The sequence below is a fragment of the Mesobacillus stamsii genome (assembly GCF_030814065.1).
Classification (GTDB): domain Bacteria; phylum Bacillota; class Bacilli; order Bacillales; family Cytobacillaceae; genus Mesobacillus; species Mesobacillus stamsii.
Map to the genome: position 1 here is coordinate 1 of NZ_JAUSUN010000013.1, position 57,671 is coordinate 57,671.

At 43.0% G+C, this 57,671-nt stretch carries 56 protein-coding genes, 1 tRNA gene, 1 pseudogene and 2 other annotated features (1 of these 60 running past the window's edge); of the genes and pseudogenes, 54 read left to right on the forward strand and 4 right to left on the reverse strand.

The features are described from left to right. The first annotated feature begins 831 nt into the window (after window positions 1–831). The 19 genes from J2S25_RS11450 (at window position 832) to yihA (ending at window position 23,093) form a co-directional block, all read left to right on the forward strand. On the forward strand, window positions 832–1,902 hold the full coding sequence (locus tag J2S25_RS11450) for a GerMN domain-containing protein (protein WP_307191961.1): 1,071 nt from the start codon (window positions 832–834) through the stop codon (window positions 1,900–1,902). Between the two features lie 111 nt (window positions 1,903–2,013). Then, window positions 2,014–2,769, forward strand: coding sequence for a ribonuclease PH (gene rph / locus J2S25_RS11455; protein WP_044393034.1), 756 nt, complete (start codon window positions 2,014–2,016; stop codon window positions 2,767–2,769). Window positions 2,770–2,781: 12 nt separating this feature from the next. After that, window positions 2,782–3,381, forward strand: coding sequence for an XTP/dITP diphosphatase (locus tag J2S25_RS11460; protein WP_044393032.1), 600 nt, complete (start codon window positions 2,782–2,784; stop codon window positions 3,379–3,381). Then, on the forward strand, window positions 3,378–3,902 hold the full coding sequence (locus J2S25_RS11465; RefSeq protein ID WP_044393030.1) for a metallophosphoesterase: 525 nt from the start codon (window positions 3,378–3,380) through the stop codon (window positions 3,900–3,902). Before J2S25_RS11460 ends, J2S25_RS11465 begins: the two co-directional genes overlap by 4 nt. A 116-nt stretch (window positions 3,903–4,018) precedes the next feature. Beyond that, a tRNA-Arg gene (locus J2S25_RS11470) sits at window positions 4,019–4,095 on the forward strand. Between the two features lie 324 nt (window positions 4,096–4,419). Next, on the forward strand, window positions 4,420–5,322 hold the full coding sequence (gene ilvE, locus J2S25_RS11475; RefSeq protein WP_044393028.1) for a branched-chain-amino-acid transaminase: 903 nt from the start codon (window positions 4,420–4,422) through the stop codon (window positions 5,320–5,322). A gap of 37 nt (window positions 5,323–5,359) precedes the next feature. Next, window positions 5,360–5,597 (forward strand) — a binding site (T-box leader). An 85-nt stretch (window positions 5,598–5,682) separates the two neighbouring features. Beyond that, the gene (gene ilvB, locus J2S25_RS11480) at window positions 5,683–7,398 is read left to right on the forward strand and encodes an acetolactate synthase large subunit (protein ID WP_044393026.1); all 1,716 of its coding nucleotides are present in this window, start codon (window positions 5,683–5,685) and stop codon (window positions 7,396–7,398) included. Then, entirely contained in the window at window positions 7,395–7,910 is a 516-nt protein-coding gene (gene ilvN / locus J2S25_RS11485) for an acetolactate synthase small subunit (RefSeq protein ID WP_044393024.1), read from the forward strand. The genes ilvB and ilvN overlap by 4 nt, the downstream gene beginning before the upstream one ends. Window positions 7,911–7,947: 37 nt before the next feature. After that, window positions 7,948–8,970, forward strand: coding sequence for a ketol-acid reductoisomerase (ilvC, locus tag J2S25_RS11490; RefSeq protein WP_044393022.1), 1,023 nt, complete (start codon window positions 7,948–7,950; stop codon window positions 8,968–8,970). Then, the gene (locus J2S25_RS11495; protein WP_307191962.1) at window positions 8,957–10,495 is read left to right on the forward strand and encodes a 2-isopropylmalate synthase; all 1,539 of its coding nucleotides are present in this window, start codon (window positions 8,957–8,959) and stop codon (window positions 10,493–10,495) included. Before ilvC ends, J2S25_RS11495 begins: the two co-directional genes overlap by 14 nt. Window positions 10,496–10,528: 33 nt before the next feature. Continuing rightward, window positions 10,529–11,641 (forward strand): 3-isopropylmalate dehydrogenase, encoded by a 1,113-nt coding sequence (leuB, locus tag J2S25_RS11500; protein WP_044393018.1) that lies wholly within the window; start codon window positions 10,529–10,531, stop codon window positions 11,639–11,641. A 55-nt stretch (window positions 11,642–11,696) separates the two neighbouring features. After that, a complete protein-coding gene (gene leuC, locus J2S25_RS11505; RefSeq protein ID WP_044393017.1) occupies window positions 11,697–13,106 on the forward strand; it encodes a 3-isopropylmalate dehydratase large subunit in 1,410 nt (469 codons plus the stop codon). Window positions 13,107–13,159: 53 nt separating this feature from the next. Further along, the gene (gene leuD / locus J2S25_RS11510; protein WP_044393016.1) at window positions 13,160–13,756 is read left to right on the forward strand and encodes a 3-isopropylmalate dehydratase small subunit; all 597 of its coding nucleotides are present in this window, start codon (window positions 13,160–13,162) and stop codon (window positions 13,754–13,756) included. Between the two features lie 158 nt (window positions 13,757–13,914). After that, entirely contained in the window at window positions 13,915–14,937 is a 1,023-nt protein-coding gene (locus tag J2S25_RS11515) for a tetratricopeptide repeat protein (protein ID WP_052806997.1), read from the forward strand. 156 nt (window positions 14,938–15,093) lie between these two features. Further along, the gene (gene tig, locus J2S25_RS11520) at window positions 15,094–16,383 is read left to right on the forward strand and encodes a trigger factor (RefSeq protein ID WP_307191963.1); all 1,290 of its coding nucleotides are present in this window, start codon (window positions 15,094–15,096) and stop codon (window positions 16,381–16,383) included. 498 nt (window positions 16,384–16,881) lie between these two features. Beyond that, window positions 16,882–18,144: an ATP-dependent protease ATP-binding subunit ClpX gene (gene clpX, locus J2S25_RS11525; RefSeq protein ID WP_044393010.1), complete on the forward strand. Its 1,263-nt coding sequence runs from the start codon at window positions 16,882–16,884 to the stop codon at window positions 18,142–18,144. A 151-nt stretch (window positions 18,145–18,295) separates the two neighbouring features. Continuing rightward, window positions 18,296–19,963, forward strand: a complete 1,668-nt coding sequence (gene lonB / locus J2S25_RS11530; RefSeq protein ID WP_044393008.1) for an ATP-dependent protease LonB — start codon at window positions 18,296–18,298, stop codon at window positions 19,961–19,963. A 221-nt stretch (window positions 19,964–20,184) separates the two neighbouring features. Then, entirely contained in the window at window positions 20,185–22,512 is a 2,328-nt protein-coding gene (lon, locus tag J2S25_RS11535; RefSeq protein WP_307191964.1) for an endopeptidase La, read from the forward strand. After that, a complete protein-coding gene (gene yihA / locus J2S25_RS11540) occupies window positions 22,509–23,093 on the forward strand; it encodes a ribosome biogenesis GTP-binding protein YihA/YsxC (RefSeq protein WP_044393004.1) in 585 nt (194 codons plus the stop codon). The genes lon and yihA overlap by 4 nt, the downstream gene beginning before the upstream one ends. Window positions 23,094–23,155: 62 nt before the next feature. On the opposite strand, the gene J2S25_RS11545 is transcribed toward yihA, so the two are convergent. Then, window positions 23,156–23,563, reverse strand: coding sequence for a LiaI-LiaF-like domain-containing protein (locus J2S25_RS11545; RefSeq protein WP_198528184.1), 408 nt, complete (start codon window positions 23,561–23,563; stop codon window positions 23,156–23,158). A gap of 257 nt (window positions 23,564–23,820) precedes the next feature. Between J2S25_RS11545 and hemA the strand changes: the two genes are divergently transcribed. From hemA to ysxE, 8 genes are all read left to right on the forward strand, one after another. Then, a complete protein-coding gene (hemA, locus tag J2S25_RS11550; protein ID WP_044393002.1) occupies window positions 23,821–25,167 on the forward strand; it encodes a glutamyl-tRNA reductase in 1,347 nt (448 codons plus the stop codon). A gap of 13 nt (window positions 25,168–25,180) precedes the next feature. After that, window positions 25,181–26,014, forward strand: a complete 834-nt coding sequence (locus tag J2S25_RS11555) for a cytochrome C assembly family protein (RefSeq protein ID WP_044393000.1) — start codon at window positions 25,181–25,183, stop codon at window positions 26,012–26,014. Window positions 26,015–26,027: 13 nt separating this feature from the next. Beyond that, window positions 26,028–26,963 carry a hydroxymethylbilane synthase gene (gene hemC / locus J2S25_RS11560; protein ID WP_044392998.1) on the forward strand — a complete coding sequence of 312 codons (936 nt, stop codon included), beginning with the start codon at window positions 26,028–26,030 and terminating at the stop codon, window positions 26,961–26,963. Beyond that, the gene (locus J2S25_RS11565; RefSeq protein ID WP_044392996.1) at window positions 26,960–27,736 is read left to right on the forward strand and encodes a uroporphyrinogen-III synthase; all 777 of its coding nucleotides are present in this window, start codon (window positions 26,960–26,962) and stop codon (window positions 27,734–27,736) included. Before hemC ends, J2S25_RS11565 begins: the two co-directional genes overlap by 4 nt. A 3-nt stretch (window positions 27,737–27,739) precedes the next feature. Then, window positions 27,740–28,720: a porphobilinogen synthase gene (gene hemB, locus J2S25_RS11570; RefSeq protein ID WP_044392994.1), complete on the forward strand. Its 981-nt coding sequence runs from the start codon at window positions 27,740–27,742 to the stop codon at window positions 28,718–28,720. A gap of 67 nt (window positions 28,721–28,787) precedes the next feature. Beyond that, window positions 28,788–30,080, forward strand: coding sequence for a glutamate-1-semialdehyde 2,1-aminomutase (hemL, locus tag J2S25_RS11575; RefSeq protein WP_307191965.1), 1,293 nt, complete (start codon window positions 28,788–28,790; stop codon window positions 30,078–30,080). Between the two features lie 800 nt (window positions 30,081–30,880). Continuing rightward, window positions 30,881–32,035 carry a stage VI sporulation protein D gene (gene spoVID / locus J2S25_RS11580; protein ID WP_044392991.1) on the forward strand — a complete coding sequence of 385 codons (1,155 nt, stop codon included), beginning with the start codon at window positions 30,881–30,883 and terminating at the stop codon, window positions 32,033–32,035. A 153-nt stretch (window positions 32,036–32,188) separates the two neighbouring features. Next, window positions 32,189–33,226, forward strand: coding sequence for a spore coat protein YsxE (ysxE, locus tag J2S25_RS11585; RefSeq protein ID WP_044392990.1), 1,038 nt, complete (start codon window positions 32,189–32,191; stop codon window positions 33,224–33,226). A gap of 21 nt (window positions 33,227–33,247) precedes the next feature. On the opposite strand, the gene J2S25_RS20160 is transcribed toward ysxE, so the two are convergent. Further along, window positions 33,248–33,448: a YszA family small membrane protein gene (locus J2S25_RS20160; protein ID WP_500684435.1), complete on the reverse strand. Its 201-nt coding sequence runs from the start codon at window positions 33,446–33,448 to the stop codon at window positions 33,248–33,250. A 163-nt stretch (window positions 33,449–33,611) separates the two neighbouring features. Next, window positions 33,612–33,853: a binding site (T-box leader), on the forward strand. A 57-nt stretch (window positions 33,854–33,910) separates the two neighbouring features. On the opposite strand from J2S25_RS20160, the gene J2S25_RS11595 reads away from it, so the two are divergent. The 17 genes and pseudogenes from J2S25_RS11595 to J2S25_RS11675 all read left to right on the forward strand — a co-directional run. Further along, window positions 33,911–36,553: a valine--tRNA ligase gene (locus tag J2S25_RS11595; RefSeq protein ID WP_307191966.1), complete on the forward strand. Its 2,643-nt coding sequence runs from the start codon at window positions 33,911–33,913 to the stop codon at window positions 36,551–36,553. A 68-nt stretch (window positions 36,554–36,621) separates the two neighbouring features. After that, the gene (locus tag J2S25_RS11600; RefSeq protein ID WP_307191967.1) at window positions 36,622–37,935 is read left to right on the forward strand and encodes a bifunctional folylpolyglutamate synthase/dihydrofolate synthase; all 1,314 of its coding nucleotides are present in this window, start codon (window positions 36,622–36,624) and stop codon (window positions 37,933–37,935) included. 136 nt (window positions 37,936–38,071) lie between these two features. Next, window positions 38,072–38,503, forward strand: coding sequence for a type IV pilus modification PilV family protein (locus J2S25_RS11605; RefSeq protein WP_128721522.1), 432 nt, complete (start codon window positions 38,072–38,074; stop codon window positions 38,501–38,503). 7 nt (window positions 38,504–38,510) lie between these two features. Beyond that, window positions 38,511–38,927 carry a PilW family protein gene (locus J2S25_RS11610; RefSeq protein ID WP_052806995.1) on the forward strand — a complete coding sequence of 139 codons (417 nt, stop codon included), beginning with the start codon at window positions 38,511–38,513 and terminating at the stop codon, window positions 38,925–38,927. Next, complete coding sequence (locus tag J2S25_RS11615; RefSeq protein WP_044392982.1) at window positions 38,920–39,888, forward strand: pilus assembly PilX N-terminal domain-containing protein; 969 nt, start codon at window positions 38,920–38,922, stop codon at window positions 39,886–39,888. The genes J2S25_RS11610 and J2S25_RS11615 overlap by 8 nt, the downstream gene beginning before the upstream one ends. A 57-nt stretch (window positions 39,889–39,945) precedes the next feature. After that, window positions 39,946–40,944 carry a VanW family protein gene (locus J2S25_RS11620; protein ID WP_307191968.1) on the forward strand — a complete coding sequence of 333 codons (999 nt, stop codon included), beginning with the start codon at window positions 39,946–39,948 and terminating at the stop codon, window positions 40,942–40,944. A gap of 15 nt (window positions 40,945–40,959) precedes the next feature. Continuing rightward, window positions 40,960–42,621, forward strand: coding sequence for a GspE/PulE family protein (locus J2S25_RS11625; protein ID WP_307191969.1), 1,662 nt, complete (start codon window positions 40,960–40,962; stop codon window positions 42,619–42,621). A gap of 13 nt (window positions 42,622–42,634) precedes the next feature. Further along, a complete protein-coding gene (locus J2S25_RS11630) occupies window positions 42,635–43,687 on the forward strand; it encodes a type IV pilus twitching motility protein PilT (RefSeq protein WP_044392979.1) in 1,053 nt (350 codons plus the stop codon). Continuing rightward, window positions 43,680–44,885 (forward strand): type II secretion system F family protein, encoded by a 1,206-nt coding sequence (locus J2S25_RS11635; RefSeq protein WP_044392978.1) that lies wholly within the window; start codon window positions 43,680–43,682, stop codon window positions 44,883–44,885. Before J2S25_RS11630 ends, J2S25_RS11635 begins: the two co-directional genes overlap by 8 nt. 123 nt (window positions 44,886–45,008) lie before the next feature. Beyond that, entirely contained in the window at window positions 45,009–45,404 is a 396-nt protein-coding gene (locus J2S25_RS11640) for a type IV pilin protein (RefSeq protein ID WP_044392976.1), read from the forward strand. Window positions 45,405–45,409: 5 nt separating this feature from the next. Further along, the gene (locus J2S25_RS11645) at window positions 45,410–46,162 is read left to right on the forward strand and encodes a prepilin peptidase (RefSeq protein WP_044392974.1); all 753 of its coding nucleotides are present in this window, start codon (window positions 45,410–45,412) and stop codon (window positions 46,160–46,162) included. A 17-nt stretch (window positions 46,163–46,179) separates the two neighbouring features. Beyond that, entirely contained in the window at window positions 46,180–47,163 is a 984-nt protein-coding gene (pilM, locus tag J2S25_RS11650) for a type IV pilus biogenesis protein PilM (protein WP_052806994.1), read from the forward strand. Window position 47,164: 1 nt separating this feature from the next. Beyond that, window positions 47,165–47,755 (forward strand): PilN family protein, encoded by a 591-nt coding sequence (locus J2S25_RS11655; protein WP_044392972.1) that lies wholly within the window; start codon window positions 47,165–47,167, stop codon window positions 47,753–47,755. Then, window positions 47,752–48,534: a hypothetical protein gene (locus J2S25_RS11660; RefSeq protein WP_044392971.1), complete on the forward strand. Its 783-nt coding sequence runs from the start codon at window positions 47,752–47,754 to the stop codon at window positions 48,532–48,534. The genes J2S25_RS11655 and J2S25_RS11660 overlap by 4 nt, the downstream gene beginning before the upstream one ends. A gap of 118 nt (window positions 48,535–48,652) precedes the next feature. Then, window positions 48,653–49,771, forward strand: coding sequence for an SPOR domain-containing protein (locus tag J2S25_RS11665; protein WP_307191970.1), 1,119 nt, complete (start codon window positions 48,653–48,655; stop codon window positions 49,769–49,771). Window positions 49,772–49,961: 190 nt separating this feature from the next. Then, entirely contained in the window at window positions 49,962–50,576 is a 615-nt protein-coding gene (locus J2S25_RS11670; protein ID WP_044392967.1) for a Maf family protein, read from the forward strand. A 22-nt stretch (window positions 50,577–50,598) separates the two neighbouring features. Continuing rightward, window positions 50,599–50,997 (forward strand): annotated as a pseudogene (locus J2S25_RS11675) (UPF0758 domain-containing protein); the annotation flags it as partial. Window positions 50,998–51,024: 27 nt separating this feature from the next. Here J2S25_RS11675 and J2S25_RS11680 read toward each other — a convergent pair. Next, window positions 51,025–52,422: a recombinase family protein gene (locus J2S25_RS11680; protein ID WP_307191971.1), complete on the reverse strand. Its 1,398-nt coding sequence runs from the start codon at window positions 52,420–52,422 to the stop codon at window positions 51,025–51,027. A gap of 73 nt (window positions 52,423–52,495) precedes the next feature. Further along, window positions 52,496–53,161, reverse strand: coding sequence for a LexA family protein (locus J2S25_RS11685; RefSeq protein WP_307191972.1), 666 nt, complete (start codon window positions 53,159–53,161; stop codon window positions 52,496–52,498). A 141-nt stretch (window positions 53,162–53,302) separates the two neighbouring features. Here J2S25_RS11685 and J2S25_RS11690 point away from each other — a divergent pair, with 141 nt between their 5' ends. From J2S25_RS11690 to J2S25_RS11735, 10 genes are all read left to right on the forward strand, one after another. Beyond that, the gene (locus tag J2S25_RS11690) at window positions 53,303–53,542 is read left to right on the forward strand and encodes a helix-turn-helix domain-containing protein (protein WP_307191973.1); all 240 of its coding nucleotides are present in this window, start codon (window positions 53,303–53,305) and stop codon (window positions 53,540–53,542) included. 14 nt (window positions 53,543–53,556) lie between these two features. Further along, window positions 53,557–53,679, forward strand: a complete 123-nt coding sequence (locus J2S25_RS11695) for a hypothetical protein (protein WP_307191974.1) — start codon at window positions 53,557–53,559, stop codon at window positions 53,677–53,679. Beyond that, window positions 53,676–53,969: a hypothetical protein gene (locus tag J2S25_RS11700; RefSeq protein WP_307191975.1), complete on the forward strand. Its 294-nt coding sequence runs from the start codon at window positions 53,676–53,678 to the stop codon at window positions 53,967–53,969. The genes J2S25_RS11695 and J2S25_RS11700 overlap by 4 nt, the downstream gene beginning before the upstream one ends. Window positions 53,970–54,051: 82 nt before the next feature. Beyond that, complete coding sequence (locus J2S25_RS11705) at window positions 54,052–54,816, forward strand: phage regulatory protein/antirepressor Ant (protein WP_307191976.1); 765 nt, start codon at window positions 54,052–54,054, stop codon at window positions 54,814–54,816. An 82-nt stretch (window positions 54,817–54,898) separates the two neighbouring features. Further along, complete coding sequence (locus J2S25_RS11710; RefSeq protein WP_307191977.1) at window positions 54,899–55,156, forward strand: hypothetical protein; 258 nt, start codon at window positions 54,899–54,901, stop codon at window positions 55,154–55,156. A gap of 221 nt (window positions 55,157–55,377) precedes the next feature. Next, on the forward strand, window positions 55,378–55,635 hold the full coding sequence (locus J2S25_RS11715; protein ID WP_307191978.1) for a hypothetical protein: 258 nt from the start codon (window positions 55,378–55,380) through the stop codon (window positions 55,633–55,635). 1 nt (window position 55,636) lies between these two features. Beyond that, window positions 55,637–56,113, forward strand: coding sequence for a siphovirus Gp157 family protein (locus J2S25_RS11720; RefSeq protein WP_307191979.1), 477 nt, complete (start codon window positions 55,637–55,639; stop codon window positions 56,111–56,113). Beyond that, complete coding sequence (locus J2S25_RS11725; protein WP_307191980.1) at window positions 56,110–56,253, forward strand: hypothetical protein; 144 nt, start codon at window positions 56,110–56,112, stop codon at window positions 56,251–56,253. Before J2S25_RS11720 ends, J2S25_RS11725 begins: the two co-directional genes overlap by 4 nt. Beyond that, window positions 56,246–56,929: an ERF family protein gene (locus tag J2S25_RS11730; RefSeq protein WP_307191981.1), complete on the forward strand. Its 684-nt coding sequence runs from the start codon at window positions 56,246–56,248 to the stop codon at window positions 56,927–56,929. Before J2S25_RS11725 ends, J2S25_RS11730 begins: the two co-directional genes overlap by 8 nt. 12 nt (window positions 56,930–56,941) lie before the next feature. Further along, on the forward strand, window positions 56,942–57,671 hold the 5' portion of the coding sequence (locus J2S25_RS11735; protein WP_307191982.1) for a phage replication protein O. Its footprint extends 161 nt past the window's final position; the window shows 730 of its 891 coding nt (coding positions 1–730); its start codon is at window positions 56,942–56,944; its stop codon lies off the right edge, out of view.

The following is a 57,671-nucleotide window of genomic DNA, read 5'->3' on the forward strand; positions in this document are numbered from 1 at the left end:
AACTCTTGGAACAAGAGGGTTAGCTCGGTCAGTTTTCGTTGGCTAGCAAAAGCAACGATAAGTCGAGAAGCCCCCACTTCAAGCGACCTGTAAGGTTGGTAAGTGGTGGGAGTAGTTCACATAACGGAAAATTTACTACTCCATTGGAAACATTTTTTACAGATGAGGATTATCATGAGTTATCTGATGAAATGCTCGCATAAGGGTATCTTTCCGCCCGAGAGATGCCCTTATAGAGGTAAAAATGCTCGCATAAGGGTATCTTTCTGCTTGAGAGATACCCTTATAGGGGTGAAAAAGCTCGCATAAGGGTATCTTTCTGCTTGAGAGATACCCTTATAGGGGTGAAAAAGCTCGCATAAGGGTATCTTTCTGCTTGAGAGATGCCCTTATGGAGATGAAAAAGCTCGCATAAGGGTATCTTTCTGCTTGAGAGATACCCTTATAGGGGTGAAAAAGCTCGCATAAGGGTATCTTTCCGCTTGAGAGATGTCCTTATGGAGGTGAGGATGCTCGCATAAGGGTATCTTTCTGCTTGAGAGATGCCCTTATGGAGATGAAAAAGCTCGCATAAGGGTATCTTTCTGCTTGAGAGATACCCTTATGGAGGATGTTTTAGTAAAAAAACACGAAATATCTAAAATTCGGGAAGTTGTAATTTCCGATCAACAGCCCCGATTATCCACCAAACGAAAAAGGACCGGGCGCAGTTTGCCCGGTTTTTCTTATGGACGAACGCAAACTCTGCCATAAAATTCTTCCGAAAAGACGGTCTAAAATAGGGAAAAGCTCGTATACATGATAGTACAAACTGTCTTTGGAGGGATTTATATGTCAAAAAATAAAAAGGCTATGGTCGTCACAGCTGCTACATTGGCAACTACGGTATTCCTGTCAGGCTGCGGACTTTTCGGGGGCGAGGACACGAAAAAGATCGACCCTCCCCAGGATGTGACTCTTATGGAGAATGGGGATGCGGTTAATGAAAAGGTAACGACGGAAACAAACGAAACTGGAAAAGAAGCGGTGGAGTCATCCATTCAGACCGAGCTTTACCTGATTGATAAAAATGGATATGTTGTCTCGCAGACAATGGAACTTCCGAAAAAAGAGGGAGTCGCCCAGCAGGCTTTGGAATACCTTGTTGCAAATGGACCTGTTGAGCAAATTCTGCCTAATGGCTTCAGAGCCGTCCTTCCAGCCGACACACAAATGACAGTGAATATCAAGAATGGGACTGCAACGGTTGATTTTTCGAAGGAATTCGCAACATATAAAAAAGAGGATGAAAAAAGAATTCTTCAGGCTGTGACATGGACGCTTACCCAATTTGATTCTGTCGATAAGGTGAAACTGCAGCTGAATGGTACGCCGCTCGAAGCAATGCCTGTCAATGGAACTCCAATCGGTGGAGATTTGAGCCGTGCTGATGGCATCAATGTCGACAATTCTGATGTAGTCGATATTACGAATACGAAGGCAGTGACAGTTTATTATATTGGCGGCGAAGAAGGTGCATACTACTATGTGCCTGTAACCAAGCGTGTTAGCAATGATCAGAATGATACGATTACTGCGATTGTTAACGAGCTAGTCGAGGGGCCAGCCTATGCTTCCAATCTGCTATCGGATTTCCAGTCCAGTGTGAAGCTGCTTGATGAGCCTAAAATCGATGATGGCAAGGTAACGTTAAACTTCAATGAATCGATTTTTGGAAGCCTAGAGGAGAAAATGGTATCGGAACATCTGCTTAATTCCCTTGTACTGTCCATGACGGAGCAGGAAGGCGTCAACAGTGTGGCACTGACGGTAAATGGAAAGGCAGATGTGCTGTCAGAAAGTGGGGAGAAATTAGCTGAGCCGGTTACTAGACCTGAAAAAGTAAACACAGGTAGTTTTTAATAGCGGAATTTTGATATACTAATAAAAGACATTCAAAGAGGCAGGCGTATTTCCTGCCTCTTATTCATTTTGATTTCCATCACAGCTTACACAATGCGAAGGAGGACTTTTATGCGATACGATGGGCGAAAACCCTTACAATTAAGACCGATACATATAGAAACGGACTATTTAAAACACCCAGAAGGCTCCGTGCTGATTTCTGTTGGAGATACAAAAGTTATCTGTACCGCAAGCATCGAGGATCGTGTGCCACCATTCATGCGCGGCGAAGGAAAAGGCTGGATCGCAGCGGAGTATTCTATGCTACCTAGAGCGACAGAGCAAAGAAATATTCGTGAGGCTGCAAAAGGGAAAATCTCAGGCAGAACGATGGAAATCCAGCGATTGATTGGCAGAGCGCTGCGAGCAGTCGTTAACTTGGAGGCCATTGGAGAGCGGACGGTTTGGATTGATTGTGATGTCATCCAGGCAGATGGTGGTACTCGGACAGCATCGATCACAGGAGCATACATTGCCATGACACAGGCACTTGAGAAGCTGAGCAGGCAAAAGAAGCTGTCCGCTTTTCCGATAAAGGATTTACTCGCAGCAACAAGTGTCGGAGTTTTGAAAAATAAAGAAGTGGTAGTGGATTTGAATTATGTGGAAGATTCGGCTGCCCAAGTTGATATGAATGTAGTCATGACTGGGAACGGTGAATTCGTAGAATTACAGGGGACAGGAGAGGAAGCTTCGTTTTCCTACAGTCAGCTGCAGGAATTGTTACATGCTGCACAGGAGGGGATTGCAGAGTTATTCGAATTGCAAAAGGCAGCACTTGGTGAGGAATTGACCGCTAAAATTGAGGGAGCAAAAAAGGGCTAGGAGAGATTGGCAATGGAATCAGTGATTATCGCCACCAAAAATCAGGGGAAAGCAAAGGAATTTGAAACTCTTTTTTTGCCTAGAGGGTTTGCTGTAAAAACACTGCTAGACTACCCGGAGCTTGAAGATGTCGAAGAAACAGGCTCGAATTTCGAAGAGAATGCCGTGTTAAAAGCCGAGACGATCTCCAAATTACTGGGAGTAAGGGTGATCGCAGATGATTCAGGTTTGGAAATTGACGCCCTTGAAGGCCGCCCAGGTGTCTATTCAGCACGATATGCGGGAGCAGATAAGGATGATCAAGCAAACATCGATAAAGTTCTCGAACAACTTCTAAACGTACCAGAAAACGAGCGGACCGCTAAATTTTGCTGTGCATTGGCGATGGCCGAGCCTGGTAAGGAGACATTAACGGTTTTTGGATCATGTGAGGGACGAATCCTCCAAGAACAAAAGGGAACCAATGGTTTTGGCTATGACCCGATCTTCTTTGTGGAGAGGGAGGGCAAAACGATGGCTGAACTTTCTGCAGAGGAAAAGAATCGGATCTCCCATCGGGCCGAAGCGATCAGGAAACTGGATGAAATTCTTAAGGAGCGGGAAGAAAAATGAGGAAAGTGTTGATTGTCAGTGACAGCCATGGGTCAACAGAAGTTCTAGAAGAAATCGCCAGCCGGCATAGCAAGGAAGTGGATTTGATGATTCACTGTGGGGATTCGGAGCTTTCCGAAAAGGACCCTGCAATTGTGAATTATAGGGCAGTCAAAGGCAATTGCGATTTTTACGGCAATTTTCCGGACCAAGAAGTTCATGACATAAATGGCCGAAAAATCCTCGTAACACATGGACATTTATACTCAGTGAAATCGACACTCGTGAACTTATACTATAAGGCAGAAGAAGAAGAGGCTGATATAGTTTGTTTTGGACACTCGCATGCCTTAAGTGCTGAAATGGTCGGTGATGTGCTTTTTATCAACCCGGGAAGCATCAAGCTTCCGCGCGGCAGAATAGAAAAAACATATGTGCTCCTGGATCTGGACCGCAATAAAGTTGTATTGAGAATTTTTGACTATGAAAGCGGGGAGCTACCCGAATTAACGAAGGAGTTTTCCCTTCACAAAAAAGGCTAATACTACTATAATAGGTTTCTGAGGGGTCGAACTTTCCCCTCAGGAAAAAGTTTGTTTCTTATTGACATATCGTTATGTTCCTAATATAATAAATCTTGTCTTTAAAAAATAACCAAGTCCCAGTAGCTCAGCTGGATAGAGCAACGCCCTTCTAAGGCGTGGGTCGGGGGTTCGAATCCCTCCTGGGACACCATTAAACTACATACCTTACCTCACTTTCCTTGAAGGTGAGTTTTTTTATGGTTAAAATTCTTAAAATGTAAAAAAAAAATAAAATTTACAAATGTGAATATAGCAACAATGTAAGCGTATACAAGTAAATTAACAAGTCTAAATTATCGCATTATTTAGAAAAAGCCTGTTGACGAGGCTGATAAATGGGCGTAAGATAATCTACAAATATAAAAATACAAGTTTCATCAACACAGTTTTTCCCATAAACATTTTGGAAAGTTGTATTTTTTTATCCAAAATTTTATTCGTTTAAAGCGTCTATTTATTAAAGGAGTGTTGTTTCGTGCCCGAGCAGTGGATTTATTTAAATGGGGAATATGTCACCAAGGAAAATGCTAAGGTTTCGGTATATGATCACGGATTTTTATACGGAGACGGTATTTTTGAAGGGATACGGGTATACAGCGGCAATATTTTCAGAATGGAAGAACATATGGACCGTCTTTACAGGTCTGCAAAATCGATTATGCTGAATATGCCACACACTAAAGAGGAGTTCACTGGTCTTGTAGTGGAGACAGTAGGACGAAATCAATTAAGAGATGGCTATATCCGGATCGTCGTGTCGCGGGGGATAGGTGACTTAGGACTGGATCCATATTCTTGCCCGAATGCGAATGTGATTATCATCGTAGAGCCGCTGGCTATTTTTCCCAAGGAATTGTATGATCGCGGACTTGATATTGTTACCGTGGCAACCAGAAGAAATCGGCCAGATGTATTGAGCCCTAAAATAAAATCACTGAATTATTTGAATAACGTCCTCGTAAAAATTGAGGCTCGGTTGGCTAATGTAAGCGAGGCTTTGATGCTAAACGACCAGGGCTATGTTGCTGAAGGATCTGCTGATAATATTTTTATCGTGAGAGGCAACACTTTTCTTACACCTCCAGCGTATGTAGGAGCGCTTGAAGGCATCACCCGGAGCGCGGTGATTGATATCGCTGAAAAACTAGGATACAAGGTGAAGGAGGAACCGTTTACTCGCGATGATGTTTACACGGCAGACGAAGTATTCCTTACTGGTACGGCTGCAGAAGTCATTCCCGTTGTCAAGGTGGATGGAAGAGTCATTGGAGATGGGATACCAGGAGAGCATACCCAAAAAATCCTGCAGGAGTTTAGGGAAAGAGTTGTTGCCGAAGGCATCCAGGTTTATCCGGAAAAAGCCCATCAAGTCAGTTAAGATACGTTTTAGTTGCAAGCTCGACTAATTGAATAAAGATAAAGCGAAGACAGGGACAAGTAATTTTTTGCGATCAGCATGCACAGAGAGCCGGGTTAGCTGGAAGCCGGTGATGCCGTAATGGAATGAACTCACCCTGGAGCGCCAGTTTGAAAGGAAACTAGTAAAACTGGCCGAGTGCCCCGCACTTGTTGTCAAAATCACGAGCGCACGCGTTAAGCGTGAAGAAGGGTGGTACCGTGGAACAAGGAGCTAAAGCCTATTCCATCCCTTTGCCTAGGCAAACTTAGGCATATGGAGATGAATGGGCTTTTTTATTTTGAAAAAATAGCGATTAAATCGAAATGGGAGGTACGATAAATGGAAGCTGCCTTAAAGGAAACAAAGGCTGTAACAAAGGAAATAAGCGGCGCAGATTTGCTGGTTAGAGCTTTGGAAAAGGAAAACGTCGAAGTCATTTTCGGCTACCCAGGAGGAGCAGTCCTCCCAATCTACGACAAACTCTATGATTCTAAGATTCTACATGTGCTGCCAAGGCATGAGCAGGGAGGGATCCATGCGGCGGAGGGATACGCGCGGATCAGCGGAAAACCTGGAGTAGTCATCGCAACTTCTGGTCCGGGCGCAACCAATATTATTACTGGCATTGCCGATGCAATGATGGATTCGCTGCCGCTAGTCATTTTCACTGGTCAGGTGGCGACAGGCGTTATAGGAACAGACGCTTTTCAGGAAGCTGACATACTGGGAATTACGACGCCGATCACCAAGTACAACTATCAAGTCAGGGAAATAAAAGACATCCCTCGGATCATAAAGGAAGCCTTTTATATTGCAACAAGCGGCAGACCTGGCCCTGTAGTCATTGATTTTCCAAAAGATTTAGCGGCGGGATTCCTGCAAGAGCCTGAGTTGGCAGATCCGGAAATGCGTTTACCAGGTTACCAGCCGACGACGGAGCCGAATTACCTTCAGGTCAGAAAGCTGTCAGAAGCAGTCAGCAAGGCAAAAAAACCTGTTATTCTCGCAGGAGCTGGAATCCTTCATGCAAAGGCATCCGCTTTATTAAAAGAATACGCCGAAAAGCAGAACATTCCAGTTGTTCATACATTGCTCGGATTAGGTGGATTCCCGGCAGGGCATGAATTGTTCTTAGGAATGGCAGGGATGCATGGCTGCTATACGGCCAACATGGCCCTGTATCATTGTGACTTGCTGATTAACATCGGTGCCCGGTTTGATGACCGGTTGACAGGAAATCTGCAGCATTTTGCACCAAAAGCAACAGTAGCCCATATTGATATCGACCCAGCGGAGATTGGAAAAAACGTGGCTACGCAAATTCCAGTCGTAGGAGATGCTAGGGAAGCTTTAAAACAGCTGCAGAAGCTCGATGGAAAGCCTCCGCAGCAGCAAGAATGGCTCGAAACCCTTGGTGCTTGGAAAAATGACTATCCTTTTTATTACGAGGAGAATGATGTTCTTAAACCGCAAAAGGTCATGGAACTGCTCTATGAAAAAACGGCTGGAGAAGCGATTGTCGTTACCGATGTCGGCCAGCATCAAATGTGGGCAGCTCAATACTATCCGTTTAAAACAGCAGATCGATGGGTCACCTCTGGAGGTCTTGGGACAATGGGATTTGGTCTTCCGGCTAGTATCGGCGCACAGCTGGCAGACCCGGAGGCTACTGTAATCGCTGTACTCGGCGATGGCGGTTTTCAAATGTCAACTCAGGAGCTGGCGGTCATTGCCGAATTTCAGCTCCCAATCAAAATTGCGATTTTCAATAACAAGGCATTAGGGATGGTAAGGCAGTGGCAGGAGTTTTTTTACCAGGAAAGATACTCTCACAGCAAAAATCCTGTCCAACCATCGTTCGTGAAGCTGGCAGATGCATACGGCATCAAAGGGTATGAAATTCATTCCGAAGCGGAAGCACATACCATCCTAAATGAAGTGCTCCATGACAATGAACCGGTGCTGCTCGACTTCCGGATCGATGGAGCTGAAAATGTATATCCAATGATTGCCCCAGGAAAAGGAATCCACGAAATGGTGGGAGTGAGGAAATGAAACGAATCATAACAATAACGGTACTGAACCGGCCCGGAGTATTGAACCGAATCACTAATCTTTTTACAAAGCGAAACTATAATATCGAGAGCATTTCAGTAGGACTAACAGAGCTGGAAGGAGTTTCTCGAATGACCTGCGTTGTCCATGTGGAGAATGACGGGATGGTGGAGCAAATCACGAAACAGTTGAACAAGCAAATTGATGTTCTCAAGGTGGCGGATATTAGCGATCAGGCGATTGTCGCCCGTGAGCTGGCGCTTGTAAAAGTGCCGGTCCTGCCGCAGAACCGGGCAGAAATCTACTCGCTCATTGAACCATTTCGGGCCTCGGTGATTGATGTAAGCAAGGATAGCATTATCATCCAATTAACAGGAGAAACGGAAAAAATTGAGGCATTTATCGAGTTAATTAAACCATATGGAATCAGAGAATTGGCAAGGACTGGAACAACCGCGTTCCCGAGGGGAAATCAGCGGACCAGCCAGCAAAAAACTTATTCGTTTGTTTAATCAAAAATAATTTTAAAAATAGAAAGGAAGAGAAAAAATGACAAAAATGTACTATAACGGCGATGCAAATGAGGCTTATTTCAATGGGAAGAAAGTTGCGGTGATTGGCTATGGTTCACAGGGACATGCGCACGCACAAAATCTCCGGGACAGTGGTGTCGAGGTAGTCGTTGGTTTAAGACAAGGAAAATCGTGGGATAAGGCGGCAGAAGATGGATTTGCGGTTCAGTCAGTTGCTGAAGCAGTTTCCGCTTCAGATGTGGTGATGGTATTGCTTCCAGATGAAAGGCAGACCGCTGTTTACAAAGCGGAAATTGAACCACAGCTTTCTAATCAGGCATTGATGTTCGCCCATGGTTTTAATGTCCATTTTAACCAGATCGTTCCTCCTGAAACTTGTGATGTACTGCTAGTCGCGCCAAAAGGTCCAGGACATCTCGTCAGAAGGACTTACGAGGAGGGTGCCGGGGTTCCAGCACTATTCGCTATTCATCAGGATGTTTCAGGGGAGGCGAGAAAATTAGCGCTCGCATATGCAAAAGCAATTGGTGCATTGAGGGCTGGTGCATTGGAAACAACCTTCAAGGAAGAAACGGAAACGGATTTGTTCGGAGAGCAGGCAGTGCTTTGCGGCGGGTTGACGTCCCTTGTGAAGGCTGGTTTTGAAACGCTAGTAGAAGCTGGATACCAGCCGGAACTGGCCTATTTTGAAACGATGCATGAACTAAAGCTAATCGTAGATTTGATGTATGAGGGGGGATTGGAAGGAATGCGCTATTCCATCTCTGACACGGCTCAATGGGGTGATTTTGTTAGTGGGCCTAGAATTGTCAATGATCAGGTAAAAGCAGAAATGAAAAAAGTGCTAACCGATATCCAGGAAGGTAATTTTGCAAAAGGCTGGATTGCAGAAAACGAAAACAACAGGCCGGTCTTTAATGCCATCAATGAAAAAGAAAATAGCCACCAGATTGAACAAGTAGGAAGAGAACTGAGGAAGATGATGCCGTTTGTTAATAAACAAAAGCAGAGAGAAGTGGCCGGCAGTGCGAAAAATTAATATTTTTGATACGACATTACGGGATGGGGAGCAGTCGGCTGGAGTCAATCTTAATTTCACGGAAAAATTAGAGATTGCCAGGCAGCTTGAGCGTTTGAATGTAGACATCATTGAAGCGGGGTTTCCAGCAGCCTCTAAGGGTGATTTTGCATCGGTTGCGGAAATCGCCCGTGAAATCAAAGGCTGTTCAGTGACTGGTCTGGCACGCTCGGTGTTGAAGGATATTGATGCGGCCTGGGAAGCTTTGAAGCATGGAGCAGAGCCAAGGCTTCACCTTTTTATCGCAACCTCGCCGATTCACCGGATCCACAAGCTAAAGCAGACAAAAGAAGAAGTGATCGAAACAGCAGTACGAACTGTCCAATATGCGGCAGCTAAGTTTCCAGTCATTCAGTGGTCTGCCGAGGACGCGTGTCGTACCGAACTGGATTTTCTTGCAGAAATTGTCGAAGAGGTTATCAAAGCAGGAGCGAAGGTTATCAATATTCCTGACACAGTTGGATATATTTCGCCGCAAGAATATGGAAATATTTTCACTTACTTGCGTGAGCATGTTCCTTCTATTAATAAAATCGAACTTTCCGCCCACTGTCACGATGATCTCGGAATGTCGATTGCCAACTCCCTTGCTGCTGTATCTGCAGGAGCTTCTCAAGTGGAAGGAACCATCAACGGAATTGGCGAGCGAGCCGGAAACGCAGCGCTAGAGGAATTCGCAGTTGCCCTTCATATCCGCAAAGATTTTTACGAGGCCGAAACAAGGATGAACCTGAAGGAAATCAGCAGAACAAGCAGCCTTGTCAGCAAGCTGACCGGTATGGCCGTTCCAGCTAACAAAGCGGTGGTCGGCCGGAATGCTTTCGCGCATGAGTCGGGTATTCACCAGGATGGAGTGCTGAAGGAGAAAACAACGTATGAAATTATTTCTCCTGAGCTGGTTGGCTTACAGAATAATACTATGGTCCTCGGCAAGCATTCTGGCCGGCATGCGTTCCGAAACAGGCTGAATGAAATTGGACTGTCGGTGCCAGAGAATGAGATCAATCATTTATTCACTGTTTTCAAGGAACTCGCAGACCGAAAAAAAGAAATGACCGATGATGATCTTGCAGCCATCATCCTTGAAGAGAAGCTGTCAAAAGAGCAGCAGTATTACCGGCTTGATTCCATTCAGGTGCAGTATGGTACCAACCAGGTACCTACGGCAACTGTCACCCTGTCTGGCTGTCAGAATGAAAGAATTCAAGAGGCTTCAACAGGCTCTGGAAGTATAGAAGCTTTGTATAATACGCTAGAAAAGTGTATGGATGAAACGGCAAGTTTGCTAGACTACAGAATCCAGTCAGTCGGAGCGGGCAGGGATGCACTGGCACAGGTGTACGTTAAGCTTGTTTTTGGGGGAATCGAAACAAGCGGAAGAGGATTGGCACAGGATGTACTGGAGGCTTCAGCAAAGGCGTATATCAATGCAGTCAACAGAGTTCTGTATATGGAAGAAACAAAGAAGATTGCTGTAACCGGCTGATCGACAACCACAAAAACAATGGAGGCGAGTGTAATGGAAAAAAAGATCGCAATCCTGCCAGGCGATGGTGTAGGCAAAGAAGTAAGCAGAGGAGCGGTCACCATTCTCCAAGCAGTGTCAGAGCGCTTTGGGCATACATTCCAATATGTGTACGGGAAAATTGGCGGTACAGCCATCGATGAATATGGAACGCCGCTTCCAGAACATACCTTGGATCTCTGTAAAGGCAGCGATGCGGTGCTTTTAGGAGCTGTGGGTGGCCCGAAGTGGGACCAATTGCCAGGACATATTCGTCCGGAAAAAGGGTTGCTGAAAATCAGGAAAGAACTAGAACTATATGCGAATGTCCGGCCAGTCCAATATTATCGCAGTATTTCCGGTATCTCTCCACTGCGCAAGGAAGTCGTCGAAGGAGCAGACATGGTTGTCGTCAGGGAATTGACAGGCGGACTTTACTTTGGGAAGCCGAGTGAGCGGACATTCCAAGAAGGAAAAGCTTCCGTAGTAGATACATTGTTTTATCAGAAGAATGAGATGGAGAGGGTCATCCGTTATGCTTTCGAACTTGCAACAACCCGCAGCGGCAAAGTTACGTCAGTGGATAAAGCCAATGTCCTAGAGTCAAGTCGAATGTGGAGGGAAACAGCTGAAGAAATCGCTAGTGAGTTCCCGGATGTGAAGCTTGAACATATGCTCGTGGATAATGCAGCAATGCAACTGATCAAAAACCCTCGGCAGTTCGATGTAATCGTAACCGAAAATCTGTTTGGAGATATTTTAAGTGATGAAGCATCGGTGCTGACCGGATCGCTTGGCATGCTGCCTTCAGCCAGCGTATCAGCACAAGGGCCAAATCTGTACGAACCAATCCACGGATCCGCACCAGATATTGCCGGTAGGAACGCTGCCAATCCGATCGCGATGATACTTTCTGTCGCAATGATGCTGAGAATGTCTTTTGGATTGGTGGAAGAAGCCGAAGCAGTAGAGAACGCTGTGAAGCAAGTACTTGAAGCAGGAAGCAGGACATCTGACATCGCTTCAACCGGCGTTTTCCCGTTGACAACTGAACAAATGGCCGAAGAAATTAAGGCAGCTTTGCTCGATAATGAAGCAATTTTCCATATCATGGGTGCGTACGCTTAAAGTTGGTAGGAACAGAATTAATGGATAATGATACCTATTGAAGGGGGAGGATATTTTGGGAAAAACGATCATTGAAAAAATTTGGGAGAAACATGTTGTTCATATGGAAGAGGGCAGGCCTGACCTTTTGTATATTGACCTCCATCTTGTTCATGAAGTGACCTCCCCGCAGGCTTTTTCAGGGCTGAGGATGAAACAACGCACGGTGAGAAGGCCGGATCTAACATTTGCGACGATGGATCACAATGTTCCTACCCTTAATCGCAGGGAGATCAACGATCAGGTTGCCAGGAATCAGATGGACACATTAAGGAATAACTGCGAGGAGTTTGGTATACCACTTGCAGATCTTGACAGCCCAGATCAGGGAATCGTCCATGTAATTGGACCTGAGCTCGGTTTGACGAAGCCAGGGATGACCATCGTCTGCGGAGACAGCCACACATCGACACACGGAGCGTTCGGTTCTCTTGCCTTCGGGATTGGAACAAGCGAAGTGGAACATGTGCTTGCAACACAAACGCTTTGGCAAACAAAACCGAAAACATTGAAAATAGAAATTTCCGGCACGCTCGGCGCGGGAGTCAGTGCAAAAGATGTGATTCTTTTTATTATTAGTAAGTATGGCGTCCAATTCGGCACTGGATATGTTATCGAATTTTGCGGCGATGTGATCAGGAATATGTCAATGGAAGAAAGAATGACGCTTTGCAATATGTCGATTGAGGGCGGTGCAAAAGCTTCGATCATTGCTCCAGATGACAAAACATTCGCCTATCTTAATGGAAAGAAGTATGCTCCTCAGGGAGATGAGTTTCTCGATCAGATCCTTGAATGGCAGAAACTTACCTCAGATGAAGATGCGGAGCATGACGATGTAATCGAAGTGGATGGAAGTAAGATTATTCCGATGGTTAGCTGGGGCACGAACCCGGCGATGACAGCTCCGGTGACGGAAAGAGTTCCATTTTTATCAGAGTGTGAAACCGAAGCGGAAAAGAAAGCTGTGCAAAGAGCATTTGAATACATGGGTCTGGAGGAAGGCCAGCTTATCCAAGATATCCATGTAACGAAAGTGTTCATCGGTTCCTGTACGAACTCAAGAATCGAGGATCTTCGTGCAGCCGCAGAGATTGTAAAAGGGAAGAAGGTTGCTTCGGGGGTAAATGCGATTGTCGTACCAGGTTCCCAACAGGTGAAAAAAGTAGCTGAAGCAGAAGGGATTGCCGCTATTTTTATCGAAGCAGGATTTGAGTGGCGGGAATCCGGCTGCAGCATGTGTCTTAGCATGAATGATGATATCGTTCCTGCAGGAGAACATTGTGCCTCCACTTCAAACAGAAACTTTGAGGGCAGACAAGGCGCTGGAGCGCGGACGCATTTAGTCAGTCCAGTGATGGCTGCTGCTGCCGCTCTTAATGGACATTTTGTCGATGTCAGGAAGCTGGCTGGCGTAGCGGTTTAGTGGAATACCTTTGAATGTGGTTCTCAATAACTTTACGAAGAAAGGAGCCGAAAATGTCTAGTTTTAAAGAAATGACAGGAAAAGTTGCTGCAATGGATCGGACCAATGTGGATACAGACCAGATTATTCCGAAGCAGTTTTTAAAAAGAATCGAGAAAACGGGGTTTGGTCAATATTTATTTTATGACTGGCGTTTTAAATCAAACGGGGAGCCAGATGAAAAGTTTGAACTGAATCACCCAGCAACCAAGGGAGCATCGATTTTAATCGCAAACGAAAACTTCGGCTGCGGATCCTCCAGGGAACACGCGCCATGGGCATTACAGGATTATGGCTTCCGGGTGATCATTGCGCCTTCTTTTGCGGATATTTTTAAGCAAAATTGTCTGAAGAACGGCATTCTTCCTATCGTCCTGTCAGCGAATCAGGTCTCTCAACTGCTTGAAAAAGCAGCAGGGCAGGAGTATGAAATGACCGTTTCGCTAGAGCAGAAACGTGTTTATGACGAAACGGATTTCAGAGCAGAGTTCGAGATCCATCCCTATTGGTATCAAATGCTCCTAAACGGGTGGGACGAAATCGAATTGACGCTGCAGCTTGAGCAAAACATTCAGGAATATGAAGGAAAATTTCTATCAGGAGCGCGCTAACAAAGAAAAGGTACTAATTTTTATAATAAAACGGACTGATTCACAGCTCTGCTTGTGAATCTTTTTGTTTTTTCCAGAATTCATGCTACACTTTTTAAAGCTGAAGTTCTTAAGGGATTCCCGAATAGCTAATTTTTTAAAAGTAAGGCGGTATGTATATGAAAAAACAGGATTCAAATAAGGATAATCTGATCCTGTTTCCCGGACTGGGAATGCGCCTTTTGGAAAAAGGCCTTGAGTATTTAAAGCAGCAAAAGTACAGGGATGCCCTTCAGTATCTTGAACAGGCACTGGAGTTCGAACCTGAAAATAGCGATCTATATGTTGGGCTCGTTCTCGCCCATTATGAGACAGGCAATCTTAAGCAGGCGAAGGAAATTGCAGCAGAGATGCTAAAGAGTGGCCGAGGGGATTACGGTAAAGTGATTGAAATATATTTGATGATCCTCGTCCAGCTGAATGAATATCAGGAAGTTGTTACTACAATCGAAGGATTGCTGGAAGAGCAGGAAATTCCTCGCGAAAAGCATGAGCATTTTATGAAGATGCTTGAATTTGGGCGAAAGATGAACAATGGAGCAGAAAAACAGGAAGGTACTGAGAGGGATGATGAACAACCAGAAGAACTAGAATTTGATCTATTTGTATTGGCAGACATTAACAAACAGGCATTGGCTTTAGGAAATCTCACTAATGTAAATATACGTCCATACATCAAGGGATTAAAGAAATATGCTGAATCAGAAGAAGGCAATCCCTTTATAAAAACGATGCTGGTAAATATATTGAGAGAACAAGAGTATTCAGAGGAAATGGCTGTAAGCAAATTTGGCTGGAAAGAGTCGTTCACGCCCGCTCTTTTGCCTGATGTGAAGGAGTATATGGAAGCCAGCGGTGTGCTTCCGTTATTAGCTGATGTAATTGAAAATGACGATCCAGTATTAAATGAACAGGTGCAGAGCCTCGTAGAGCGGTATTTTTTTCTGTTGTATCCATTTAAAACTCCGGTCGGCAGTCCAAATGACTGGGCAGGGGCCATTCACTTCATTGCCAACGAGTACTATGGATTTGATAATCCGCTTGGAGAGTTTGCGGATCTTTATAGCAGTCACCATGAGGAAGCAGCCAAAGTACTTCGGTTCATCAGGGAGTTAGAAGAAATTTCTTACCCGATAATATAGTCCTGGCTGTTGAAACAAGATAATCCTGTGTTATAATGTAGTGGTTGTATTATGTAAAAATCATTCTATTTTACATTTAATCTGGAATATTGCTTGGTTAACAAGAGTATTCATCGTCGAATGAAAATGATAATAGATATTGTTGGAGGGAACTGTATGTCTGCAAAGGTAGAAAAAAGAGAAGGGAACCAAACGGTTCTAACAATTGAAGTGGATGCAGAAAAGGTCAATCAGGGTCTTGACGCTGCATTTAAGAAAGTCGTTAAACAAATTAACGTACCAGGATTCCGCAAAGGAAAAATGCCCCGCCAAATATTCGAAAAGCGTTTTGGCGTAGAATCTTTATACCAGGATGCACTTGATATCATTCTTCCTGAAGCATACGCAAATGCGATCGAAGAAACTGGAATCGAGCCAGTTGACCGTCCTGAAATTGATGTGGAGCAAATCGAAAAAGGCAAGACGTTAATCATCAAAGCAACTGTTACTGTCAAGCCTGAAGTGAAGCTTGGCGAGTACAAAGGGCTTGAAGTCGAAGCATTCGACACTAACGTAACAGATGAAGAAGTGGAAAACGAACTAAAAGCAATGCAAGAAAAGCAGGCGGAGCTTGTTGTTAAAGAAGAAGGCACTGCAGAGAATGGTGACAATGTTGTCATCGATTTCGAAGGATTCGTTGACGGCGAAGCTTTTGAAGGCGGCAAGGCTGAAAACTATGCACTTGAACTTGGTTCAGATTCTTTCATTCCTGGCTTTGAAGAGCAGCTAATTGGAACAGCTACTGGTGAGGAAAAAGACGTAGAAGTTACATTTCCAGAAGAGTACCATGCTGCTGAACTTGCTGGTAAGCCTGCAACTTTCAAAGTAAAAGTTCACGAAATCAAAGGCAAAGAACTCCCAGCACTTGATGACGAATTCGCGAAAGATGCTGAAGAAGAAGTCGAAACTTTAGCTGAGCTTAAAACAAAAATCAAAGATCGTCTTGCACACGACAAAGCGCACCAGAAAGAACATTTCGAGCGCGATACTGTTGTTGAAAAGGCAGCAGCCAATGCGGAAATCGAAGTTCCAGAAGCGATGATCGACTCTGAAATCGACCGGATGGTGGACGAATTTGAACAGCGTCTGCAAACACAAGGCATGAACATGGAACTTTACTACCAGTTTACAGGACAAGATGAAAATGCTCTTCGCGAACAGATGAAAGAAGAGGCAGCTACGCGCATTCGTGTAAACCTGACTCTAGAAGCAATCGCAAAAGCGGAAAACATCGAAGTAACAGATGAAGAAGTAGCTGCAGAACTTGAAAAGATGTCAGAAATGTATAATATGACTGCTGACCAAATTCAGGCAGCACTTGGCGGAAGCCTTGAAGGAATCAAGGGCGACCTTCAACTGAAAAAATCAATTGATTTTCTTGTAGAAAACAGCAAACCTGTTGCATAATAAATAAATAAATAAATAACAAATCATAAGCGTCTGGCTCCGCCTTGACAAGAGCTGCCTGCTGTTGCTACCGTGTCTTGTTGAGAACGGAATTACACGGAGGAATCCAGCCAAGTGATTCGTTGTGTCAGGTGCTGAAGCTAGACATTTCTCAAAGTGAATTTTATACTTAGTATAAAAGTAATAACAAGGCGCGAGTGTATCGTGCCTTGTTTTCTACCATTGACCCGAATATACATAGATAATTTTTTAGTAATTTCCTGCAAGCCGATTTAATGGCCGGATTTATGGTTATGATGATTTAGTACATATTTATTGCGTCATAAGCGCGAACCTGTAAAAGCCGAGGGTTATTATTTCCTGTACCTTGGCAAAATATGATACAATGCAATACATACCTGCTACAAGGCAGCAGAAAAAAAACGCGCTACTTAACTGTTCGTTTGCTTATGATTGCAGCTTTATATATGTTTTAGAAGTTCTCAAGGGGTGAAGAAATTGTTCAAATTTAATGATGAAAAAGGGCAGCTCAAATGTTCTTTCTGCGGCAAGACACAGGATCAGGTCCGCAAACTGGTAGCCGGTCCAGGTGTTTATATCTGTGACGAATGTATAGAACTGTGCACAGAAATAGTAGAAGAAGAACTGGGTACAGAGGAAGAAGTAGAGTTCAAGGATGTTCCAAAGCCACAGGAAATCCGCGATATTCTTAATGAGTATGTAATTGGCCAGGACAAGGCAAAGAAAAACTTGTCTGTAGCCGTTTACAACCACTATAAGCGTATCAACTCAAACAGCAAGATTGATGATGTTGAACTTTCAAAAAGCAATATTGCGATGATCGGCCCAACCGGTAGTGGTAAAACATTGCTGGCACAAACATTAGCCAGGATTCTCAATGTTCCATTTGCGATCGCAGATGCAACATCATTAACGGAAGCAGGGTATGTCGGTGAAGATGTTGAAAATATCCTGTTGAAATTGATCCAGTCCGCGGATTATGATGTAGAAAAGGCTGAAAAAGGAATCATTTATATCGATGAAATCGATAAAATTGCAAGAAAATCCGAAAATCCATCTATTACAAGAGATGTTTCCGGTGAAGGTGTGCAGCAGGCACTCCTGAAAATTCTTGAAGGCACAGTTGCAAGTGTACCGCCACAAGGCGGCCGTAAGCATCCTCATCAGGAATTTATCCAGATTGATACTACGAACATTCTGTTTATTTGCGGCGGGGCATTCGATGGTATTGAGCAAATTATCAAACGCCGCCTTGGCCAGAAAGTAATTGGCTTCGGTTCGGAGAAAAAGGAAGAAGATATAGACAAAAATGAATTGCTGGCAAAAGTGCTACCTGAGGACTTGTTAAAGTTCGGGTTGATTCCTGAATTTATCGGCCGTCTTCCAGTCATCGCCAGCTTAACGCCACTTGATGAAGAAGCGTTAGTCGAAATACTGACAAAGCCGAAAAACGCACTCGTGAAACAGTATCAAAAAATGCTGGGGCTTGATGAAGTCGAGCTCGAATTTGAAGACGAGGCACTGGTTGAAATAGCCAAGAAGGCAATTGAGCGCAAAACAGGTGCCCGCGGATTGCGTTCCATTATCGAGAGCATCATGCTTGATGTGATGTTTGACCTTCCATCCCGTGATGACATTGTTAAGTGCATCATCACCAAGGACACAGTGGAACATAATATGCCCCCAAATCTGGTCCTGGAAGATGGCACAGTTCTGAAAGACGAAAGAAATTCAGCATAATGCTTATTAAATCCTGGTGAATACTCACCGGGATTTTTTTACTTCAAGGTCTTTTCAGGTGGGAAAATTCACTTTAAAATATTGTTTATTCCAACACGCTCAGGGAGATACTAGGTTAAAACGACTAGCATCAACTGGGAGGGAATGTATATTGAGTTGGACCGGAATCGCCTTATTTATACAGCTGTTTTTTGGCATCATCATCGGGCTGTATTTCTGGAATCTATTAAGGAGTCAGAGGACGCAAAAGGTATCAATTGATCGGGAATCTCGAAAGGAAATGGAACAATTAAGGAAGATGAGGTCGGTTTCACTGACTGAGCCACTTGCTGAGAAAGTAAGACCATCAAGCTTCCATGATATTGTCGGGCAAGAGGATGGAATAAAGGCATTGAAAGCTGCGTTATGCGGTCCTAACCCGCAGCATGTTATCATTTACGGACCTCCTGGAGTAGGGAAAACAGCGGCAGCGAGACTGGTTTTGGAAGAAGCAAAGCAAAATCAAAAATCGCCATTCAAAAAGGCATCTGTATTCGTTGAACTGGATGCCACGACAGCCAGATTCGATGAAAGAGGAATTGCAGATCCCTTAATCGGTTCGGTGCATGATCCAATCTATCAAGGGGCCGGGGCAATGGGACAAGCAGGCATTCCACAGCCAAAGCAAGGGGCAGTCACCAATGCACACGGTGGAGTTTTATTCATCGATGAGATCGGTGAACTCCATCCAATCCAAATGAATAAGCTTTTAAAAGTACTGGAAGACAGGAAGGTATTTTTAGAGAGCGCGTATTATAATGAGGATAACACACAAATTCCAAGTCATATCCACGATATCTTTAAAAATGGGCTTCCAGCAGACTTCCGCCTTGTTGGGGCGACAACGAGAACTCCAAGCGAAATCCCTCCGGCGATCAGGTCAAGATGCATGGAAGTATTTTTCCGCGAGCTAACCCAAGAGGAGATATCCGAAGTAGCCAGAAATGCCGCTGAAAAAATACAGCTGACCATGAGTGAAAAGGCAATTGGGATTTTGGCAAACTATGCAAGAAATGGCCGTGAAGCTGTCAATATGGTTCAAATTGCGGCAGGGCTTGCGATTACAGATGACCGATCATATATCAAGGAAGAGGAAATCGAGTGGGTCGTCCATTCCAGTCAGCTGACACCAAGAATGGAAAAAAAGATTAATGAAAAGTCAGCTGTTGGGCTGGTGAATGGGCTTGCTGTCTATGGACCAAACACAGGCGCCCTGCTGGAAATCGAGGTAACCGTCATTAAAGCGAAGGAAAAAGGGTCGATCAATATTACTGGCATCGTGGAAGAAGAAAGCATTGGCGGACAAGGAAAATCAATTCGTAGAAAAAGCATGGTTAGGGGTTCGATTGAAAATGTCATAACAGTTCTTAGATCGATGGGCGTGCCGGCAGATGAGTTTGACATCCACGTTAACTTCCCGGGCGGGACACCGATTGATGGACCATCTGCCGGAATCGCAATGGCAACTGGCATCTATTCAGCCATCTATCAAATCCCGATGGACAATACCGTTGCAATGACTGGAGAAATTAGCATCCACGGAAACGTGAAGCCGATTGGCGGTGTCTATCCAAAAGTGAAGGCTGCAAAAAAAGCAGGCGCCACTAAGGTAATCATTCCAAAAGAAAATGTTCAGTCCATCCTGAATGATATCACTGGAATCGAAATTATTCCCGTTTCTCATCTCGAGGAGGTCTTTGAAATCGCTTTGTTAAAAGAACATTCGCGAGAGCAGCTCATCAAGGCTGCCATGGATTTCCCACAAATAGAATCTAGCTAATGGAATAATGAAAAAAACGCGTAGCTGCGTTTTTTTTCATTTACAAGCAAGCACAACACCAGACATATTTTTACAAGAAAATCAGGATACTAATTATTAGTACGAAAATAGGGCAATCGCTCTAGAATATTAGACACTTGAAATTAAATGCGATAGAATTGAACAACAAAGTAGTAACATGCTTATGGGTTTGATTCAATGCATATTGGAGGTGCAATGCTATGGTGAATAATAACGAGTACACTGTCCCTCTCCTGCCGCTGCGCGGGTTGCTTGTATATCCAACGATGGTCCTTCATTTGGATGTAGGACGAGAAAAATCGGTACAGGCACTGGAGAAGGCAATGGTAGATAACCATCTGATCTATCTTACAACCCAAAAAGATATATCCATAGATGAACCGGGTGAGGAAGACCTTTACCTGATGGGTACGCTTACCCGCGTCAAGCAGATGCTGAAGCTTCCTAACGGAACAATCCGTGTTCTGGTCGAAGGATTATCCAGGGCAGAAATCATGGAACTTAACGACGAAAATGATCATTTTTCTTGTAAAGTTAGGACGTTCGAAGATGATGAAACAAAGGATGTCGAAGATGAAGCATTGATGAGGACGATGCTTGATTATTTTGAACAATACATAAAAATGTCGAAGAAGATTTCTGCGGAAACGTATGCATCTGTTTCAGATATAGAGGAGCCTGGGAGAATGGCAGATATCATTGCTTCTCATCTTCCACTCAAGCTGAAGGAAAAGCAGGAGATCCTTGAAATGATCAATATAAAGGATCGGATGAATCGTGTCATCGAAATTATCCACAATGAAAAAGAAGTGCTCGGACTGGAAAAGAAAATCGGTCAGCGTGTGAAACGCTCAATGGAGCGAACTCAGAAGGAATATTACCTTCGTGAGCAAATGAAGGCTATCCAAAAAGAACTTGGCGATAAGGAAGGGAAGACAGGGGAAATATCCGAGCTTACTGAGAAAATCGAATTTGCCGGAATGCCTGATCATGTGAAGGAAACAGCGTTGAAGGAGCTTGACCGTTATGAAAAGGTACCGACAACCTCTGCTGAAAGTGCGGTAATCCGGAATTATCTTGAATGGCTGATCGCTTTGCCATGGTCCAAATCCACTGAGGATGATCTTGATATCAGCAAAGCGGAGAGAATCCTTGATAAGGATCATTATGGACTTGAAAAAGTGAAAGAGCGCGTCCTTGAGTATCTTGCTGTCCAAAAGCTGACAAACTCACTAAAAGGCCCGATTCTATGCCTTTCTGGGCCTCCTGGGGTAGGAAAAACGAGCTTGGCTAAATCAATTGCCAAGTCCTTGAATCGGAATTTTGTCCGCATTTCCCTTGGCGGAGTGCGCGATGAATCTGAAATTCGCGGACATCGACGGACCTATGTTGGTGCGATGCCGGGGCGGATTATCCAAGGGATGAAAAAGGCAGGAACGATCAACCCTGTTTTTCTTCTCGATGAAATCGATAAAATGTCCAATGATTTCCGTGGAGACCCATCTTCTGCGATGCTTGAGGTGCTGGATCCGGAGCAGAACTATTCCTTCAGCGATCATTATATTGAAGAGACATACGATCTTTCGAAAGTGATGTTCATTGCTACAGCCAATAATCTCTCTACTGTTCCAGGTCCATTGCTTGACAGGATGGAGATCATTAATATCGCTGGCTATACGGAGCAGGAAAAGCTGCATATTGCCAAAGATCATTTGCTTCCTAGACAGATTAAGGACCACGGCTTGTCGAAATCGCAGCTGCAAATAAAGGATGAAGCCATTGCAAAGGTGATCCGTTATTATACCCGCGAATCTGGTGTTCGTTCTCTCGAAAGGCAGCTTGCTGCTATTTGCAGGAAAACGGCGAAAATTGTCGTTTCGGGCACGAAAAAGCGTGTGATTGTAAGCGAGAAGACTGTGGAGGAATTCCTTGGCAAAACGAAGTACAGATATGGACAGGCAGAATTGGAAGACCAGATAGGCGTGGCAACAGGACTTGCCTATACAACGGTTGGAGGAGATACGCTGCAAATCGAAGTTTCATTATCTCCGGGAAAAGGAAAGCTGGTATTGACTGGGAAGCTAGGCGATGTCATGAAAGAATCGGCGCAGGCCGCATTCAGCTATGTCCGGTCAAAAGCAAAGCAGTTGGATATCGACCCAGATTTTTATGAGAAAAATGATATCCACATCCACGTTCCTGAAGGAGCTGTCCCTAAGGATGGACCATCAGCGGGGATAACGATTGCAACGGCACTCGTTTCGGCTTTATCCGGCAAACCGATTCGCAAGGAAGTAGGAATGACAGGTGAAATAACCTTAAGGGGCAGAGTTCTACCGATCGGCGGCCTAAAGGAGAAGTCTTTGAGCGCTCACCGAGCAGGACTGACCAAGGTAATCTGTCCAAAAGATAATGAAAAAGATATTGATGATATTCCGGAAAGCGTCCGTAACGAGCTCGAATTTGTGTTAGTTTCACATGTAGATGAAGTATGGAAGCACGCACTTGTAAACGGTGATTCCCAATGAAGGTAAACAGTGCAGAAATTGTAATCAGTGCTGTAAGACCGAATCAGTATCCGGAAGGAAATCTTCCGGAGTTCGCTCTTGCGGGACGATCGAATGTTGGTAAATCTTCTTTCATTAATAAAATGCTAAACCGGAAAGCTCTTGCAAGGATTTCCTCGAAGCCTGGCAAGACGCAGACCTTGAATTTTTATTTAATCAATGAAATCCTTCATTTTGTTGATGTTCCTGGTTATGGATATGCGAAAGTATCAAAATCAGAACGCGATGCTTGGGGAAAGATGATTGAAACGTACATCACATCCCGTGAGCAGCTTAAGGCTGTGCTATTGATTGTGGACCTTAGGCATCCGCCATCTAAGGACGATGTCTTGATGTATGATTTCCTTAAGCATTATGGAATCCCGGTTATTATCATTGCTACAAAAGCGGATAAAATCCCGAAATCCAAATGGCAAAAGCATATGAAGATCACGAAAGAAACTTTAGAATTAAAAGCTGAGGATTCGATCATTCTTTTCTCATCAGAAACAGGGGAAGGGAAAGACAAAGCATGGTCTGTCATGGGTAGCTTTATGAAATAAAAAAAGGAAGCTAAAAACGAAAACTTGCACCATGTTAGCTGGTGCAAGTTTTCGTCTTTTTTCTAACTAAGCAATAACCCGAACGATGCTGGTAGCTTGTCATAAAACAGCAGCACACCTGCTAAAATAAGAAAGAGGACTCCATAAAATAAACCATTGCCGGTTTTCTGATACCGCAGGAAAAATCCAAGGGCGATGATTAAGAGGAATGCCCCGAGATGATCGGGCCAGAGCGCAAACTTATTGGCTATATGAAAATGGACACCAATGCCACTTAGAATAACCCCTGGGAAAATCGATTCATAATCTCGGCCCCAATATCCCTGAACCAAAAAGGCGACTCCGACAATGATCAGCAGCGTCGGCCAGGTAGAAAATTCATGGAATAGTGAATTCGTTTCCTGTTGGAGATAAAAATAGATACCAAAACCGATTAAGAGAATCGCAGGTACGATTTTTTGTTTTTTCATTTTTCCACCACTTCCAATAAAGCTCACTTGAATTAAGGGCAAAACTTTGATAAGGTACATTAGGGAGTATGTTTGATTGCTTGACAGATAGAATAAAAGGATAACAATCATACAGGAATATTCTTTCTATTTTATACACGTTTATTTAAATAGATGGTTTCAACAGTTGTTCACATTTACAACGTTAAAAGTGGAGAAACTCATGTATAATTACCTTAGCCAATTATGCAATTTCTTTGTGGGGGTGTCAATTCATAATGCATATTATTGTTGTCGGTCTTAACTATAAAACTGCCCCTGTCGAAATCCGCGAAAGGTTGACATTTAATGAAGCGAGTCTTGGAGAAGCAATGCGCGCACTTCAGCAAAAGAAAAGCATCCTTGAGAATGTCATCGTTTCAACATGTAACCGTACAGAAATATACGCCGTCGTGGATCAGCTTCATACGGGCAAATATTATCTTAAAGAGTTTTTATCAGAATGGTTCGGAATCCCTCAACCAGAATTCGCCCCTTTCTTGTTCGTCTACGAACAAGACGGAGCAATTGAGCATTTATTCAAGGTTTCATCAGGCCTAAACTCAATGGTACTAGGTGAGACCCAGATTCTCGGACAGGTGCGTTCCAGCTTCATGCTGGCCCTTGAAGAAAACACAACGGGAACCGTTTTTAACCAGTTGTTCAAACAAGCTGTCACGCTGGCAAAACGCGGCCATTCCGAAACGGATATCGGTGCGAACGCTGTGTCGGTCAGTTATGCGGCTGTAGAACTAGCCAAAAAGATTTTCGGCACTCTTGACAATAAGCATGTGCTGATCGTTGGTGCCGGCAAAATGGGCGAACTTTCGATTCAAAATCTTCATGCGAATGGTGCGAAGAAAGTGACGGTCATCAATCGAACTTTCGAAAAGGCCGAAGAGTTGGCAAACCGTTTTTCGGGAGTTGCCAAAAGCCTCGATGAGCTCCAAACTGCTTTGGCGGATGCTGATATTTTGATTAGTTCGACAGGAGCCAAGGAGTTTGTTGTTACAAAGGAAATGGTTTCCAAGGTGGAGCAAAGGCGAAAAGGCAAGCCATTATTCATGGTCGATATAGCTGTCCCGCGTGATCTCGATCCCGAAATTGCTACATTGGAAAATGTCTTCCTATATGATATCGATGATATGGAAGGGATCGTCGAAGCGAATTTGCTGGAACGCCAAAAAGCAGCAGAGAAGATCCAAGTCATGATTGAAGGGGAAATTGTCCAATTCAAGCAATGGTTGAACACACTTGGTGTTGTCCCGGTCATCTCAGCGCTTAGAGTCAAAGCGCTTTCAATCCAGGAAGAGACAATGAGAAGCATCGAACGGAAATTGCCAAATCTCTCTGACCATGATAAAAAGGTGCTGAACAAGCATACGAAGAGCATTATTAACCAGCTGCTTAAAGACCCGATCTTGCAGGCAAAAGAGCTTGCAGCTGCACCGAATGCGGAAGATGCTCTCGAACTTTTCATCAAAATTTTCAATATAGAACAGCTCGTCGCAGAACAAGAAGGAATGAAAACGGCTGAGACTAAGCGGGCAAAAGTTCCTTCGCCTCAGGCTTCCTTTCAGCCATAAAGAGGTGGTGACCATGGGTGATCTTTATATAACTCGTCTCCATGAAGGAACTATTGTGATTTATGCGGTTAGCGTTCTTTTGTATTTCATTGATTTTCTTAACCGTAACCGGATGGCGAATAAAGTTGCCTTCTGGTTACTTGCATTTGTATGGGGATTCCAGACGATTTTCCTCTTGTATTACATGTTTGATACAGGCCGGTTCCCGGTCCTGACTCTTTTTGAGGGGCTCTATTTTTATGCATGGGTGCTGGTGACGCTGTCTTTGGCTATCAACAAACTGCTAAAAGTGGATTTCATTGTTTTTTTTACGAATATCCTTGGCTTCATGATCATGGCAATCCATACATTCGCTCCTGTCCAATATGATTCCAATGTGATGTCGGATCAGCTCGTATCAGAGCTTTTGCTGATTCATATCACGATGGCAATCCTGTCTTATGGAGCTTTTTCTATCTCATTCGTCTTTTCGCTGTTATATCTGATCCAATATGACCTTTTAAAGCGGAAAAAGTGGGGGAAGCTGTTATGGAGGATCTCCGATTTATCGCGGCTTGATTACTGGTCCTACATCTTGAACGTCGTCGGGGTGCCAATGCTGATCCTTAGTCTGATTCTTGGACTGCAGTGGGCATGGATCAAGGTTCCTGATCTTGCCTGGTATGATGCCAAGCTATTAGGCTCCTTCATCGTCCTTGCAATCTATAGCATCTACTTGTACTTAAAGGCCGGCAAAGGGATGCATGGAAAATCACTTTCATTATTAAATATAGCGTCATTCCTGATTGTATTGATTAACTTCTTTCTATCTGGAAAATTATCTTCTTTCCACTTTTGGTATCAGTAAATAGGAGGCTGTCATGAGAAAAATTATCGTAGGCTCCAGACGGAGTAAGCTGGCGTTGACACAAACACACTGGGTAATCCAACAGCTTAAAAATTTAGGTGCTCCTTTTGAATTTGAAGTCAAAGAAATTTTGACCAAGGGAGATAAAATCCTCGATGTCACACTTTCTAAAGTCGGAGGAAAAGGGCTTTTCGTAAAAGAAATCGAACAGGCCATGCTAGATAAAGAGATTGACATGGCTGTACATAGCATGAAGGATATGCCTGCCATCCTGCCTGAAGGACTTGTGATCGGGTCTATCCCGGAGCGGGAGGATCACCGCGATGTCTTGATTTCAAATGGACATATTCCTTTTAAAGAATTAAAACCAGGTTCTGTTATTGGAACAAGCAGCCTTCGCAGAAGCGCTCAGCTTCTCGCCCAGCGTCCGGATCTTGAAATGAAATGGATTCGCGGAAATATTGATACGAGGCTAGCGAAGCTGGAAACAGATGAGTATGATGGGATCATCCTTGCAGCTGCCGGTTTAAAACGGATGGGGTGGGCAAGTGATGTTGTCACTGAATTTATCGAACCGGACATCTGTGTGCCGGCAGTTGGCCAGGGTGCGCTTTCGATTGAATGCCGCAGTGATGATACAGAACTTCTTGAGCTTCTTGAGAAATTCACTTCAGCAGAAACAAGCGCAACAGTAAAAGCAGAGAGGGCATTCCTTCACAAGATGGAGGGCGGCTGTCAGGTGCCAATTGGTGGATATGCGCATTTCAATGACAACGAAGAAATCGTTCTGACGTCCATTGTTGGATCTCCAGATGGAAAAACAATCTTTAAAGAGCAGGTAATTGGAACGAATCCAGAAGAACTTGGAAAGCAGGCTGCCGATCGTTTAATCAGTCTGGGAGCAAAAGATTTGATTGATAAGGTGAAACTGGAGCTTGATGGAGAATGATCGCCGCTTTTTCGCTGCAAAATAGAACTGTCCTGATTCCGCGGGGAAAGGCCCATGCGAAACGTTTCTCTGAATTGGTTGCCAGACATAGAGGGATTCCTGTGGAAATCCCTCTTATTGCCTTTCAGCCGGTTGCAGCTACGCAAAAACTGCTGGAAACACTTCAGGGCTTACATCATTATGATTGGATCATTTTCACAAGCAATGTTACAGTGGAAACCTTTTTTTCTTTTTTTGAAAAAAAGAAGCCATCGCTTCCAAAAATAGCTGTGATTGGTGACAAAACAAAAGCCTCCCTTGAGGAAAGGGGAGAAAAGGTAGACTTTCTCCCTCAAGAGTATGTTGCAGAAAGATTCACGGAAGAATTTTTGCCATATGTGAAAGCTGGCGATAAAGTCCTCATCCCAAAAGGGAACCTTGCCAGGGACTACATTTCTTCGTCCTTGAAGAAAAAAGGTGCTATCGTGGAGGAGATTATTATCTATGAGACCTATCTTCCTCAGGACAGCAAGGACAAGCTCGTTCAGATGCTAAGTGAGGAAAGACTTGATATACTTACCTTTACAAGCCCTTCTACAATCGATCACTTTATGGGAATTGTAGAGGACTATCATTTAAGAGACAAGCTTGCGCATTGCATTGTTGCCTGCATCGGTCCTGTGTCGAAAAGAAAGGCTGAGCAATGGGGTTTGAAAGTTGATGCGATGCCGGAGAAATACACCGTGGAAGAGATGCTAAAAAGCGTTGCCGAGTATGTAAAAATTGGAGGGTAATTTATGAAACACCTTGAATTCAGCCGCCATCGCCGGCTTCGTCAGTCTGCGAACATGCGCGCACTTGTACGTGAAAATCATCTTCGCACCGAAGACTTGATTTATCCGCTTTTTATCGTAGAGGGAGAGAATGTGAAGACGGAAGTTTCGTCTATGCCCGGTGTCTATCATTTATCGCTTGATCGCCTGAAAGCAGAAATCACCGAAGTAGAAGCATTAGGAATTAAATCGGTGCTGCTGTTTGGTGTTCCAAAGGAAAAAGACGAATTAGGCTGCCAGGCATACCATGACCACGGAATCGTTCAGGAAGCCACCCGTGTAATCAAAAGGGATTTTCCAGATATGGTGGTCATCGCCGATACATGCCTGTGCGAATACACAAGTCATGGTCACTGCGGCGTCATCGAGAATGGCAAGGTGTTGAATGACCCGTCATTGGAGCTGCTTGGTAAGACTGCTGTCAGCCAGGCTAAGGCCGGAGCAGATATCATTGCACCGTCCAATATGATGGACGGATTCGTTGTCGCGATTCGCTTTGCGCTTGATGAAGCTGGTTTCCAGGATGTGCCGATCATGTCCTATGCAGTCAAGTATTCTTCCGCATTTTATGGTCCATTCCGTGAAGCGGCAGAGAGTACGCCGCAGTTCGGTGACCGCAAGTCCTACCAGATGGATCCAGCCAACCGCCTAGAAGCAATGCGCGAAGCGGAATCCGATGTAGCCGAAGGTGCTGACTTCCTAATCGTCAAGCCTGGCATGCCGTATCTTGATATTGTCCGCGACGTAAAAAATAATTTTAACCTGCCAGTGGTTATTTACAATGTCAGCGGCGAGTATTCAATGGTAAAAGCAGCAGCACAAAACGGCTGGGTGGATGAAAAGAGCATTGTCATGGAAATGCTCACTGGTATGAAGCGTGCAGGCTCAGATTTGATTATCACCTATCACGCGAAGGATGCAGCACGCTGGCTGCAGGAACAGTAATTTTAGCTGGAGTGCTGTGAAAAATAAAGGAAACAAGAGTAGCTAGATTATAGAAATGAGGGATACTATGCGCTCATATGATAAATCGATAAAAGCTTTCAAACAAGCGGTGGACTTATTGCCAGGTGGTGTTAACAGCCCTGTTCGCGCGTTTAAATCCGTTGATATGGATCCGATTTTCATGGAAAAAGGCAAGGGGTCAAAAATCTATGATATTGATGGCAATGAATATATCGACTATGTATTATCATGGGGACCGCTAATCCTCGGCCACACCAATGATCGCGTTGTCGCCGGGATCAAAAAAGTAGCAGAGCTTGGGACGAGTTTTGGAGCGCCTACAGTTATTGAGAATGAACTGGCTCAGCTTGTCATTGACCGGGTACCATCGATTGAAATGGTGAGGATGGTATCTTCGGGAACAGAAGCAACGATGAGTGCCTTGCGCCTGGCGCGCGGGTATACTGGCCGTAACAAAATTCTGAAGTTTGAAGGCTGCTACCATGGACATGGCGATTCGTTGCTCATCAAAGCTGGCTCTGGTGTCGCTACGCTCGGTTTGCCTGACAGTCCAGGTGTTCCTGAGGGTGTCGCTAAAAATACGATTACTGTACCTTACAACAATCTGGAGAGTGTTCGCTACGCATTTGAACAGTATGGGGATGACATCGCCGGTGTAATCGTGGAACCGGTTGCCGGAAATATGGGTGTTGTGCCGCCAGTAGAGGGCTTCCTAGAAGGTTTGCGCGAAATCACCTCACAGTATGGCACCGTATTGATTTTCGATGAGGTGATGACAGGCTTCCGAGTAGGGTATCATTGTGCGCAAGGTTATTACAATGTAACGCCTGACCTGACATGTCTTGGAAAGGTAATCGGCGGAGGACTTCCAGTCGGTGCCTACGGTGGAAAACGGGAAATTATGGAGCAAATTGCTCCGAGCGGTCCAATTTACCAGGCGGGAACCCTATCAGGGAACCCACTGGCGATGACTGCCGGACTCGAGACTTTGAAGCAGCTTACTCCTGATTCCTACAAAGAATTTGAGCGTAAAGCAGATATCCTTGAAACAGGACTGAAAGCCGCGGCAGAAAAATATGGAATTCCGCATATTATTAACCGTGCAGGCTCCATGATCGGCATCTTCTTCACCAATAAAGAAGTGATCAACTACGAAGCAGCCAAGACATCGAATCTAAAATTCTTCGCCGCCTATTATCGGGAAATGGCAAACGAAGGAGTGTACCTGCCACCATCTCAATTTGAAGGCTTATTCCTGTCGACAGCACATACAGACGAAGACCTGCAAAAAACAATCGAAGCAGCCGAAAAAGCATTTGCCAAGCTGCAGAATCACTAAACGAAAAGACACCCTTCACTTGGAGGGTGTCTTTTCGCATGAAAGGTACCCTTATGTAGGTGGGAATGCTCGCATAAGGGTATCTTTCCGCATGAAAGGTACCCTTATGGAGGAGGAAATGCTCGCATAAGGGTATCATTCCGCATGAAAGGTACCCTTATGTAGGTGGGAATGCTCGCATAAGGGTATCATTCCGCAAGAATGGTACCCTTATGTAGGAGGAAATGCTCGCATAAGGGTATCATTCCGCATGAAAGGTACCCTTATGTAGGAGGAAATGCTCGCATAAGGGTATCATTCCGCATGAAAGGTACCCTTATGTAGGTGGAAATGCTCGCATAAGGGTATCATTCCGCAAGAAAGGTACCCTTATGTAGGAGGAAATGCTCGCATAAGGGTATCATTCCGCATGAAAGGTACCCTTATGTAGGTGGGAATGCTCGCATAAGGGTATCATTCCGCATGAAAGGTACCCTTATGGAGGAGGAAATGCTCGCATAAGGGTATCATTCCGCAAGAAAGGTACCCTTATGTAGGTGGGAATGCTCGCATAAGGGTATCATTCCGCAAGAATGGTACTCCGTTCCAATCAACAGCCCCGATGATCCGCCAAACTAAAATAGGACCGGGCGCAGTTTGCCCGGTTTTGCTTACTTTTAACGAATATACCATTCTATATATCAAAGGCTGCACACGCCAACTCCTTTTTATGTTCTAAATGATCATAAAAGCAAATTAAGGTTCATAAAGTGTTAATGACATAGTGATTTTACGTTTAAGGAATGAAAGGAGGAGTCGCTTTGTCTCAGGGGAATCCATCGTACCTGCGATTTTCACTAGAGGAGTCAGTGTGGTTTCAAAGAGGACAGGAAGTCGCAGAGCTTGTCTCGATTTCACTCGATCCGAATATAACGATCCAGGAAAATGAGCAATATGTTTCTATTCGCGGATCTCTAGAGCTGACTGGGGAGTATACATGCTATGAACAACAGCAGGAGGAGGAAGAACAATTATCGGCGCTTAAGTACGTCCATTCTGTCATGGAGAGGGAAGAAGGGTTATTTGAATTTCTTCACCGCTTCCCGGTAGATATCACCATTCCGAAAAACCGGATTGAAAGTATTTATGACATTGATATCCATGTAGAAGCGTTCGATTATGCTTTTCCAGAAAAGGAGCGCCTGAAGCTGAATGCTGATTTGGCAATTACCGGTCTATATGGAGAGCAGCAGCATGAAGCGGTTAACGAAGAAAAAGAGGAACTGGAAATTAGTTACCGTGAAAATGAAATAGAAGAGGAGGCCGAGGCAGACATCAATCCATCAAGAGAAGCGGATGAACAGGATTTTCCAGATCCCCCGGCGTACTCTTTTGTTCAGCAGAATGAAGCGTTGAACCAGCAAGAGGAAGATTCCTATGAGGATGAATTATATGCGCCGTTCAGGGCAGAAGCGAAAAAAACAGCTGCAGCGAAACTGGATCCACAGACTCAAGAACAACCAGAACTAGAACCACAGGCTCAAGAACAACCAGAACCAGAACCGCAGACTCAAGAACAACCAGAACCAGCATTTGCTTTTCAGGATTTTAGAGGGGAGCAAGAGGTCGAAGTTGAGCAGGAGGCAGAAGAAGAAGAATCGATACCAGAAAACATGTCTGCTGAAGTGGAAGAAGAATCGGTAGAAAGTTCCTCTTCTCCATTGATGAAAAAGAAAAAACCGAACATGAAAAAAGGCATCTCCATAGCTGAATTTTTAGCGCGGAAAGAAGAGGAAACGGAAGTAGCGAAAATAAGAGTTTGCATCGTCCAGCAAGGAGATTCGCTTCAATCGATTTCGGATCGCTATGATGTATCTGTACAACAGCTGTTGCGAGTCAACCATTTGAACATCGATCATGAAGTACAGGAAGGCCAAGTATTATATGTACCTGGTGCGGCTATTCACCAATCTTAATAAGGAAACAAAGCAATGCCTTGTCCAAAAGGAAGCTGGTTGTCAGGGCTCGGCTGGATTGTGACAACTAATAGGTAAGTTGGGCAGGTGTATACAAGCACCTGCCCAACTATATTCATCGATAGAAGTTTCAGAAAGTAGGCGAGGGATCCGATGGATGAGCACAATCATTTAAATGAAGTATCTGCTGTGTTGAAACACTATCCAATCGAGCCCTATTTTGCGGAAGGATTTGGAAAAATAAAGAAGATCTATACGAAATCAGGTATCTTTGCTTTGAAAAAGATCCATCCGTATGAAGGGTCCGATTTTATCAAGCATATCCAGACTCTTTATCAAAAAGACTACAACAGGATCGTTCCTGTTTATCCATCAAGCGACGGCAGATATGCCATTTTGCATAACAATTCACTCTATTATTTAATGCCATGGGTGCCAAATGCTAACAGGGAGGATCAATCGGAAAAGCATAAGCAGCTGTTCAGGGAGCTGGCAAGAATGCATACCCTGTCAGCTAAGGAACTGGAAATCAGGCCGGAAGTGAAGCAAGAGCATTATGAGAACACTTTGAAAGAATGGGAAAAAGAAGAAGAATTTGTAAATGGGTTCCTTGAAAGCTGTGAGAACAAGACTTATATGTCTCCATTTGAATTAAACTTTTGTCTGTATTACATCCAGATTCGGCAGGCGATACAGTTTGCCAGAATAAAGCTGGAGACGTGGAATGAAAAAACGAAGGAACAGAAGAAAACAAGGACGGTGACATTACACGGAAAAGTCTCACCAGAGCATTTTTTGTTTGATGAAAGAGGATACGGCTACTTCATCAATTTCGAAAAAGCAAGGATAGGTTCTCCCATTCAAGATTTGCTGCCATTTCTGGCAAGGTCGTTAAAAACGCAGCCAAAGTATGGGGACGAAGTCATTGACTGGATTTATGTATATCTGAAGCATTTTCCTTTCCGGGATGATGAAATGCAGTTATTCATGAGTTATCTTGCTTTTCCATCCGGCATTATCCGGGTTGCAGAGACTTATCATCAACGCAAGAAGGACGTAGATGAAAGGAAATTTGTTCAGAAGCTGCAGCGTCAATATTGGCTCTTGAACAACACTGGCTATGTAGTAACGAAAATCGACGATCTCGAAAAGCAGAAAGAGCAGGCAAAGCAAGAGGGAGCTCAGAGCTGAATGCAGCAGCTCTTAGGCTCCTTAGAAAATGTCAAATTTGATTGCCAAAGCGATCAGAATGAAAATGGACAGCAGAAAAACATCGAAGGTCGACGGGAAGAAAAGGGTTCTTAATCCTTGAAAGACACAAAAAGGAATAATTAGTTGCGCGGATACTGCCCTCGTCGTCCTCGCCCATTTGGGGAGTGAATACGGATTATACCTATTTCTTTTCATAGCCATCCCTCCAAGCAAATATGATATCCTATTTTTATTCTATGAGGCATTGGCCCAAGATGTGCCGATTATTGGCACAGAACGTACCTAAAAGAATAAAATAAAGGAAAATAGGAAAGGATGATTGACGTCAATCATCTTTTTTAGGTAGTATTACTAATATAAATAAAGCAAAGCATGGATAGGGAAGAGTACATGAGCAATCCGCTTGAAGAGAGGAAGTCCAATTGCTGGGAGGACTTCTAAGCCGGAACCATGGAAGGTCGCCCTTGAGCATCGCCTGGGAACGGAATGACTCTCAGTAACAGGCGACGGTGAAGAGCCGTTATCCAGATTTGAGCCAGCGACAGATGTTTTTACCGTTGCTGGAAAAAAAGGTGGTACCGCGAACATACTCCATTCGTCCTTTTATGGCGATTGGAGTTTTTTTATTTTTACAAAAGGAAAAGCAGTTGATAGGAGGAAAAAATGATGGAAGAGAATTTGTCGATGCCGACTAAATACGATCCGTCTGCAATTGAGCAGGGACGCTATGAATGGTGGGTTAAGGGAAAGTTTTTCGAAGCAAAGGATGATGAAACGAAGAAACCTTATACTATTGTGATTCCGCCGCCAAACGTAACTGGGAAGCTTCATCTCGGCCATGCATGGGATACTGCGCTGCAGGATATCCTTACGCGGATGAAGCGGATGCAGGGCTATGACGTACTTTGGCTGCCGGGAATGGACCATGCCGGGATTGCCACACAGGCAAAGGTGGACGAAAAGCTACGAAGCCAGGGCATCAACCGCTACGAGCTTGGCCGCGAAAAGTTTTTAAAAGAAACATGGAAATGGAAAGAAGAATACGCGCAGCATATCCGCAAGCAATGGTCTAAGCTAGGACTTGGCCTCGATTACAGCCGGGAGCGCTTCACTTTGGACGAGGGCCTTTCGAAGGCTGTTAAAGAAGTATTCGTATCTTTATACCGCAAAGGGCTGATCTACCGCGGCGAATACATTATCAACTGGGACCCGGCAGCTAAAACAGCTTTATCTGATATTGAGGTTATCCATAAAGATGTCCAGGGTGCCTTCTACCATATGAGATATCCTCTGGCTGATGGCAGCGGACATATCGAAATCGCTACGACCAGACCGGAAACGATGCTTGGTGATACGGCGGTTGCGGTCCATCCGGAAGATGACCGTTACAAGCATCTGATCGGCAAGACGGTCATTCTGCCAATCGTTGGCCGCGAGATTCCGATTGTCGGCGACGATTATGTTGACATGGAATTTGGCTCTGGGGCTGTGAAAATCACGCCGGCACATGACCCTAATGACTTTGAAATCGGCAACCGCCATAAACTGGAAAGAGTTCTTGTCATGAACGAAGATGGCTCGATGAATGCTAAAGCCGGCAAGTACCAGGGCATGGATCGGTTTGAGTGCCGCAAGCAAATCGTCAAGGACCTTCAGGAAGCAGGCATTCTTTTCAAGATGGAAGAGCACCTGCACTCTGTTGGGCACTCAGAGCGAAGCGGAGCGGTTGTGGAGCCGTATTTATCCACTCAATGGTTCGTTAAAATGCAGCCGCTTGCCGACGAAGCAGTTGCGTTGCAAACCAAAGAAGAGAAAGTACACTTCGTCCCTGAGCGCTTTGAAAATACGTATATGCGCTGGATGGAAAATATTCGTGACTGGTGTATTTCCCGCCAGCTATGGTGGGGCCACCGGATTCCAGCCTGGTATCATAAGGAAACAGGCGAGATATATGTTGACCATGAGCCTCCTCTTGACCCTGAAAATTGGGAGCAGGATCATGACGTTCTAGATACATGGTTCAGCTCGGCCCTATGGCCATTTTCGACGATGGGCTGGCCGAATGAGGAGGCAGCTGATTATAAGCGCTACTATCCAACCGATGCACTCGTTACAGGGTATGATATTATCTTCTTCTGGGTGTCAAGGATGATTTTCCAGGGACTTGAATTCACAGGAAAGCGTCCATTCAAGGATGTTTTGATTCACGGACTTGTTCGTGCAGAAGACGGTCGGAAAATGAGTAAATCACTTGGAAACGGTGTCGATCCGATGGACGTCATCGACCAGTACGGTGCCGACTCCCTCCGCTACTTCCTGACAACAGGAAGCGCGCCGGGGCAGGACCTTCGCTTCAGCACGGAGAAAGTGGAAGCAACCTGGAACTTTGCAAATAAAATCTGGAACGCATCACGATTTGCGTTAATGAATATGAATGGGCTCCAATATGATGAAATCGATTTGAGTGGCGAGAAATCGGTTGCTGACAAATGGATTTTGACAAGGTTGAACGAAACAATTGAAACAGTGACAAGGCTGTCGGACCGTTATGAATTCGGTGAGGTAGGCCGCGCACTTTATAACTTCATCTGGGATGATCTTTGTGACTGGTATATTGAAATGGCGAAGCTGCCGCTATATGGCGAAGAGGAGACGGCCAAGAAAACGACTAGATCGATTCTTGCGTATGTACTTGATAACACAATGCGTCTGTTGCATCCGTTCATGCCTTTCATCACGGAAGAAATTTGGCAGAACCTCCCTCATAAGGGGGAATCAATTACCGTTGCCAGTTGGCCTGAGGTTGATCCAGTACTTACAGATCTACAGGCTGCAGAAGAGATGAAGCTGCTTGTGGAAGTGATCCGTTCTGTTAGGAATATCCGCTCTGAGGTGAACACGCCTCTAAGCAAAAAGGTTGATATATTCCTGAAAGCGAAGGACGAAACGACACTGAGCATGCTGGAAAACAACCGCGGTTACCTCATTCGTTTCTGTAATCCGGAAAAACTTGAGATCGGCCTGGAAGTGACCGCACCTGAAAAAGCAATGACAGCTGTTGCAACCGGCATCGAAATCATCCTTCCACTTGAAGGCCTGATCAATATCGATGAAGAAATCGCCCGACTTCAAAAGGAGAAGGAAAAACTTGATAAAGAAGTGGAGCGTGTTCAGAAGAAGCTTGCCAATGAAGGCTTTGTTAAAAAGGCTCCTGAGAAAGTCATTGAGGAAGAGCGTGCGAAGGAAAAGGATTATTTGGAAAAACGGGTAGCTGTGGAAGCTCGCATTAAGGAATGGAGAAACTAATATAGGATACTTTGGAGACGAACTATTTTTTTGGTTCGTCTTCATCTTAAATAGAGGTGTGTTATAAGATGTTTGATACATATGAACAAGCAATTGATTGGATTCATACAAGACTAAGATTAGGAATCAAGCCAGGCCTTTCTAGAATGGCATGGATGCTGGAAAGACTGGAGCATCCCGAAAGACGGATCAAAACGATACATGTCGGCGGCACAAACGGAAAAGGGTCTACTGTCACCTTTCTGCGCGCTATCCTGCAGACTGCAGGATACCGGGTCGGCACCTTTACCTCTCCCTATTTCGAACAATTCAATGAGCGGATCAGCGTGAATGGGCAGCCAATCAGTGATGCTGAACTGATTGAACTGGCGAATGTGATCAAGCCGCTTGCCGATGAACTGGATCGAAGCGAGTTGGGCGGGCCGACTGAATTTGAAGTAATTACTGCGATGTCCTTCTATTATTTTGCCAAGATGTCCCCTGTTGATGTCGTCCTCTATGAAGTAGGCTTGGGCGGCAGGTTCGACTCTACAAATGTGATCCATCCGCTGCTTTCGATCATTACCAGCATTGGACTCGATCACACAGCGATCCTTGGGGAGTCCTATGAAGAGATTGCTTTCGAAAAGGCAGGCATCATCAAGAACGGGGTAAGCGTTATTACTGGCGTAAAGCAGCCGGAAGCACTCGAGGTGATACGAAAAAAAGCGTTTGATTGTAAGTCATCTCTATACCACCTCGGAGAAGATTTTGCGGCAAGTTCAAAAGAACCTCTAGAGCGCGGAGAACAGTTTGCATTTACAAGTATGTTCGGACAAATTCATGAGCTGAAAACATCGATGATCGGTGCGCATCAAGTAGAAAATGCTGCATGTGCAGTAATGGCAAGCCAGGTCCTTGCTAATTACTATTCATTTCTAATCGAGGAAGAGCATATCCGGGAAGGCCTGATACTAGCATACTGGCCTGGCCGGCTTGAGATTTTAAGTGAAGATCCACTCGTCCTGATCGATGGCGCACATAATGAAGAAGGAATAAAGGCACTGGCAAGTGAAATAAACGCTCGCTTTGCCGATAAAAATATTAGCATTCTCTTTGCAGCTCTAAAAGACAAAAAATTGGATAAGATGATTGCAACGCTTGAAGAGGTGGCCGATCAATTGATTTTTACCACATTTGATTTTCCGCGTGCAGCTTCAGCGAAGGATTTAATCGATGCCGGAAGCACTAAAGGAAACAAAAGGATTGCAGCAGACTATCAGGACTTTCTTCAAAGGAAAATAAATGAATTGGATCAAGCAGACATGTTGATTGTCACAGGCTCTCTCTATTTTTTATCAGAGGCAAAGCCCTTTCTCGTAAAATGGTTGAAAAATAATTGATCATTTTATCCGGCTCATTCAGCAAAAAAAAGGAGATTTTCCTGGAATGGATCTGCAGATGCATAGTGTCATATTTTGTCGTTTGCGAGTATAATAGGAAGAAAGTATGAGGATGCTGCGAAAGAAGGAGCGGCCGATGGCGAAAAGAATAAACCAGCAAGGGTATCATTTAGTAGAAGTTACACTTGGAGTCGCATTGCTTTCGATCGTACTCCTTTCTTTTGCGGGCTTTTTTTTACAGGCAAAGATGTTCAATTCGGATAATGAAAGCAGAAGTGCGGCTGCCCAGCTTAGTCAGGAAATTTTGCATATTATTAAAAAATCTCCATATACAGCCGATGTAACAGTCGAAGAATGGAATCAATTATATGGCACAAGTTTTGCTTCTAGCGAGCGGTTTTTTTTAACAGTAGGAGAAAAAGAGTATTATCCTGTTGTAGTAATAAAGCAAGCGAATTCCTTTCAAAAAAATTTGCCAATGGATTTGAATTTAATAGTAGTTTCGATTCAAGAGAAACGGAACGATACATATAAAAATGTTTATGAAACCTATGGGTACAAGGAGTGAACCGGTTATGAAGAGAAATGGGTTTACCCTTGTAGAATTATTAGCAGCACTGACAATAACGAGCGTAGTCCTCATACTTGCATACGCTATTTTTCATAGCGGGATCAAACAGGGAGACACGAGTAAAAAGGAAGCATTCCTTCAGCAGGAAGCCGAGCTTATTGCCGAAGCAATCCGTAACAAGCATTTGAAAAATCCTGCTTATCAATTAGAAATAAAAGCGGATGAGGTAGTAATTGATGGAATGACGATTTCAAAAAACTATCGCTATCTAGCTAACATAGTCTATGAAAATCATCCTTATACAAGTGAACCATTACTAATTGACTCTAATCTGCCTCTTGAAATTACTTTGAAGATAGAAAAAGGAGATCAATCCTATACATTAAGAACGATATTTGCAAGGGGAATTTCGGATGAGTAAGAACGAACAAGGGTCTGTATTGCTAATCGTATTGCTGATGATGACTGTCTTTTCAATTATCGGAATTACATTAATGGGAATGGAAGCCAATAATGCGAAACAAATAGCATATACCGGAAGTGGGATAAAAGCGACAAATCTTGCGGAAATGGGGGTAGCCCATATGAAACGTGCGACGGCTGCTATTTTAGCTGAAAATAAGGAGGCATCCTTATCGGATACGGAAAAGCTGCTACAAACTGCACTTCCGTCAGGGATTGCTTTCCCAATAAACAAGGATAGTTCGTACCCATTATACAAAATGGAAGATGTGGATATTTTAGCTACTAACAATGAGGAGCAAGAGGTAATAAAGATTGTTTTTACTTCCATTGGGATTGCCGAAGACTATCAAGAAAGGAGAATAAATGCGGAGTTAAAGATCGCACGAGGAGAAGGGAATGGCGAATTCCCCGAGCCGGACAAGGGAATGGAAGTGAGCGAGGAAGATGAAATTACTTCCAATGGTCCTTTTTTAACACCTATTCTGTATGATTCTCATCTGACGATTTCCTCTAACCATAATCCGGTCTTTGAAAAGGACATTTATTTTAAGAATGGTTTAACCGCGCGTGCGAATACGGAAGTGGCATTTGAGAGCAACCTATATCTCAAAGGAGAGTCCTTTATTGAAAGCAATAGCAATATCGTTGTTTACGGGGATGCATATATAGAAAACATGGACGTAAAACAGAATCCTTCAGGCAAAGGGAATCAAGGGCTTCTTTGTGTCGAAGGAACTGTAAGACTTTATGGCGATATCGAGAGTACGGTTACTATTACTTCACAAAGTTGCGAAACGATCACATCCGCGAAGCATTATAGTGGAATTTATGCAAAGGAAGTTGTAAAACCCTCCGAGGAATCCGACACGGAGAAATGGGAAGTAAATACCCTGAAACTTGAGGCATCATACCGATAATTCTAAAATGGAGTCTGGTGGAATGTTATGAAAGCTAATCAAAAGGGAGGTTTGTCAATGGGCAAGTTTAGGAGGTATACATTCACACTGGCATTAACCATTGCCTCGCTATTAACCATTGCTTTCTCCCAGTGGTCACCTGTTGTTCTCAGCTCGGTTGCTGAAAAGAATACTTCTCAGGATATTTTGCCAAAAGAAGAGCCCGTTGTCGTTGCCACTGCTACGAGACAGTTAGGGGAAGAGTATGCGGATACGGAAAAATTCGTACAAGCATTTTCTCAGCTGCCGATCGAGCCGCTGACAAGCTTTTTAATGAAAAAATTCATAGAAGAAAAAAAGCTGACTGAACTATCATCCGAGCAGATTAGCATCGTTTCATCAGCTCTTTTCGAGGCATTATTAGCAACCAATTTTATCATATCCGAAAGAAATATTGGAAGTGAACTTCCAAAAAACACTCAACTCGGTCTTGAAGCGAAAGTCGATTTTAGCAAGAACATGGACTTTTCATTTTATAATCCAAATAAGCATCCATACGATATGAAACTATCAATGAACAAGAGGGAATTAGAAATTTCGATTATCGGTATCCCCTTTTCTCACAAATACGAGGCAAATCTTACGGAAAAGCAAGAATTTAAGCCGAGAACAATCAAGCGTTACACACCTCTGTTGCAGCCTGGTCAGAAATACGTAGAAACCGAGGGGAAGCCCGGCTTTCTGATCAAAGTGTATCGCGAATCTATTTCAGCTACGGGGGAATGGATGGAATCAGAATGGATAGCGGAAGATTTTTATCAGCCTAGTTATCGAGTTGAACTCATTGGAATCGTTCCGAGTAGTAGTCCACTGCCACCACAACAGGGAACCTTGGGGACGGAATCGATGGCTAATCCGGACACGAATGGTAGTTCCGTGAGTGAAACTCCCACTGCAAGTACAGAGAACCTGGCACCTGCACCAAATGAACAAAACCCTCAACAAGATCCTGGGCAAGGAACAGATGGCAGTGTGGAAGATAGATTGTGGGGGAAACCGAATGAAGTACCCAAATAATCAGGAGGCAAACAGATGAAACAAACTCGCAGAAGACTTGGAGACTTATTGATTGAATCTGGGCTGCTAACGGAAGAACAACTGCAAATCACTCTACAGGATAAACCAGCAGAACAGAAGTTGGGGGATGCTCTGCTGCATCGAGGTTATATAACAGAGCAGCAATTAATTGAGGTGCTGGAATTTCAACTGGGAATCCCGCATATTAGCTTATACCGATATCCATTTGATACAAGTTTATTTAATCTTATTTCTAAGGAAACAGCGAAGCGCAATTTGGTTATTCCTCTAAAAAAAGACGGAGATAAACTTTATGTTGCGATGGCAGATCCGATGGACTTTTTCACGATTGATGATTTGCGCTTATCAACCGGCTTCCATATAGAGACAGCAATTGCGACTAAGGATGATATCATACGGGCGATAAATAAATTCTATGATATCGATGAAGATTTTGAAGAATTATTCGGACAAGAATATGCGATGAAACCGGTGAAAGAAGAAAAGGCAACAGATGCAGACTCGCCAATTGTCAGGCTTGTTAATCAATTGCTATCAAATGCAGGGGCAAATAAAGCGAGCGATATCCATATCGATCCCCAGGAAACAAAGGTAGTAGTTCGTTATAGGATCGATGGCATGCTGCGAATAGAAAGAGTCCTTCCTAAACATTTGCAGAATGTATTAACAGCTAGATTGAAAATTATGGCTAATTTGGATATAACGGAAAACCGAGTGCCGCAGGATGGCCGGTTTAAAGTCAACCTTGACTTTCATCCAGTCGACTTGAGGGTATCCACCATTCCAACTGTTTATGGAGAAAAAATTGTGCTGCGCCTGCTTGATATGGGCAGCACCTTAAATGATTTGAACAAATTAGGGTTTCATCCTTTACATTTACAAAGATTCACTAGTATGATTTCCAGGCCAAATGGGATTGTTTTGATTACTGGACCAACAGGATCAGGGAAATCTTCGACTTTATATGCAGCTTTAAATAAATTGAACAGTGAAGAAGTAAATATCATCACGATAGAGGATCCAGTTGAATACCAAATTGAAGGGATCAATCAAATACAAGTTAATCAGACCGTTGGGATGACGTTTGCAGCCGGTTTACGATCGATTCTTCGGCAGGATCCAAATATTATTATGGTCGGTGAAATACGGGATCGGGAAACAGCAGAGGTAGCAATAAGAGCTTCGTTGACTGGGCATTTGGTACTAAGTACTTTGCATACGAACGATGCTTTAACCTCCGTATCGAGGCTAATGGATATGGGGGTTGAGCCTTTCCTAGTCGCATCTTCTTTAAGCGGAGTTATTTCTCAGCGTCTCGTTCGAAAAGTCTGTCGAGATTGTGCCGAAGCGCATTCTCCTACAAAACGCGAACTGGATATTTTCGCGAAAAGAGGACTCGAAATTTCTACCGTATGGCGAGGAAGAGGCTGTGCTTCCTGCAATATGACCGGATATCGTGGCAGGCTGGCCGTCCATGAGGTTCTTGCGGTAAATGAAGAACTTCGAAAAGCAATTATGAATGAAGAAACGGTCACCAAACTTCATGAAATCGCCGTGAAAAATAAAACAATTTTCTTGCTTGATGATGGCTTATTGAAAGTAAAACAAGGATTGACTACCACTGAGGAAATTCTCCGAGTAGCCAGTATAGAATAGCGGGGGAGAGCGGATGAAAGATAAAATGGACCGACTGCTTCAAGCAGGCTTTGAGCTAAAAGCATCAGATATCCATATAACAGTAGGGGTTCCACCCGTTATGAGAGTGAATGGGGAGCTTAGAAAGTATGGCAACGAATCGCTTCTTCCAGAAGAAACCGAGGCAATGGCAAAAGCGATCATTCCGGAAAAAATGTGGACAAAGTTTAAGGAACAAGGAGAGCTTGATTTTTCCTACGGAATCCCAGGTGTATCCCGCTTTCGAGTGAACACGTATCATCAAAGGGGCTGTGTTTCCATGGCCTTTCGAATCGTCCCTACAAGTATTCCAACGATCGAAGACCTTAAACTGCCGGAAATTCTGAAAAAGATTTCGGAAAAGCCACAAGGATTGATACTTGTAACGGGTCCTACCGGAAGCGGGAAGTCTACGACTCTTGCAGCAATGATCCGGCATATGAATGAAACAATGAAGAAGCACGTCATTACACTGGAAGACCCGATTGAATACTTACACAAGCATGGAAACTCGATTATCGATCAGCGCGAAGTAGGATTTGACACAAATAACTTTGCCAACGGATTGCGAGCCGCCCTCCGGCAGGATCCGGATGTCATTTTGGTAGGAGAAATGCGGGACTTAGAAACAATTCAAACAGCGATTACGGCGGCTGAAACTGGCCATCTTGTTTTCGGAACCTTGCATACCTCAAGTGCACCCGCTACAATCAATCGAATCATTGATGTCTTCCCGCCAACACAGCAGGCGCAGATTCGGATTCAGTTAGCTTCTGTTCTTGTTTCGGTAATTTCGCAGCGCTTATTTCCGACAATAGCAAAGCAAGGAAGGATCGGAGCAACAGAAATTCTGATTAATAACTCGGCAGTGGCCAATTTGATCCGGAATGAAAAAATCCATCAAATCATCAGCATCATGCAAACATCTCGCTCCTATGGCATGCATACCCTCGAAATGAATGTGAAGGAGCTTGTTCAAAAAGGAATAATAACTAGAGATTCTGCAGAACCATATCTTCAGGAAAACTATGGTATAAGTTATGGCTAGATTTCACTATACCGGCAGACACCGTTCAGGAAAGCGTTCGGGAACGATCTCCGCTGCGACTAAAAGGGAAGCGCTGGAAAAGTTGCGCACAGAGGGAATCAGAACGACTGAGATCCAAGAGGTCCAGGAATCGCTGTTGACAAAAGAAATAACGATTGGCAATCCAGTTAAACTGCAACATCTCGTCATTTACTTAAGACAGTTTGCTACCTTGCTGAAAGCAGGTGTCTCTGTTGTGGAATCGACAAAGATTCTTGCTGCCCAGACCGAGAGCAAAGCGCTAAAGAAAGCGCTTCTTGATATCGAACAAGAGCTGCGGGAAGGAAATCCGCTATCGTTTGCTGCGGCAAAGCATAGTAAAATCTTCTCAGCGATGTATATCAATATGATCAAAGCGGGAGAAGCTGGCGGCAATATGGATGAAACATTAGAAAGATTGGCGGTCCATTTTGAAAAACAACATCATACTAGAAAGAAAATCGTCGCCGCTTTAAGTTACCCGGCAGTTATCGGTGCACTGGCAATCATCGTCGTTATTTTCCTGCTGGTGGCAGTAGTACCCACCTTTGTTGACATGTTCTCCAATCTTGGCGGCGAGCTTCCGGGGATCACGAAATTCGTCCTCCATGTGAGTGCGTGGGTGCAATCGTTTTGGTGGCTACTTATTTTATTATCGTTGGCAATCACTCTGCTCTTCATGGTCCTGAAAAACAACCGACAGACAAAATACTATTTGGATTACGCATTGTTAAAAATTCCAATTTTCGGTAAACTGCTACAAAAAGGAGCGATAGCTAGATTCTCGCGGACGTTAAGTTCCTTGTTTGCAAGCTCTGTTCCCATCCTGCAGGCGCTTGCTATTGTCGAAAAGGTAGTTGAAAATGAAGTGCTGGCCAAGGTAATAAGAGAGTCTAGAGATTCTTTGGAAAAAGGGCAATCACTGACTGAAGCGATGAAAAATCACTGGGCTTTTCCTCCCCTTGTGACGCAAATGATTGCTATTGGGGAAGAAACTGGTTCTTTGGACGCTATGCTCAGTAAGATCGCCGACTTTTATGAGCAAGAAGTCGAACATAGCACAGATCAATTAAAATCACTAATTGAACCGCTCATGATCATTTTATTGGCGGCGCTGGTCGGCACAATTGTCACGGCCATCATGGTGCCAATGTTCGAGATTTTTAATCAAGTAGGCTGAAACGACAAATACAAACAAAATACAATATTTTTCATTCTATTTCTTAAAGGAATCCGTTATACTGATTGATAGATTCATATAGCCATTGTCATAGGGAAAAATACCTAAAAGGAGCGAGATTACATGCTAGAAAACATGAAAAAGAAGTGGAAAAGTCAAAGAGGATTTACATTGGTTGAGCTTTTAGGGGTAATTGTCATTTTGGGAATTATTTCTTCGATTGCTGTACCAAGTATTGGTGGAATTATCGAAAAGTCCAAAAAGGATGCCGCAGTCGCAGATGCATTGCAAATTATCAATGCTGCGAAATTAGCAAATGCAGCAAATGTACCAGACCCATGGGACGAAACGAAATTGGGAACCTATTTAACAAAATCAGGAGATCCTACATTCACTGTCACAATCGATGCTGATGGTAAATTCTCCATTGCAGGTCATGAGGCTGCTGCTGCTGCGGTGGGAGGCACAGATCCGATTACAGAGGCTGATTTAATTAATTTTGCAAATCCACCACAATAAAAAAGATGCAGATTCTTTTGTTCCTTTACGGTCTAGTATTGGGCTCTTTCTATAACGTAGTAGCCTTGCGTGTCCCAGACGGAAAGTCAATTGTTGCCCCGCGGTCTGCTTGTCCGAAGTGTGGTCATCGATTGACATTCTTAGAACTTATCCCGGTGTTTTCATATTTTATCCAGGGGGGGAAATGCCGCCAATGCAAGGCGCGCATTTCGCCCATTTATCCTTTTTTTGAGCTATTAACCGCTGCGCTGTTCGCGATCGCACCATTTAGCGTTGGCTGGAGTGGGGAGTTACTAATTGCTTTAACACTCATTTCTATGCTGGTTATTATTACCGTTTCCGATCTTGCCTATATGATCATTCCTGATCGAGTGCTGATTGTTTTTGCGGGTCTGTTTTTCTTTGAACGCCTTCTATTTCCTCTAGTTCCGTGGTGGGATTCACTCGCGGGTGCTGCTGCAGGCTTCTTTCTTTTACTAGCAATTGCTGTTGTCAGTAAGGGCGGAATGGGTGGAGGAGACATCAAGCTGTTTGCAGTTATCGGCTTCGCATTAGGAGTGAAACTGCTGCTGCTTTCCTTCTTCTTATCCACATTGTTTGGAGCGTTTTTCGGTGTCATTGGCCTTCTTCTTGGAGCTATTAAACGCAAACAAACAATTCCCTTCGGTCCATTTATTGCGTTAGGCTCACTTGTCGCTTACTTTTTCGGAGATTATTTGATCGTAGAGTATATGAGGCTGTTAACATCAGGATTATGATTGAAGGAGTTTTGAACATGGCTTTCTCCATCTTTACCGGTCGAAAAAAGGTAATGAATCTTGTTATCAATGACCATTCGATTCGGTATATTGAAGTAAAACAAAGAAACCCGATTGTTATAGCCGCCAAAGGAGAACGCCTTCTTCCAGCTGGGATTATTTCCGAAGGCAAAATTCAAGATATCGAAACTCTTTCGCTCATTTTAGATGAATGTATAGCGGATTGGGGGATAAAAAATAGGGAAGTGAGATTCCTTGTACCTGATTCGCTCGTGATCATCCGTAAAGTTTCCATTCCTGTTGATGTCAAAGAGGATGAGATTCACGGGTTTCTGTATCTCGAGTTTGGTTCAAGCATTCATTTGCCTTTTGATGAACCAGTGTTTGATACCGTACCGCTAAGTTTGGAGAAAAACAAAAGGGAGATCCTTTTGGTTGCAGCACCGGAAGAGTATGTTTTAGAATATACCAATCTTCTAAAAGGAGCATCACTTAAACCAGTGGCCGCAGATATTTCACCGCTCGCTTCGTATAGACTCTATCATTTTCTTGGTCTTGTAGAGGAAAAGGAAACGCTAATGACCATTCAATTTGATATTGGGGTGGTTAGTATGTGTATTTTTGAAGGGACATTCCCCATCTTCATGAGGCATATTCCGGTTGAGATCCAATCTAATTGGGAAGTCCAGTTAGGACGCGCGAAAACAGAGGAGATGTCCTTTGCGGGAAATGCGAACGAATTTGTGTTTCAATTCGAAGATATCTATAAAGAAATCGACAAATTGCTCGAATTTTATCGATATTCCCTTACCCACGGCAAAAACTCGATCACTAAAATTCTCGTCAATGGCGATCACCCTAGGATGACAACTATTATAAACGAAATGAGTAGACGGTTTGAAATCCAGGTGGCGACAATCGAAACAAGTCTTCCTGAAGCAGCTTTCGGAGTTTCGCGGGAATATCATCTGGCTTTAGGGCTTGGATTGAAAGAGGGATAACATGCTTGTAGACATTAATTTACTTCCCAAAAAAGAACATAAAGCGTCTTCCTCATTTTCCATTGCCCTTATTTTCCTGTTTCTCCTCGCGCTTGTTTTCATTGGAGTATTTGTCCAGGTACGCGTAAATGAAACGTCCTTGAACAAAGTAAATCAGCAGATTCAATCTGTACAGCAATTAAATGCAGCCATACAGACCAAAATTACTGATCAAGCAAGCAGTGATTCTCCAAAAGGACTTCAAGAAGCTGTCACCTGGGCTGAAACTTCCACTCCCGATACAGTCAGATTGCTTAGGAGCCTGATTGCTTTGCTTCCAGAACAAGGCTTCATTCAATCACTTAATTATAATGGGGAGGGAATCGTCGGGGTAAAGGTTGAATTTGAATCTGCAAGAGAGGCTGCGTATTTTCTGAGTTCCCTCCAGCATTCCAAATGGGTCGATACTGCCTCGATTTTGACGGTTGAAGCAGTGAGAGAAGCTAGTAATTCGAATGAGATCATGCCGACTTATTATTCAGAATTCGAAATACACTTTAAGAGGGAATACTTTACAGAGGCATCCCAAAAAGTTGGAGGGAATGAATCATGAATCTCCAATTCTCAAAAAAAGAAATGATGATTCTGATTTTCGGCGCAGTCATCGTAATACTTTTGTATTGGCTACTCTCAGCCACCTATTTACAACCGCTCCAAGATAAGGTTATTCAGAAAGAACAGCTGCTTAAAACGGAGAAACAAATACAGGCTGCCTACGAGAAGAGAATGACTGCAGGGCCTTCAGGGGAAATAAAGAGTGTCGCGGAATTATATAAAATTATTCCGAAAGAACCGTTCACGGAACAATTGATCCTGAATTTTGAAAAAGCTGAAGTAGTTTCTGACAGTACCATTACCTTGATGAAGTTTGGGGAAAGCAGCAGTTCTCCCGACCAAAAGATAGCAGCGGTTTCGAATCTTCCATCCACTGATTCAAAATCTACTAATGGAATTAAGAAAGTACCAGACAGCTTGCCGACAGGCCTGCAAAAAACATTCGTAACCCTTTCAGTCGAAGCGAAAGGATATCAAGGTTTGGAGAAATTCATTCAGGCACTTGAAGAATCGAAAAGAGAAATCACGATAGAGACCATTGACTTCGAAGGGCCTAAGAAAGCAGATTATGTAACCAATTCAAAGGAAATCCTTTTGTCCACTATTACTGTTTCTGCTTTCTACCTTCCTGTGGAGAATGACAAAGGCGACAGAATGGAGATCGAAACCCCAGCCCCGGCTAATAAGCGCAATCCGTTTCCGACTTTTGACGGTTCAAATGGGAATTTGTTAGAGAAGGACCAATCAGCGGATGGGGCAGGCATGGCTGCTCAATAAATCTAGTGAAAAAATTGACGAAAGCATTCGATAACAAGGCGACAAAAGTCTTGTTATTTTTTTTTGTCTGTGTGATAGGATGAAGCAATACAGGAACGGGCAGGGGGAGGTACAAGTTTTGGACAAACATGGAAAAACGATTACGATCAAGATTAATGGCAAGCACCAACCGGTTCAGGAAGTCAGCCAGAGTCAGCAACATGACAGTGAAAAAAAGAGGCAAACAGAAGATTGGACAGAAATTAGTAAAAAGGAAACAGAACGAAGTGGCAATGTTCCAATAAATGAACATCGTGAGGATCGGAGCAAAGTGTATCCGCTCGATAATGATGCAATGGTAAAGGAAACGGCTGCTGCTCAGGAAAAGACTGAGGATGATTTTGACTGGATTTTGCCTGATTCAGGCGAACAGCAGAGCGTGAAAGAATATAAATTCATCCCAAAGCAGCAAAAGAAAAAGAAGAGTCTGGGAATATCCGTTTGGAACACAAAAACAAAGCGAAGCAACTGGTTTTCCAAAACCATCATTGTGGCTGTTTTGTTGGCAGTATTGATCGGTACAGCATTTGGGGTTACGTTCCTTAAATTTGTCGCATCGGAACAGGGAACAACTGCTTCACCGGCTGCAAATCCACCACAAGCAGGTTCACAAGCAAAAGATCAGGCGAGCGGCGGACAAGAACTAGAGTTGAAACCGATCCCTGTGTTCATCGTTCAGAACGGTATTTTTACGACTGAGGATCGTGCGAAGGAACGAGTAAAGCTGCTTGCAGATCAGGGAATCGCAGCGGAACAGTTTTCTGTAAATGGCCAATTTGCTGTCTATTTACGTATAGCTGGCAGCATCGAGGAAGCGAAACAACAGGCAGATGAACTTAAGCTTCAAGGGCTGGAGGTTTTTGCAAAACCTTTTGAAATCTCTGGCGGAAAAGTCTCTGGAGTGAGTGCAGAGGAGGCGGCATTCCTTCAGCAGTCTTCAGAGATCTATCCGATCCTCATGAGCGGTTCGCAAGTGTCACCAGATGAAAGGAAGAAAGTAGAAGATTTCAACGCGCTGCACGGAACAATTGCAAATAGGTCCATAGAAGATAGGAACATCCAAAAAGCCATTGCTAGTATGGAAAAGGCAAGCGGATCATTCATTGGGTACCAGACAACAAAGGATGCGAATCAGCTTGCAGAAATGGAGAAAAGCCTCCTCTCCTTTCTAGCTGCCTATCAAGCGATTGGAAAGTAAAGAATAGTAGCAAAAAAAGCAAAAAAAGAATATTTTCCGGGAAATTGTACAAATTAACAGAGCCTTCGACATTTGTCGGCAAGCTCTGATTTTTTTTGCGAATTGTTAGATAAGGATTGTCGCAAATGGTGAACTCTGATAGTATTAGCTTGTATCTCCCTTGATGCAATCCATAAAGAAAGGTGATGTTATGCAACGCCTCATTTTAGCCTCTTCTTCTCCACGGCGAAAAGAACTTCTTGAAAACCTCCGCTTGAAATTCGAAATCTCGAGCAGTGACGCAGATGAAAGTTTCAGTGAGAACTTGAGCCAATCTGAAGCAGTTATGGAGCTTGCTTCCAGAAAAGCGAAAATAGTAGCTCAGCAATTTCCAGATTGTTTCGTGATTGGTGCCGATACGGTCGTGGTCCATGATGGAATGATCCTTGGAAAACCTGTAAGCGGACAAGAAGCTTCAAAGATGCTTAAAAAACTGTCTGGAGATACTCATTCAGTTTTTACCGGAGTATCGATCATCTCCCCTGAGAAGGAAACGCGTTTTTATGAAAAAACAGATGTGACGTTCTGGGAATTGTCAGACGAAGAAATCGACACCTATATTAAGAGCGGTGAACCATTTGATAAGGCTGGCGGCTATGGGATTCAGGGATTCGGCAGCATGCTTGTCCAAGCAATCGATGGGGATTATTACACAGTTGTTGGACTTCCTGTATCAAGATTGATCAGGGAGTTAAGAAAAATCGGTTATAGCCTTCCTTATGAAAAGAAAACTACAGAAACTTCTTCTACACTTCCCTCGTCATAATCATGACTGGGAGGAAATTCTATTGTCTACACATTCATTAAAGATCAGAGATTACCCTCAAAATGAACGGCCTAGGGAGCGGTTTATTCAAAACGGTCCCCAAAGCCTTTCCAATCATGAATTGCTTGCGCTGTTATTAGGTACGGGGTCGCGTGAGGAATCAGTCCTCCAGCTTGCCAACCGGATGCTTTCTCAGTTTGAGGGGCTGCGTATGTTAAAGGATGCAACCCTTGAAGAGCTGACGCAAATGAAAGGGATTGGCCAAGCAAAAGCGATCCATGTTCTTGCTGCCGTTGAAATCGGCAGGCGCATTGCCAACCATACCCTCGATGAACGCTATGTCATCCGGTCGCCGGAGGACGGTGCAAAATACCTCATGAATGATATGCGCTTTTTAACACAAGAACATTTCGTCTGTATAAAGTTTGCATAAATACAAATAAAAAAATCAAAAATAATGAACACCATTAACAAATGCCTTCCCTTCTTTCTTTTCGATTTCTACGCTTTCTACAAACGTGGCCATAAATTGCTTTTTATCATGTGGTGGTAAGTGGGCCCAATTCGCAACAAAGTCTTTTGACAATTCTTTTATCTTTTTCTGGTCCACTTGTTCATTTTCTTTTGGAGTAATCTGATTTAATTCCGCTGTCAATTCATCAAGTTTAAGTTTAGTTTCTAACATTTGTTTCGTAAATTCATCATCAGTCATATGGTCTTTAGACCAGGCTTTTTGAAATTTTTCTCTTTGTCTTTTTACGGTATTGATTTGTTGTTCGAATTTATTTATTAAATCATTATTCTTTTCTTTAGGTTCATGATATTCATTTTCAAATATTAATCCGTCCATATAAGCTAATAAAGCTTTCTCTACTTTAATTTCACTAACTCCAAAAGCTTGTCTTTTATTTAATGCGCAAGCTTGGCATCTATAATAGTTTCTTTCTACTTGAGCCAAGTCTCGTTTTCTAAAATAACTAGATCGTTCACATGTCAATCTATTTCCGCAAGTAGGACATTTTAATTTCATTTGGAAAATAAATATACTATTTGTTTCTCTTATTTTTAAATTTTGCCTGCTTTTAAGGATATGTTGAATATTATTAAATTCCTCTTTTGTGATAATTCCTGCGTGAGTTTGTTCAATAACTTCATCTCTCCACTTTAGCGCACCATACAATGCCTGGTTGTGGAGGATATCTAACATGGTAGCAATATGCCACTTATAACCCCTGATCGGTTTAACATTACTGTTATTCATCATATCTGATAGTTTTCTGATTGATGTTCCTGATTTGATTTCCTCAATCCACGATAAAATTATCTTGCTTTGTTGTTCGTTTATGATGAGTTTGTTATCCTTTTTATCAAATCCATAAGGAGCCTTTGCGCTGTATTCGCCTTGTCTCGCCTTTTCGACCTGCCCCATAATTACCCTTTCACCTAGGTTTTCTCGCTCCCATTGAGCCAATGCCGCAACAATGGTAATAAACATTCTTCCCATCGCTGTTGTGGTGTCGTACACTTCTGTTGCTGATTTAAAAGCACAATTATATTTATCAAACGTTTCGAGCAATCGATACAAATCCAATACAGATCTGGTAAGCCTGTCTAATTTATATACGAGGACAGTTTTGATTGAGTCACTTTTTATATGTTCTAATAATATTTTTAATTGCGGACGATCTGTGTCTTTTGCTGACAATCCCTCATCCACATAAAACTTGAAATCATCCCACCCTTGAGCAATACAATAAGCTTTCAAACGTTCTTTTTGAGCAGATATCGAATATCCTTCCTGTACCTGTTCTTGCGTACTTACCCTAATATAAATCCCCACAGTCATCACGCACCATCCTCCTTAAAATAAAGAGCAGCTGATCAGGCTGCTCCCATTAAATCTCTAGCTAGATATTTAATTACAAGTTTTGAGTAAAGCGGATTGCCTTCCCAATAATTCTGGCCGGGTGATCTTTATCGATAATATATGGTTCAAACGATGGATTATCAGGCATGAGAATTATTGTATTCCCTTGTTTTTTAACTCGTTTCAAAGTTGCTTCTGTTTCATCATTTAAGAGTACAGCAGCTATCTCGCCATTTTCTACTTCTGGTTGCTCTCTGATTAAAACTTTAGATCCGTTTGGGATTGTCGGTTCCATCGATTTCCCTTCTGTTTCTAAGTAGTATAAGTTTCCAGACGGTAGATCTGTTATTGATTCGTACTGATAACCAGAAAAATTTTCCGCTACGTAAATCGGCTCTCCACAAGCGATTTTTCCGAGGACTGGAATCTTAATAGTCATAGGCTCAACTTTAGATAAATTGGAAGCATCTACATCGTCTCTAAAACGTGGGTCAATATCTCCCTTGTCGATACCTAAAGCACGTGACAGTTTTTCGGAGTTACCAGGAGTCGGCAATGATGTTCCATTTACATAGCCATTAATGGTTGTTTTTGGTATTCCTGTCTTAACGGACAAATCAGTTTGAGATATTTTTCTTGAGTTCATGTATGTAGCCAATGCTTCCTTAACATATTGCTTCATACTCTCTTGCATGGGTGTATTTTTTGGTCTAGGCATATCGTTCACCTCCTTTCTTCATTATTATATCGAATAGTTTAGTAAATTAATAGGATTATTTATATAAAAAATACGATTATTTTCGTTGACAATACGAATAAAATCGTATATTATTAAGTTAATAAGAAAGGAGGAAACAAAATGAAATTTGGTTTAACATTGGAAGCTGCTCGTACAAACGCTGGATATACACTAAAAGAAGCAGCAGTTAAATTCGGTGTTCATCCACAAACTTTATCAAGCTATGAAAGGGATTCGAGCAATGTACCATTTTCTTTCATTGAAAAAGTTCATGTGGTTTACAAAGTACCAAAAGAAATTATTTTTTTTGGGAACAAGTACGAATTTATTCGTACTATGAGAGAGAAAGATATTATTTAAAGGAGATTGTCTAAATGAAAAAGCACCAGGCAATGCCACCTCCCGAAGTACAACAAAAAATGATGGAATTTTTTATCAACAGATCTGTACCACTTATTATGGCAGAACAACAAAATAAAGGAGGAGTAAAAAAATGAAAAAACAAACAGAAATCGACTTTAAACAATTGGAAAAACAATACGGCGCTGATCTAGTTGAAGAAATTAAAATGGACTTGGATTATGCAACAGAGCATAATCACGAATGGAAATTCGAGATTATTGAAGAAACAACTTACTTTATCACATTTGCATTTGTGTACTCTTTCTCTACGAGATTTTATGAAGTTTCGAAAAAAAGGAAAGAAATAGATGAAAGACATGTAATCAGCCGTTATAAATGCAAAAAAATAATCGAATTAATGGACAGTATTGACCAGGATGAATAAGCCTTTCTCTTTTATCGAATTTGCGAAATTTGATGAACGAAAAGATTAATAAATAAAAGTTTCAAGCATAGGAGGAAACCGGATGAAAGAATTAGTTTTTGTCGAAAACAACGAGGTTGTTACAGATTCGTTAACTGTTGCTGAGGTTTTTGGCAAGGAGCACAAGCACGTTGTACGAGACATCAAAAATCAAACAAACAAATTATTTGAAGCAGCAGAAGTGGAATTTCTCAAGTCCAACTTTGGACTGGAAACTTATAAGGCTGATAACAACAAGATGGCCAAAAGGTATTTATTGACTGAAGATGCTTTCACTATTGTCGCTATGTCATATACCACTCCAGAAGCAATGAAATTTAAAGTAAAGTTCATTCAGGAATTTAAAAAGATGAGGGCAGAATTGGCAAATAAAAATCTTCCTTCTTACGCAATTGAGGATCCAATTGAAAGAGCACAACAATGGATTTTAGAGCAAACAGAAAAGAAAAAGCTCGAGCAGCAAATCCAGATCGACAAACCAAAAGTCATCTTCGCCGATGCGGTGAGCGCGTCAAAAACTTCTATCTTAATCGGTGATCTCGCCAAGTTGCTAAAACAAAACGGATATGGCACTGGACAAAAGCGGCTTTTCGAGGAATTGCGCCAGGATGGTTACCTGATAAAACGTAAGGGTGCTGATTACAATAGTCCGACACAAAGAGCAATGGAAATGGGCTTGTTTGAAGTCAAAGAAACAGCAGTCACTCATTCTGACGGACATGTCACCATATCCAAAACAACTAAGGTAACTGGTAAAGGTCAGCAATACTTCATTAACAGATACTTGAATAAATTGGTGCTCAGCTGATGGGCGCATTAGCAACAGCAATCATCATACTGCCACTAATGCTTTTAGGAGTAACAATTTTACACTTCATGGGGGAATTCGAGTGAACAAACCATTTAATGTATTACCACACGATCTTGAAAAAGCAGTGACGCATTACAGCTGCAGCTATTCCTGCATAACCAGAGCTGAAAATGCTCTAGTAGAGGGTGATTATGATCTGGTGATTAAGCGAGCTGAGGACTTAATTCGTTCTGCAAAGCAGCTAAAGAATATGCAGCATAAGAAATATTTGATAGATGAAGTCATCGGAGAGATTAAGGGTCCAACATTGTTCGTCATAAACATTGAAGGGAGGTGAGAAAAGTGGATATCGAGCATCCTGACATTGCAAGAATCCGAAGAACAGGAAGCGTACGAAAGGCAATCTAAGAACCTGAATATTGCGGTTTAGATTATTTTAAATTAAACACAAGCGTGTAGGCAGTAACACTTCAACGAGCTTTCACGACACTAGCAAGTTTTTTGAAACAGAGGAAGCTTGCGAAAAATACATCGAATCATTAAAGGAGGCTCACTCACATGAATAAGGAACGACTCATGCAGTTTTTGTCCGATGCGATTGATTCAGGAGCGTATCTAAGTATCCACATGACACAGTTCGAAGGGGATAACTATAACCCTGTATTTCGTGAAGAAGCTGAAAACCGCGCGAAACGGTTTGCAAGCATCATTAGTCAGCCGATTGAGGAACTTGATTGCGATTCATTTATTGTTGGCAGCACAGGTACGAATGGCATTCATGGCGCATTCGCGTTTGTCAAAGAGGAGGTACTATAAAATGAATTTATACTCTCTCACAGCAGCATACCAACACATTCAATCACTAATCGAGGACGGAGGAGAAAACCTTGCCGATACTCTCGAATCACTCAACGATGCCATCGAAGTAAAAGCTGTCGGCTATGCAAAAATCATTAAAAACTTGGAAGGACAAGCACTAGCCATAAAATCAGAAGAAGAACGATTGGCAGGCCGGAGGAGAAGCATCGAAGGGAACACGAAGCGACTGAAAGAAGCACTTGAGCAATCCATGATTCAAACAAATATTAAGAAGTTAAAAACAGAATTGTTCTCATTCAATATTCAAAAAAATCCTCCTGGTGTTGAGGTATTAAAAGAAAATATTATACCAAAAAACTATTTTATTGAGCAGGAGCCTAAGCTGGATAAAAAAACTATTTTACAAGATTTGAAGAATGGCGTAAAAGTACCTGGCGTTGAAATGAGACAGAGTGAAGGATTGCGGATTCGATGACTATTACCGTATTCCATATTAATAATAAATGGTTCCTTCCAGTAGCTGATGGCATGAGGGAATTATCCTCTGCTGTCGTCAATACATGGCGCGATGATGGAGTAAATATTGAGGTTAAGGAGGCGGAGCTGTATGTCTGATAATCTATCCATCTATCAAAAATTATTGGAAGTTAGAAAGATTGTTCCATACCTCCAAAAAGAAGCGCAAGGGCACCAATATCAGTACGTAGGTAGCTCACAAGTGTTATCTGCTGTACGTCAACAATTGGACAGACTTGGAATATTACTAACTGTTAAGATCATCGGACATAACGTGTCATCGGAAACAGTGGAAAACAAAGATAAAAATGGAAACTTAAAGAGAACAACAACTTATTTTACTGAATTAGATCTCGAGTATACATGGATTAACGCGGACAATCCTAGTGAAACACTATCCTTGCCGTTTTATGGACAGGGAGTAGATATAGCTGGGGAAAAAGGTGTCGGCAAGGCCTTAACATATGCGGAAAAATATTTTTTGCTTAAACAGTTTAATATTGCAACAGATAAAGATGACCCAGATGCATTCCAGGAAAAATCAGAAGTGTATAAAAAGCCAGAACCTATATCATCGGAAGAAATTGGTGAGCTAAAAATGAAAGTATTGGAGTTTGCGAGGTTACGCGGAAAAACAGAACAAGATGTATTAAAAGCTCTAGCAGTAGATGATATTACAATATTGACATCAAGCGAAGGAAAATCAGCGATAAAAACATTAAACGGATGGATTTCAGCTGCAAGAAAAGTTGTTAAAAAACAAGAAAATGAGTAAGAAGGTGAGGGGATGCAAGGGTACGTAAAGCTATACAGAAAAACAATGGACAGCATCATCTGGCAAGACCCTTACTATTTAAAACTTTGGATGTATTGCCTGATGAAAGCATCTCATAAAGAGCACAATCAACTAGTCGGAAATCAAAATATTATGCTAAAAGAAGGCGAATTTATTACGGGAAGAAGTTCCCTTTCTGACGACTTAAATAAGGGTATGAAACCTAATTTTAAGCAAAGTGAGATTTCGTGGTGGAGGTACTTGAACAATCTAGAAAAGTGGGGAATGTTGAACATCAAAAAAACCAATAAATACAGTGTTGTATCAATACTTAAGTGGTATGAATATCAAGAAACTGAACAACAAATGAACAACAAATGCACAACAGATGAACAACAGTTGATCACAAACAAGAATGTAAAGAATGTAAAGAATGATAAAAATGAAAAGAATAAAAAGATTAATAGTCGCAAACGAGTTTACGACGTCGACTCTATCCACTATCAATTAGCTGATCGGTTATTTAAAAAAATATTACTAAACAATTCGGAATACAAACAACCGAATTTACAAAAGTGGGCAGATGACATAAGGCTAATGATGGAGATTGATAAACGTAATGCAGAACAAATAACTTATGTGATTGATTGGAGTCAGACTCATCAATTTTGGAAAACAAATATATTGTCAGTCTCTAAGTTAAGAGACAAGTACGATCAATTAGTTATCCAGATCAAGGCTG

What these genes read in the sequence shown, in the direction of transcription:
- J2S25_RS11460 (WP_044393032.1), top strand. Translation starts at nt 2,782, where the DNA reads ATGGAATCAGTGATTATCGCCACCAAAAATCAGGGGAAAGCAAAGGAA.
- pilM (WP_052806994.1), top strand. Translation starts at nt 46,180, where the DNA reads ATGGCTTTCTCCATCTTTACCGGTCGAAAAAAGGTAATGAATCTTGTT.
- hemB (WP_044392994.1), top strand. Translation starts at nt 27,740, where the DNA reads ATGAAACACCTTGAATTCAGCCGCCATCGCCGGCTTCGTCAGTCTGCG.
- J2S25_RS11555 (WP_044393000.1), top strand. Translation starts at nt 25,181, where the DNA reads ATGGGTGATCTTTATATAACTCGTCTCCATGAAGGAACTATTGTGATT.
- J2S25_RS11625 (WP_307191969.1), top strand. Translation starts at nt 40,960, where the DNA reads ATGAAACAAACTCGCAGAAGACTTGGAGACTTATTGATTGAATCTGGG.
- ilvB (WP_044393026.1), top strand. Translation starts at nt 5,683, where the DNA reads ATGGAAGCTGCCTTAAAGGAAACAAAGGCTGTAACAAAGGAAATAAGC.
- J2S25_RS11600 (WP_307191967.1), top strand. Translation starts at nt 36,622, where the DNA reads ATGTTTGATACATATGAACAAGCAATTGATTGGATTCATACAAGACTA.
- leuB (WP_044393018.1), top strand. Translation starts at nt 10,529, where the DNA reads ATGGAAAAAAAGATCGCAATCCTGCCAGGCGATGGTGTAGGCAAAGAA.
- J2S25_RS11680 (WP_307191971.1), bottom strand. Translation starts at nt 52,422, where the DNA reads ATGACTGTGGGGATTTATATTAGGGTAAGTACGCAAGAACAGGTACAG.
- ysxE (WP_044392990.1), top strand. Translation starts at nt 32,189, where the DNA reads ATGGATGAGCACAATCATTTAAATGAAGTATCTGCTGTGTTGAAACAC.
- lon (WP_307191964.1), top strand. Translation starts at nt 20,185, where the DNA reads ATGGTGAATAATAACGAGTACACTGTCCCTCTCCTGCCGCTGCGCGGG.
- J2S25_RS11660 (WP_044392971.1), top strand. Translation starts at nt 47,752, where the DNA reads ATGAATCTCCAATTCTCAAAAAAAGAAATGATGATTCTGATTTTCGGC.
- J2S25_RS11640 (WP_044392976.1), top strand. Translation starts at nt 45,009, where the DNA reads ATGCTAGAAAACATGAAAAAGAAGTGGAAAAGTCAAAGAGGATTTACA.
- tig (WP_307191963.1), top strand. Translation starts at nt 15,094, where the DNA reads ATGTCTGCAAAGGTAGAAAAAAGAGAAGGGAACCAAACGGTTCTAACA.
- J2S25_RS11645 (WP_044392974.1), top strand. Translation starts at nt 45,410, where the DNA reads ATGCAGATTCTTTTGTTCCTTTACGGTCTAGTATTGGGCTCTTTCTAT.
- J2S25_RS11690 (WP_307191973.1), top strand. Translation starts at nt 53,303, where the DNA reads ATGAAATTTGGTTTAACATTGGAAGCTGCTCGTACAAACGCTGGATAT.
- J2S25_RS11620 (WP_307191968.1), top strand. Translation starts at nt 39,946, where the DNA reads ATGGGCAAGTTTAGGAGGTATACATTCACACTGGCATTAACCATTGCC.
- hemC (WP_044392998.1), top strand. Translation starts at nt 26,028, where the DNA reads ATGAGAAAAATTATCGTAGGCTCCAGACGGAGTAAGCTGGCGTTGACA.
- ilvC (WP_044393022.1), top strand. Translation starts at nt 7,948, where the DNA reads ATGACAAAAATGTACTATAACGGCGATGCAAATGAGGCTTATTTCAAT.
- J2S25_RS11630 (WP_044392979.1), top strand. Translation starts at nt 42,635, where the DNA reads ATGAAAGATAAAATGGACCGACTGCTTCAAGCAGGCTTTGAGCTAAAA.
- J2S25_RS11615 (WP_044392982.1), top strand. Translation starts at nt 38,920, where the DNA reads ATGAGTAAGAACGAACAAGGGTCTGTATTGCTAATCGTATTGCTGATG.
- ilvN (WP_044393024.1), top strand. Translation starts at nt 7,395, where the DNA reads ATGAAACGAATCATAACAATAACGGTACTGAACCGGCCCGGAGTATTG.
- J2S25_RS11565 (WP_044392996.1), top strand. Translation starts at nt 26,960, where the DNA reads ATGATCGCCGCTTTTTCGCTGCAAAATAGAACTGTCCTGATTCCGCGG.
- yihA (WP_044393004.1), top strand. Translation starts at nt 22,509, where the DNA reads ATGAAGGTAAACAGTGCAGAAATTGTAATCAGTGCTGTAAGACCGAAT.
- rph (WP_044393034.1), top strand. Translation starts at nt 2,014, where the DNA reads ATGCGATACGATGGGCGAAAACCCTTACAATTAAGACCGATACATATA.
- J2S25_RS11545 (WP_198528184.1), bottom strand. Translation starts at nt 23,563, where the DNA reads ATGAAAAAACAAAAAATCGTACCTGCGATTCTCTTAATCGGTTTTGGT.
- J2S25_RS11715 (WP_307191978.1), top strand. Translation starts at nt 55,378, where the DNA reads ATGAATAAGGAACGACTCATGCAGTTTTTGTCCGATGCGATTGATTCA.
- J2S25_RS11610 (WP_052806995.1), top strand. Translation starts at nt 38,511, where the DNA reads ATGAAGAGAAATGGGTTTACCCTTGTAGAATTATTAGCAGCACTGACA.
- J2S25_RS11685 (WP_307191972.1), bottom strand. Translation starts at nt 53,161, where the DNA reads ATGCCTAGACCAAAAAATACACCCATGCAAGAGAGTATGAAGCAATAT.
- J2S25_RS11730 (WP_307191981.1), top strand. Translation starts at nt 56,246, where the DNA reads ATGTCTGATAATCTATCCATCTATCAAAAATTATTGGAAGTTAGAAAG.
- leuD (WP_044393016.1), top strand. Translation starts at nt 13,160, where the DNA reads ATGTCTAGTTTTAAAGAAATGACAGGAAAAGTTGCTGCAATGGATCGG.
- J2S25_RS11635 (WP_044392978.1), top strand. Translation starts at nt 43,680, where the DNA reads ATGGCTAGATTTCACTATACCGGCAGACACCGTTCAGGAAAGCGTTCG.
- hemL (WP_307191965.1), top strand. Translation starts at nt 28,788, where the DNA reads ATGCGCTCATATGATAAATCGATAAAAGCTTTCAAACAAGCGGTGGAC.
- J2S25_RS11595 (WP_307191966.1), top strand. Translation starts at nt 33,911, where the DNA reads ATGATGGAAGAGAATTTGTCGATGCCGACTAAATACGATCCGTCTGCA.
- J2S25_RS11700 (WP_307191975.1), top strand. Translation starts at nt 53,676, where the DNA reads ATGAAAAAACAAACAGAAATCGACTTTAAACAATTGGAAAAACAATAC.
- J2S25_RS11705 (WP_307191976.1), top strand. Translation starts at nt 54,052, where the DNA reads ATGAAAGAATTAGTTTTTGTCGAAAACAACGAGGTTGTTACAGATTCG.
- J2S25_RS20160 (WP_500684435.1), bottom strand. Translation starts at nt 33,448, where the DNA reads ATGGCTATGAAAAGAAATAGGTATAATCCGTATTCACTCCCCAAATGG.
- J2S25_RS11720 (WP_307191979.1), top strand. Translation starts at nt 55,637, where the DNA reads ATGAATTTATACTCTCTCACAGCAGCATACCAACACATTCAATCACTA.
- hemA (WP_044393002.1), top strand. Translation starts at nt 23,821, where the DNA reads ATGCATATTATTGTTGTCGGTCTTAACTATAAAACTGCCCCTGTCGAA.
- J2S25_RS11695 (WP_307191974.1), top strand. Translation starts at nt 53,557, where the DNA reads ATGAAAAAGCACCAGGCAATGCCACCTCCCGAAGTACAACAAAAAATG.
- J2S25_RS11515 (WP_052806997.1), top strand. Translation starts at nt 13,915, where the DNA reads ATGAAAAAACAGGATTCAAATAAGGATAATCTGATCCTGTTTCCCGGA.
- J2S25_RS11465 (WP_044393030.1), top strand. Translation starts at nt 3,378, where the DNA reads ATGAGGAAAGTGTTGATTGTCAGTGACAGCCATGGGTCAACAGAAGTT.
- J2S25_RS11655 (WP_044392972.1), top strand. Translation starts at nt 47,165, where the DNA reads ATGCTTGTAGACATTAATTTACTTCCCAAAAAAGAACATAAAGCGTCT.
- J2S25_RS11725 (WP_307191980.1), top strand. Translation starts at nt 56,110, where the DNA reads ATGACTATTACCGTATTCCATATTAATAATAAATGGTTCCTTCCAGTA.
- J2S25_RS11605 (WP_128721522.1), top strand. Translation starts at nt 38,072, where the DNA reads ATGGCGAAAAGAATAAACCAGCAAGGGTATCATTTAGTAGAAGTTACA.
- J2S25_RS11450 (WP_307191961.1), top strand. Translation starts at nt 832, where the DNA reads ATGTCAAAAAATAAAAAGGCTATGGTCGTCACAGCTGCTACATTGGCA.
- J2S25_RS11670 (WP_044392967.1), top strand. Translation starts at nt 49,962, where the DNA reads ATGCAACGCCTCATTTTAGCCTCTTCTTCTCCACGGCGAAAAGAACTT.